At 72.1% G+C, this 55,795-nt stretch carries 56 protein-coding genes and 1 riboswitch (1 of these 57 cut by a window edge); of the genes, 22 read left to right on the forward strand and 34 right to left on the reverse strand.

Going from position 1 to position 55,795, the window contains the following annotated elements; translation table 11 throughout:
* Positions 1-984: RtcB family protein (locus ABZT18_RS27985; RefSeq protein WP_355252876.1), on the forward strand; the 984-nt coding region annotated here is incomplete at its 5' end.
* Between the two features lie 51 nt (positions 985-1,035).
* Here the strand turns inward: ABZT18_RS27985 and ABZT18_RS27990 are convergent.
* From ABZT18_RS27990 to ABZT18_RS28015, 6 genes are all read right to left on the reverse strand, one after another.
* A complete protein-coding gene (locus ABZT18_RS27990; RefSeq protein ID WP_354995921.1) occupies positions 1,036-1,827 on the reverse strand; it encodes a maleylpyruvate isomerase family mycothiol-dependent enzyme in 792 nt (263 codons plus the stop codon).
* 109 nt (positions 1,828-1,936) lie between these two features.
* Positions 1,937-3,430 (reverse strand): MFS transporter, encoded by a 1,494-nt coding sequence (locus tag ABZT18_RS27995; protein ID WP_355252879.1) that lies wholly within the window; start codon positions 3,428-3,430, stop codon positions 1,937-1,939.
* A gap of 33 nt (positions 3,431-3,463) precedes the next feature.
* Complete coding sequence (locus tag ABZT18_RS28000) at positions 3,464-4,093, reverse strand: TetR/AcrR family transcriptional regulator (RefSeq protein WP_354995919.1); 630 nt, start codon at positions 4,091-4,093, stop codon at positions 3,464-3,466.
* A 139-nt stretch (positions 4,094-4,232) separates the two neighbouring features.
* Positions 4,233-5,132: a Gmad2 immunoglobulin-like domain-containing protein gene (locus ABZT18_RS28005; protein ID WP_355252882.1), complete on the reverse strand. Its 900-nt coding sequence runs from the start codon at positions 5,130-5,132 to the stop codon at positions 4,233-4,235.
* Complete coding sequence (locus tag ABZT18_RS28010) at positions 5,129-6,571, reverse strand: HAMP domain-containing sensor histidine kinase (protein ID WP_355252885.1); 1,443 nt, start codon at positions 6,569-6,571, stop codon at positions 5,129-5,131. The genes ABZT18_RS28005 and ABZT18_RS28010 overlap by 4 nt, the downstream gene beginning before the upstream one ends.
* 14 nt (positions 6,572-6,585) lie before the next feature.
* The gene (locus ABZT18_RS28015; RefSeq protein ID WP_354995916.1) at positions 6,586-7,266 is read right to left on the reverse strand and encodes a response regulator transcription factor; all 681 of its coding nucleotides are present in this window, start codon (positions 7,264-7,266) and stop codon (positions 6,586-6,588) included.
* 183 nt (positions 7,267-7,449) lie between these two features.
* On the opposite strand from ABZT18_RS28015, the gene ABZT18_RS28020 reads away from it, so the two are divergent.
* Positions 7,450-7,806 carry an L-rhamnose mutarotase gene (locus tag ABZT18_RS28020; protein WP_354995915.1) on the forward strand — a complete coding sequence of 119 codons (357 nt, stop codon included), beginning with the start codon at positions 7,450-7,452 and terminating at the stop codon, positions 7,804-7,806.
* A gap of 83 nt (positions 7,807-7,889) precedes the next feature.
* Here the strand turns inward: ABZT18_RS28020 and ABZT18_RS28025 are convergent, their stop codons facing one another.
* Positions 7,890-8,459 carry a hypothetical protein gene (locus ABZT18_RS28025; protein WP_354995914.1) on the reverse strand — a complete coding sequence of 190 codons (570 nt, stop codon included), beginning with the start codon at positions 8,457-8,459 and terminating at the stop codon, positions 7,890-7,892.
* Between the two features lie 245 nt (positions 8,460-8,704).
* Here ABZT18_RS28025 and ABZT18_RS28030 point away from each other — a divergent pair, with 245 nt between their 5' ends.
* Complete coding sequence (locus ABZT18_RS28030) at positions 8,705-9,889, forward strand: snapalysin family zinc-dependent metalloprotease (protein WP_355252888.1); 1,185 nt, start codon at positions 8,705-8,707, stop codon at positions 9,887-9,889.
* A 123-nt stretch (positions 9,890-10,012) separates the two neighbouring features.
* Entirely contained in the window at positions 10,013-10,660 is a 648-nt protein-coding gene (locus tag ABZT18_RS28035; RefSeq protein WP_354995912.1) for a hypothetical protein, read from the forward strand.
* Between the two features lie 11 nt (positions 10,661-10,671).
* Here the strand turns inward: ABZT18_RS28035 and ABZT18_RS28040 are convergent, their stop codons facing one another.
* Positions 10,672-11,508: a DUF3152 domain-containing protein gene (locus ABZT18_RS28040; RefSeq protein WP_354995911.1), complete on the reverse strand. Its 837-nt coding sequence runs from the start codon at positions 11,506-11,508 to the stop codon at positions 10,672-10,674.
* A 135-nt stretch (positions 11,509-11,643) separates the two neighbouring features.
* Between ABZT18_RS28040 and ABZT18_RS28045 the strand changes: the two genes are divergently transcribed.
* Both ABZT18_RS28045 and ABZT18_RS28050 read left to right on the forward strand, forming a co-directional pair.
* Positions 11,644-12,144, forward strand: coding sequence for a SigE family RNA polymerase sigma factor (locus tag ABZT18_RS28045; RefSeq protein WP_354995910.1), 501 nt, complete (start codon positions 11,644-11,646; stop codon positions 12,142-12,144).
* A complete protein-coding gene (locus ABZT18_RS28050) occupies positions 12,141-12,899 on the forward strand; it encodes a hypothetical protein (RefSeq protein ID WP_354995909.1) in 759 nt (252 codons plus the stop codon). Before ABZT18_RS28045 ends, ABZT18_RS28050 begins: the two co-directional genes overlap by 4 nt.
* A 19-nt stretch (positions 12,900-12,918) precedes the next feature.
* On the opposite strand, the gene ABZT18_RS28055 is transcribed toward ABZT18_RS28050, so the two are convergent.
* The gene (locus tag ABZT18_RS28055; protein ID WP_354995908.1) at positions 12,919-15,750 is read right to left on the reverse strand and encodes an ATP-binding protein; all 2,832 of its coding nucleotides are present in this window, start codon (positions 15,748-15,750) and stop codon (positions 12,919-12,921) included.
* 202 nt (positions 15,751-15,952) lie between these two features.
* On the opposite strand from ABZT18_RS28055, the gene ABZT18_RS28060 reads away from it, so the two are divergent.
* The gene (locus ABZT18_RS28060) at positions 15,953-17,710 is read left to right on the forward strand and encodes a M28 family peptidase (protein ID WP_354995907.1); all 1,758 of its coding nucleotides are present in this window, start codon (positions 15,953-15,955) and stop codon (positions 17,708-17,710) included.
* A gap of 264 nt (positions 17,711-17,974) precedes the next feature.
* On the opposite strand, the gene ABZT18_RS28065 is transcribed toward ABZT18_RS28060, so the two are convergent.
* The gene (locus ABZT18_RS28065) at positions 17,975-18,673 is read right to left on the reverse strand and encodes an SDR family oxidoreductase (RefSeq protein WP_354995906.1); all 699 of its coding nucleotides are present in this window, start codon (positions 18,671-18,673) and stop codon (positions 17,975-17,977) included.
* Positions 18,674-18,834: 161 nt separating this feature from the next.
* Between ABZT18_RS28065 and htpG the strand changes: the two genes are divergently transcribed.
* A complete protein-coding gene (gene htpG, locus ABZT18_RS28070) occupies positions 18,835-20,751 on the forward strand; it encodes a molecular chaperone HtpG (protein WP_354995905.1) in 1,917 nt (638 codons plus the stop codon).
* A 59-nt stretch (positions 20,752-20,810) separates the two neighbouring features.
* On the opposite strand, the gene ABZT18_RS28075 is transcribed toward htpG, so the two are convergent.
* Both ABZT18_RS28075 and ABZT18_RS28080 read right to left on the reverse strand, forming a co-directional pair.
* On the reverse strand, positions 20,811-21,464 hold the full coding sequence (locus ABZT18_RS28075; RefSeq protein WP_354995904.1) for a response regulator transcription factor: 654 nt from the start codon (positions 21,462-21,464) through the stop codon (positions 20,811-20,813).
* 40 nt (positions 21,465-21,504) lie between these two features.
* Complete coding sequence (locus ABZT18_RS28080) at positions 21,505-22,605, reverse strand: sensor histidine kinase (protein ID WP_354995903.1); 1,101 nt, start codon at positions 22,603-22,605, stop codon at positions 21,505-21,507.
* A gap of 109 nt (positions 22,606-22,714) precedes the next feature.
* On the opposite strand from ABZT18_RS28080, the gene ABZT18_RS28085 reads away from it, so the two are divergent.
* Entirely contained in the window at positions 22,715-24,127 is a 1,413-nt protein-coding gene (locus tag ABZT18_RS28085) for a nitrilase-related carbon-nitrogen hydrolase (protein WP_354995902.1), read from the forward strand.
* Here ABZT18_RS28085 and ABZT18_RS28090 read toward each other — a convergent pair.
* Positions 24,105-26,927, reverse strand: coding sequence for a BTAD domain-containing putative transcriptional regulator (locus tag ABZT18_RS28090; RefSeq protein ID WP_354995901.1), 2,823 nt, complete (start codon positions 26,925-26,927; stop codon positions 24,105-24,107). The two genes, ABZT18_RS28085 and ABZT18_RS28090, sit on opposite strands and share 23 nt — an antisense overlap.
* Before the next feature lie 184 nt (positions 26,928-27,111).
* Between ABZT18_RS28090 and ABZT18_RS28095 the strand changes: the two genes are divergently transcribed.
* Positions 27,112-27,516: a peptidase inhibitor family I36 protein gene (locus ABZT18_RS28095; protein WP_354995900.1), complete on the forward strand. Its 405-nt coding sequence runs from the start codon at positions 27,112-27,114 to the stop codon at positions 27,514-27,516.
* A 95-nt stretch (positions 27,517-27,611) separates the two neighbouring features.
* On the opposite strand, the gene ABZT18_RS28100 is transcribed toward ABZT18_RS28095, so the two are convergent.
* On the reverse strand, positions 27,612-28,100 hold the full coding sequence (locus ABZT18_RS28100) for a peptidoglycan-binding domain-containing protein (protein ID WP_354995899.1): 489 nt from the start codon (positions 28,098-28,100) through the stop codon (positions 27,612-27,614).
* Between the two features lie 325 nt (positions 28,101-28,425).
* Positions 28,426-28,597: riboswitch (cyclic di-AMP (ydaO/yuaA leader) on the forward strand.
* Here ABZT18_RS28100 and ABZT18_RS28105 point away from each other — a divergent pair.
* Positions 28,597-29,289 carry a transglycosylase family protein gene (locus ABZT18_RS28105; protein WP_354995898.1) on the forward strand — a complete coding sequence of 231 codons (693 nt, stop codon included), beginning with the start codon at positions 28,597-28,599 and terminating at the stop codon, positions 29,287-29,289. Its footprint overlaps the riboswitch before it by 1 nt.
* A 95-nt stretch (positions 29,290-29,384) precedes the next feature.
* Here the strand turns inward: ABZT18_RS28105 and ABZT18_RS28110 are convergent, their stop codons facing one another.
* The 3 genes from ABZT18_RS28110 to ABZT18_RS28120 form a co-directional block, all read right to left on the reverse strand.
* Positions 29,385-29,753, reverse strand: coding sequence for a hypothetical protein (locus ABZT18_RS28110; protein WP_354995897.1), 369 nt, complete (start codon positions 29,751-29,753; stop codon positions 29,385-29,387).
* Between the two features lie 125 nt (positions 29,754-29,878).
* Positions 29,879-31,066 (reverse strand): DNA polymerase IV, encoded by a 1,188-nt coding sequence (gene dinB, locus ABZT18_RS28115; protein WP_354995896.1) that lies wholly within the window; start codon positions 31,064-31,066, stop codon positions 29,879-29,881.
* Positions 31,067-31,123: 57 nt separating this feature from the next.
* A complete protein-coding gene (locus ABZT18_RS28120; protein WP_354995947.1) occupies positions 31,124-31,561 on the reverse strand; it encodes a VOC family protein in 438 nt (145 codons plus the stop codon).
* Between the two features lie 94 nt (positions 31,562-31,655).
* Here ABZT18_RS28120 and ABZT18_RS28125 point away from each other — a divergent pair, with 94 nt between their 5' ends.
* A complete protein-coding gene (locus ABZT18_RS28125; protein ID WP_354995895.1) occupies positions 31,656-32,630 on the forward strand; it encodes a YafY family protein in 975 nt (324 codons plus the stop codon).
* Here ABZT18_RS28125 and ABZT18_RS28130 read toward each other — a convergent pair.
* From ABZT18_RS28130 to ABZT18_RS28140, 3 genes are read right to left on the reverse strand one after another with little or no spacing between them, the layout of a single operon-like run.
* Entirely contained in the window at positions 32,525-33,106 is a 582-nt protein-coding gene (locus ABZT18_RS28130; protein ID WP_354995894.1) for a GNAT family N-acetyltransferase, read from the reverse strand. The two genes, ABZT18_RS28125 and ABZT18_RS28130, sit on opposite strands and share 106 nt — an antisense overlap.
* Entirely contained in the window at positions 33,103-33,624 is a 522-nt protein-coding gene (locus tag ABZT18_RS28135) for an N-acetyltransferase (protein WP_354995893.1), read from the reverse strand. The genes ABZT18_RS28130 and ABZT18_RS28135 overlap by 4 nt, the downstream gene beginning before the upstream one ends.
* A 44-nt stretch (positions 33,625-33,668) precedes the next feature.
* Positions 33,669-34,583, reverse strand: a complete 915-nt coding sequence (locus ABZT18_RS28140) for an NAD(P)-binding domain-containing protein (RefSeq protein ID WP_354995892.1) — start codon at positions 34,581-34,583, stop codon at positions 33,669-33,671.
* 121 nt (positions 34,584-34,704) lie between these two features.
* Here ABZT18_RS28140 and ABZT18_RS28145 point away from each other — a divergent pair, with 121 nt between their 5' ends.
* Positions 34,705-35,178, forward strand: a complete 474-nt coding sequence (locus ABZT18_RS28145) for a helix-turn-helix domain-containing protein (RefSeq protein ID WP_354995891.1) — start codon at positions 34,705-34,707, stop codon at positions 35,176-35,178.
* Here the strand turns inward: ABZT18_RS28145 and ABZT18_RS28150 are convergent.
* The 3 genes from ABZT18_RS28150 to ABZT18_RS28160 all read right to left on the reverse strand — a co-directional run bounded on the left by ABZT18_RS28150 (position 35,061) and on the right by ABZT18_RS28160 (position 38,361).
* Positions 35,061-36,635 carry an FMN-binding glutamate synthase family protein gene (locus ABZT18_RS28150; protein ID WP_354995890.1) on the reverse strand — a complete coding sequence of 525 codons (1,575 nt, stop codon included), beginning with the start codon at positions 36,633-36,635 and terminating at the stop codon, positions 35,061-35,063. The two genes, ABZT18_RS28145 and ABZT18_RS28150, sit on opposite strands and share 118 nt — an antisense overlap.
* A 50-nt stretch (positions 36,636-36,685) precedes the next feature.
* Positions 36,686-37,099: a VOC family protein gene (locus tag ABZT18_RS28155; protein WP_354995889.1), complete on the reverse strand. Its 414-nt coding sequence runs from the start codon at positions 37,097-37,099 to the stop codon at positions 36,686-36,688.
* A gap of 131 nt (positions 37,100-37,230) precedes the next feature.
* On the reverse strand, positions 37,231-38,361 hold the full coding sequence (locus ABZT18_RS28160; RefSeq protein WP_354995888.1) for an N-acetylmuramoyl-L-alanine amidase: 1,131 nt from the start codon (positions 38,359-38,361) through the stop codon (positions 37,231-37,233).
* A 186-nt stretch (positions 38,362-38,547) separates the two neighbouring features.
* Between ABZT18_RS28160 and ABZT18_RS28165 the strand changes: the two genes are divergently transcribed.
* The 3 genes from ABZT18_RS28165 (at position 38,548) to ABZT18_RS28175 (ending at position 41,862) form a co-directional block, all read left to right on the forward strand.
* Positions 38,548-39,018 (forward strand): DIP1984 family protein, encoded by a 471-nt coding sequence (locus ABZT18_RS28165; RefSeq protein WP_354995887.1) that lies wholly within the window; start codon positions 38,548-38,550, stop codon positions 39,016-39,018.
* Positions 39,019-39,359: 341 nt separating this feature from the next.
* Positions 39,360-40,334, forward strand: a complete 975-nt coding sequence (locus ABZT18_RS28170; protein WP_354995886.1) for a hypothetical protein — start codon at positions 39,360-39,362, stop codon at positions 40,332-40,334.
* Positions 40,335-40,545: 211 nt separating this feature from the next.
* Positions 40,546-41,862: an MFS transporter gene (locus ABZT18_RS28175; RefSeq protein WP_354995885.1), complete on the forward strand. Its 1,317-nt coding sequence runs from the start codon at positions 40,546-40,548 to the stop codon at positions 41,860-41,862.
* Positions 41,863-41,905: 43 nt separating this feature from the next.
* Here the strand turns inward: ABZT18_RS28175 and ABZT18_RS28180 are convergent, their stop codons facing one another.
* From ABZT18_RS28180 to ABZT18_RS28200, 5 genes are all read right to left on the reverse strand, one after another.
* Entirely contained in the window at positions 41,906-42,292 is a 387-nt protein-coding gene (locus tag ABZT18_RS28180; RefSeq protein WP_354995884.1) for a VOC family protein, read from the reverse strand.
* A gap of 115 nt (positions 42,293-42,407) precedes the next feature.
* Positions 42,408-42,794, reverse strand: coding sequence for a YchJ family protein (locus ABZT18_RS28185; RefSeq protein ID WP_354995946.1), 387 nt, complete (start codon positions 42,792-42,794; stop codon positions 42,408-42,410).
* A gap of 110 nt (positions 42,795-42,904) precedes the next feature.
* Positions 42,905-44,011, reverse strand: a complete 1,107-nt coding sequence (locus tag ABZT18_RS28190; protein ID WP_354995883.1) for a magnesium and cobalt transport protein CorA — start codon at positions 44,009-44,011, stop codon at positions 42,905-42,907.
* Between the two features lie 110 nt (positions 44,012-44,121).
* Positions 44,122-44,706 (reverse strand): class F sortase, encoded by a 585-nt coding sequence (locus ABZT18_RS28195; RefSeq protein WP_354995882.1) that lies wholly within the window; start codon positions 44,704-44,706, stop codon positions 44,122-44,124.
* Between the two features lie 114 nt (positions 44,707-44,820).
* On the reverse strand, positions 44,821-45,306 hold the full coding sequence (locus ABZT18_RS28200) for a hypothetical protein (protein ID WP_354995881.1): 486 nt from the start codon (positions 45,304-45,306) through the stop codon (positions 44,821-44,823).
* Positions 45,307-45,662: 356 nt separating this feature from the next.
* Between ABZT18_RS28200 and ABZT18_RS28205 the strand changes: the two genes are divergently transcribed.
* The 3 genes from ABZT18_RS28205 to rnhA all read left to right on the forward strand — a co-directional run bounded on the left by ABZT18_RS28205 (position 45,663) and on the right by rnhA (position 48,801).
* Positions 45,663-46,934, forward strand: a complete 1,272-nt coding sequence (locus ABZT18_RS28205) for an MFS transporter (RefSeq protein WP_354995880.1) — start codon at positions 45,663-45,665, stop codon at positions 46,932-46,934.
* Between the two features lie 61 nt (positions 46,935-46,995).
* On the forward strand, positions 46,996-48,261 hold the full coding sequence (locus tag ABZT18_RS28210) for a lycopene cyclase family protein (RefSeq protein WP_354995879.1): 1,266 nt from the start codon (positions 46,996-46,998) through the stop codon (positions 48,259-48,261).
* A 63-nt stretch (positions 48,262-48,324) separates the two neighbouring features.
* Positions 48,325-48,801: a ribonuclease HI gene (rnhA, locus tag ABZT18_RS28215; protein WP_354995878.1), complete on the forward strand. Its 477-nt coding sequence runs from the start codon at positions 48,325-48,327 to the stop codon at positions 48,799-48,801.
* A 7-nt stretch (positions 48,802-48,808) separates the two neighbouring features.
* Here the strand turns inward: rnhA and ABZT18_RS28220 are convergent, their stop codons facing one another.
* From ABZT18_RS28220 to ABZT18_RS28230, 3 genes are all read right to left on the reverse strand, one after another.
* Positions 48,809-49,045, reverse strand: a complete 237-nt coding sequence (locus ABZT18_RS28220) for a preprotein translocase YidC (protein WP_354995877.1) — start codon at positions 49,043-49,045, stop codon at positions 48,809-48,811.
* Positions 49,046-49,117: 72 nt separating this feature from the next.
* Complete coding sequence (locus ABZT18_RS28225; protein WP_354995876.1) at positions 49,118-50,005, reverse strand: pentapeptide repeat-containing protein; 888 nt, start codon at positions 50,003-50,005, stop codon at positions 49,118-49,120.
* A gap of 85 nt (positions 50,006-50,090) precedes the next feature.
* On the reverse strand, positions 50,091-51,248 hold the full coding sequence (locus ABZT18_RS28230) for a hypothetical protein (protein ID WP_354995875.1): 1,158 nt from the start codon (positions 51,246-51,248) through the stop codon (positions 50,091-50,093).
* Between the two features lie 45 nt (positions 51,249-51,293).
* Between ABZT18_RS28230 and ABZT18_RS28235 the strand changes: the two genes are divergently transcribed.
* Together ABZT18_RS28235 and ABZT18_RS28240 are read left to right on the forward strand one after the other, a co-directional pair.
* The gene (locus ABZT18_RS28235; protein ID WP_354995874.1) at positions 51,294-51,902 is read left to right on the forward strand and encodes a hypothetical protein; all 609 of its coding nucleotides are present in this window, start codon (positions 51,294-51,296) and stop codon (positions 51,900-51,902) included.
* 30 nt (positions 51,903-51,932) lie between these two features.
* Positions 51,933-52,535 (forward strand): MBL fold metallo-hydrolase, encoded by a 603-nt coding sequence (locus tag ABZT18_RS28240; protein WP_354995873.1) that lies wholly within the window; start codon positions 51,933-51,935, stop codon positions 52,533-52,535.
* Here ABZT18_RS28240 and ABZT18_RS28245 read toward each other — a convergent pair.
* Positions 52,502-53,248, reverse strand: coding sequence for a phenylalanine--tRNA ligase beta subunit-related protein (locus ABZT18_RS28245; protein ID WP_354995872.1), 747 nt, complete (start codon positions 53,246-53,248; stop codon positions 52,502-52,504). The genes ABZT18_RS28240 and ABZT18_RS28245 overlap by 34 nt on opposite strands.
* 7 nt (positions 53,249-53,255) lie before the next feature.
* Entirely contained in the window at positions 53,256-53,867 is a 612-nt protein-coding gene (locus tag ABZT18_RS28250; protein WP_354995871.1) for a LysE family translocator, read from the reverse strand.
* 62 nt (positions 53,868-53,929) lie between these two features.
* Here ABZT18_RS28250 and ABZT18_RS28255 point away from each other — a divergent pair, with 62 nt between their 5' ends.
* Positions 53,930-55,420, forward strand: coding sequence for a PLP-dependent aminotransferase family protein (locus tag ABZT18_RS28255; protein WP_354995870.1), 1,491 nt, complete (start codon positions 53,930-53,932; stop codon positions 55,418-55,420).
* A 9-nt stretch (positions 55,421-55,429) separates the two neighbouring features.
* Here ABZT18_RS28255 and ABZT18_RS28260 read toward each other — a convergent pair whose 3' ends face one another.
* Positions 55,430-55,795: the final stretch of a DUF6297 family protein gene (locus tag ABZT18_RS28260; protein ID WP_354995869.1), read on the reverse strand. 1,056 nt of this gene lie beyond the right edge of the window; the window shows 366 of its 1,422 coding nt (coding positions 1,057-1,422); its start codon lies off the right edge, out of view — the gene reads right to left on this strand; the stop codon is at positions 55,430-55,432.

The raw sequence follows: 55,795 nt of genomic DNA on the forward strand, positions 1-55,795 counted from the left end.
GTGGACATCGGCTGCGGAATGTCGGCGGTCCGTACGTCGCTGACCGCCGCCGACCTGCCGGACGATCTGGCCGGGCTGCGCTCCGCGATCGAGGCCACCATCCCGGTCGGCTTCACCAAGCGGGACAAGGCGGTCGACCCGCGCCGGGTGCGGGGCCTGGAGCAGGCCGGTTGGGACGACTTCTGGGGCCGCTTCGCCGGGCTGGACCGGCGGGTGGCGCAGCTGGAGACCAGGGCGCAGCGGCAGCTCGGCACCCTCGGCGGAGGCAACCACTTCATCGAGGTCTGCCTGGAGCAGGGTGGCGCCGACGAGGGCCGGGTGTGGCTCATGCTGCACTCCGGATCACGCAACATCGGCAAGGAGCTGGCTGAGCGGCACATCGGGGTGGCGCGGGGTCTGCCGCACAACGTCGACCTGCCCGACCGGGACCTGGCGGTGTTCCTGGTCGGTACGCCGGAGATGGACGCCTACCGGCGGGACCTGTTCTGGGCGCAGGAGTACGCGCGGCGCAACCGGGCGGTCATGCTGGCCCTGCTCTGCGGCGTGGTGCGCGAGCACTTCCCGCAGGTCGGTTACGACGAGCCCATCTCGTGCCACCACAACTACGTCGCCGAGGAGAGCTACGACGGCGTGGACGTGCTGGTCACCCGCAAGGGGGCGATCCGGGCCGGGCGGGGCGACCTGGGCATCATCCCCGGGTCGATGGGCACCGGGTCGTACATCGTGCGGGGTCGGGGGAACCCGGACGCGTACTGCTCGGCCTCGCACGGGGCCGGGCGGCGGATGTCGCGGGCGCAGGCCAAGCGGACCTTCAGCACGGAGGACCTGGCCGCGCAGACCGCCGGGGTGGAGTGCCGTAAGGACGCCGGGGTGGTCGACGAGATTCCCGGCGCGTACAAGGACATCACCGAGGTGATGGCCCAGCAGGAGGATCTGGTCGAGGTGGTCGCGCACCTCAAGCAGGTGGTCTGCGTGAAGGGCTGACGGGGTCGACAGGCCGCGCGGGTCGGGGTGACCGGCCCGCGCGGCATCTCCTCAGAAGCCGGCGAAGACCCGGCGCAGGTCGTCCAGGGGCACCGGGCCCGTCACCCGCACCCCCTCCGGGGTGTTGGCAGACCCGAGCCGTCCGGTGGCCAGCCGCAGCCACGCCTCGGCCGGGGCGGTCAGCTCGCCGTCGGGCTGCTCCGGCGCGTCGACCAGCTCGACCTTCTCGCCCAGCCGCAGCCCGTACGCCTGCTCGGGTGCGTGCAGCCGGACCAGCAGGGTGGCCTCCCGGCCGGCCAGTTCCTGCGGCCGGCTGGTCCAGGCCAGCATGCCGCCGATCTGGTCGAGCAGGAGCGGCACCGCTTCCGGGGTCACCGCCGCGAACGGGTTGAACGCCACCTCGACGTCCCACTGGTGCAGGGCGAACTCACTGAGCCGGAACCGGCCCGCGGTGGCCAGGTCGACCGGTTCCGGCAGGAAGCCGAGGTCGATCCGCAGCGAGGCTCGGGTGTCGGCGTCCAGCGCCTCGTACGCCTCGACCAGCCGCTCGTTGGTGGCGAGGAAGCCGGCGGCGTGCTCGGCCGGGGACATCGCGTCCCAGCGCTGCCAGACGCCGCGGTTGAAGTCCCCGTCCGGGCCGGGTGCGCCGGTGCGGGCGGCGTCCAACGACGCCAGGGTGATCTCGGCGCCGCTGCCCAGGTGGCTCAGCACCTGGGAAACCTGCCACTCGCTGGCCCCCGACGGCCGGAGCAGGTCGTCTTCCTTGAGGTCCCGGACGAGCGCGGCGAGCTCCTCGTGGCCGGCGCGCAGAGCAGTGATGATCTGGTCAGCAGGGGTGGGCATGGATCTCCTCAAACGGACTTTCGACGGTGGTCGGGACGTTACCGGAGGTGGACGCCGGCCGGCCCACCCCCGGGTCGGGGCGGTCCGGCCGGCGGCCGCGTCGGTCAGCTCAGCCCATGTGCACGGTGTTGCCGGTCGGGACGTCCTCCTTGCGCACCTTCACCAGGAACAGGGTGGCCAGCCCGGCGAGCACGATCAGCGCCGCGCCCCAGGCGAACGCCACGCTGTAACCGTGCACCAGCGCCTCGATCTGGTTGACCGGGGTCGGTGCCCGGCCGACCAGGTAGGCGGCGACGGCGCTGGTGTACATGGTGTTCAGCAGCGCGGTGCCCAGGGAGCCGCCGATCTGCTGGGTGGCGTTGAGCGTCGCGCTGGCCGCGCCGGCGTCGTGCTCCGGCACCCCGACCAGGGCGAGGCTGGACAGCGGGACGAAGGTGAAGCCCAGGCCCAGGCCCAGGATGACCTGGGCGGGCAGCAGGTGGGTGAGGAACGAGGTGTTCACGTCGATCTGGGTCAGCACCAGCATGCCCACGGCGGCGAGCACCGTACCGGCGACCATCAGCGGCTTGGCACCCAACCGTGGCATCAGCTGGCTGGCACCACCCGCGGCGATCAGCACACCGGCGGTGACCGGCAGCGACGCGAGACCGGCCTCCAGCGGCTTGTACTGCAGCACCACCTGGAAGTAGAAGGTCAGGAAGAGGAACGCCCCGAACAGGCCGGCGCCGATGAGCGTGGAGGTGAGGAACGCGCCGCCCCGGTTGCGGTCCAGGAGGATCCGCAGCGGCAGCAGCGGGTGGCTGGAGCGCATCTCGATCACCACGAAGGCGGCGAGCAACACCACGCCCGCGGCGATGAAGCCGAGCGTCGCGGTGGCATCCCAGCCGTTCTCGGCGGCCTTGGTGAAGCCGTACACCAGGGAGACCAGGCCGGCGGTCACCACGATCGCACCGGGTACGTCGTATCGGGTGTTGCCGTGTGCCCGGCTCTCCGGCACCAGTGGGAGCGCGAAGGCGATGGCGATGGCGGCGACGGGAATGTTGACCAGCAGGCACCAGCGCCAGTCGGCGTACTCGGTGAGCACCCCACCGAGCAGCAGACCGACGGCGGATCCACCGCCGGCGATCGCGCCGTACACCGCGAAGGCCTTGGCGCGTTCGGTGGTCTCAGTGAACAGGACGGTGAGCAGCGCCAACGCGGCCGGGGCGAGCAGCGCGCCGAAGGCACCCTGCAGTGCGCGGGCGGCGAAGAGCATCCCACCGGTGGTGGCCAGACCGCCCAGCGCCGAGGCGAGCGCGAAACCGGTCATGCCGACCAGGAAGGTGCGCTTGCGCCCCCAGTAGTCGGCGATGCGGCCGCCGAGCAGCAGCAGACCGCCGAAGGCCAGCGTGTAGGCGGTGACCACCCACTGCCGGTTCGCGTCGTTGATGCCCAGGTCCGCCTGGGCCTGCGGCAGTGCGATGTTCACGATGGTGGCGTCCAGGACCACCATCAGCTGCGAGACCGCGATGACCGCCAGCGCGATCCAGCGCCGCGGGTGCGGCGCGCCTGTCGACGTCCCGGCGCCGGGTGCGCCGGGGGCGGTCGAGGTAGTTCCGGGCATGGTGAAGCCTTCCGTGTTGCGAATGGCGATGAATCAGGCCTGCGACAGGCTGTCGGGCTGATAGCGGAGCACCGGAATCAGCACCTGGTCGACGACCTGGGTGAGGAACGCGTCATCGGCGGGTAGGCCGGACGCGACGATGCGGGACAGGGAGAGCGCGGGCGCCAGCTCGTGGAACAGCTCCCGTTCGCCGGCCTCCGGCGGGATCTCACCCCGGGCGGCGGCGCGGACCAGGATGGCCGTGCTGGCCACCCGCCCGGCGGGCAGCACCTGGTGACGCACCAGGCGTTCCAGCTCCGGATTGGTCCGCATGGCGAAGGCCAACGCCTGCATGAGATCGCAGTCTGCCGCGCAGATCGCGGCCGTGGCGCGCAGCAACTCGATCAGGTCGCCGCGCAGGGAACCGGTGTCGGGTGGGTTGTGCACGCCCACCTGCCGGTCGCGCAGGGCGGCGACGACCAGCTCCGCCTTGCCGTCCCAGCGCCGGTAGATGGTGGCCTTGCTGACGTGGGCGCGGGCGGCGACGGCGTCGATCGTCAACCGGTCGAAGCCGACCTCGCGCAGCAGGTCGATGACCACGGCGAACAGGGCGCTGTCGGTGCACCGCGGACCCCGGGCCGCCGGCACCCCGGCACCCGCGCCCACCTGCTGACCACCCAGCATCCCCGAACCCCCCGCGAAACGATGTCGTACTGACACTAGTTCGCGGTTGTCCGAACGCGCAGGTTTTCGTGAGTTGCATCGCACCGAGTGGACGAAACGATTGCGTTTCGGGCCGGTGGCCGGCGGGTGAACCCGGTGGTCAGCCGCCGGGCGCGAGGATCACCGGAACGGCCATCGTGTTGATCCGCGAGCCGTCGCGGGCGGACACCTCGTACACCTCGACCGTGCCTTTCTGCTCCCGAGCCGTGCGCCAACCGACCACCACGCGGTACGCGCCCCGGCAGCCGCTGCCGCAGCTGGCGGTGCCGAAACCGGTGGCCACCTCCCGGCCGGCGGCGTCCAGCACCCGGACACTCACCGTGGCCTCGAACACGTCGGCGCTGCCGGTGACGGTGAGTGGGGTGGAGACGCGGTCGCCGGGGATCGGGCCGGTGACCACGATCGGCGGCAGCAGACCGGTGTAGTCGGCTCGGTCGACCGGTGGCCCGTCGCCGAAGCGGACCTGCCGCACGCTGGGGAACTGGGTGAGCGTCCACACCACCTGCGCCTCGCGTAGCCGTCGGTCCACCGGATCGTCGGCGGACGCGACCCGCAGTGTCGCCACGCCGTCGGTGATCCGGGTGACCTCGACGCCGACCGGGAGCAGGGTGGTCAGCCCGGTGGCGGCCTCTGCCGGCGTGGGCCCGGTGGCCAGCTCGGTCAGCGCCAGTCGGGACGTCGCGACGGTGGCTGGCCGGGTCCGCCGCGTCGGGACGAGCTGCCCGGCGCGGACGAACCACAGTTCAATGGTCACGGTGTCAGCGGTGCTGGTGCCGGCCGGCGTCGGCGCGGTTTTCGTGGGTGAATGTGGCGGGTCCGATGGCGGGGTGCGGGTCGGATCCGGACGTTCGCTCGGTGCGGCGCTCGACGGGGCCGCGCTCGTGGGTGCACCGGTGGGCGCCGGACCGAGCGCACCGGAGCGCGGTGTGCCGCACGCGGTCATGAGCAGCGCGGCGACGAGCACCGGTGTGATCGCCCGGGCGGCACCTCGCCGGCTCATCGCGCACCGCCCGCCACCGTGCCGGCGTGCCGCTGCTCGCCGTCGTCGCTCTGGGGCGCGGCGGGACCGTGGGCCGGCAGTTCCAGCCGGAAACAGGTGCCGGCGTCGGGCCCGCTACGGACGCTCAGCACGCCGCCGAGCAGAGCGGCGTGTTCCCGCGCGATGGCCAGCCCGAGCCCACTGCCCGGCGCGGAGCGGGACGGGTCGACCTGGTGGAACCGGTCGAACACGCGGGGCAGGTGCTCCGCCGGGATGCCCGGCCCCTGGTCGGTGACCTCGAAGACGACCAGCGGACCTGCCCCGGCCACGGTGGCCCGGATCTCTCCGCCGCCGTGCTCGACAGCGTTGGCGATAAGGTTGGCCAGCACACGCTCCAGCCGGCGCGCGTCGGTGCGCAGCGTGACCGAGTCGGCGGTGACCAGTACCCGCTCCGACCAACCGCGCGCGGCGACGATCCCGTGCAGCAGCGCCGACGCGTCGACGGGCCCGACGGCTGGTTGCTCCCGGCCGGCGTCCAGCCGGGAGATCTCCATCAGGTCCTCCACCAGCCGGCGCAGCCGGACCACGTCGCCGACCAGCAGGCGCGCGGCCGGTCGCGCGTCGTCGGGCAGCTGGTCCAGGTGCTCGTGCAGCAGCGACGCCGCGGCCACCAGGGCGGTCACCGGGGTACGCAGCTCGTGCGCGACATCGGCGGTGAACCGCCGCTCCCGGGCCTGCGCAGCCGACAGGGCGGCGATCTTCGACTCCAGCGCCTCGGCCATCTCGTTGAACGACGCCGCCCAGACGCTGAACTCATCGCGCCCGCGTACCGGCAGGCGGGTGGCGAGCAGCCCCTCGGTGAGCGCCCGAGCGGCCCGACTGGCCCGACCCACCGGCTCCAACGTGCGCCGGGCCAGCGCGTGACCCACCCCGGCGGCGAGCAACACCACGAGCACCCAGCCAGCCAGCAGGGCGGTACGCAGCTGACCCAGGTCGGTGGCGACGTCGTCCTCCACGGTGAGCACGTACAGCTCGGCGGTCGAGCCGGGAATGCGCCCGCCGACGACCAACAGTCGAGGACGCTCCGTCGGCGCGGAGCGCTGGTAGCCGAGCTGCCCGGCCGCGACCGTGGCCCGCAAGTCGGTGCCGAGCGCCGGGGCGTACGCGGGGTGCGAGGGACGGCTCGGGCCGTCGACGAGCACCACGTGCCGTCCGCTGGCCTCGAAGCTGGTGAGCAGGTCGGTGCTGCGCTGCTCGGTCAGCGGGAGGAACTGTCCGGCGAGGACGAGTTGGTAGCGGGCGTCGGCGGCGGCCTCCTGCAAGGACGCGTCCAACCAGGACTGCCGCAGCAGCAGCCCGGTCCCGCCGGCGAGCAGCCCGGCCGAAACCCCGGCGACCAGGACGAACGCAATCGTCAGCCGGCGCCGCAGACGGCCCGGTGCCACCGCGCGTCCGGCCATCGCCGACCCTCCCGTCAGCCCATGGACAACTTGTAGCCGGCGCCGCGCACGGTACGGATCAGCCGTGGCTGCGCCGGGTCGTTCTCGATCTTGGAGCGCAGCCGCTGGACCGCGACGTCGACCAGTCGGGAGTCACCGAGGAAGCTGTGGTTCCAGACCAGGTCCAGCAGCAGCTCCCGGGTGAAGACCTGGCCGGGTCGGCGGGCCAGCTCCAGCAACAGGCGGAACTCGGTGGAGGTCAGCGCCACCTCCCGACCATTTCGGCGGACGACGAAGCTGCCGGGGTCGATCTCCAGGCTCCCGACCTCGATGATGGTCGACGCGACCGGCGCGCTCGCCCTGCGCAGCACCGAGCGGACCCGGGCCACCAACTCGGGCAGGTCGAAGGGCTTACGCAGGTAGTCGTCCGCGCCGCACTCCAGCCCGACCACCACGTCGATCGTGTCGGTGCGCGCGGTCAACATCAGGATCGGCACCTGACTGGTACGCCGGATCTCCCGGCAGACCTCCAGGCCGTCCAGACCGGGCAGCATGACGTCGAGCACGATCAGATCGACCGGGTGGGCTCGCCACGCCACCAGGGCCTGCCGCCCGTCGACGGCGGTGTCGACCCGGAAGCCGGCGCGGCGCAGACCGAGGGCGGTGACCTCCCGGATGGAGGCGTCGTCCTCGACCACCAGCACGCGGCCCTCCATGAAGTGAGGGTAGACCCGCCGCCACGGTCCACAGTCCTGGCAAAACGGTCGGTCTCGGCGGCCGGCCGGGCCACCCGCGCCGCCCCGCACCAGGCATCCTGCAACGGCGGCGGGAGGTGCACTACCTTGCTCTCGACTTGGTCAGCTCACACGAGAGGGCACGACGTGCAACGTTATGGCTGTGTGATCCGGCTCCGCCCGGACCAGCGGGAAACCTACCTGCGGTTACACGCCGCCGTCTGGCCGAGCGTCGAGCAGACGCTACGCGAGGCGAACTTCCGCAACTACACCATCTTCCTCCACGACGACCTGCTCGTCGGCTACTACGAGTACGTCGGTGACGACTACGACGCCGACCAGCGGCTCATCGCCGCGGACCCGCAGACGCAGGAGTGGTGGAAGCTGACCGACCCGTGTCAGGAGTCGCTCGCCGAGCCCGGATCGGGGCACTGGTGGGCCCCGATGCGAGAGGTCTGGCACCTGGCGGACGAGTCGCCCGAAGAGGCACCTGACCAGGCCCCGCAGGGCTCCCGCAGCTGAGGCTCGCCCGGCCGGACGGCAGCGAACCGTCCGGCCGTGCCCGCCCGGGGCGTGGTGTCGCCTCCGGACGGGCAGCCTGGTGCTCACTCCTGCCACTGGTGGGCCACGTCGAGCACGACGCGGCTGTGGGTGCCGGGGCCGGCCAGCACGATCACGCGGAACGGCAACCGAGCCCGTACGCCGACCGCGAAGGTGCTGTAACCCTCGAAGCTGCCGCCGAAGACGACGTCGCGCAGCGTCGTGTAGCGCAGTACGTTCGCGACGTGCGCTCCGACCGCGTAGGGCACGGCGCCCTGGTGGGCGGCGTCGTACGCGGGGGCCCGCAGCGAGACCCGCAGCAGCGCGCCCCCGGCGGTGTACGGCGACAGAGCCAACCCCTCGCCCTCGGTCCACGTCTCGCCGTAGCCGACCGCGTAACCGTCGACCGGGCCGGCGAACTCGAACACCACCCGGTCGTAGCAGTCGTGCCGGCCGGTCCGTACGTCGACCAGCGGGGCGTCGCTCAGCGTTCCGGCCGACTTCTCCGCGCTGCCCCAGGTGATCCCGCAGTACGCCGAACTGGTCGTGCTGCCCGCGGCGGTGCTGCTGCCCGCGCCGGCGACCAGCCCGGCGAGCACGACCGCCAACGCTGTCAGTGCGCTCCTGATCCTCATGGTGGTTTCTCCGTTCGATGTTCGGGGCCACGTCGCGGCGGCGCTGCCGGTGACCCTCCGCTGCTGCCACCGTCGTCCTGCCTCGGCACGGGTACTTCGCCGAGACGTAACCGCTGAGTAACAGCCGATGGCCTCGCCGGTATGAGGATTCCGCTATGCCGGACATCGATCGTCGCGCCTTTAGCATTCACGTACATCGATGACCGGTGGCCGATGGTCGCCGGATGACCGCAGGGGAGTGCGTGATGTTCCGACGACAACTGAGACGTACGGTGCAGGCCGTGCTGGTGGCCGTGCTGGCGGCTGCCGGAATGCAGCTCGCCACCGGCGCACCGGCCGCCGCCGTGCGGACCGTCTACTACGACGCGAGCCGGACCGGTGAGTTCCGTGCCAACTTCGACCAGGCGGCGCAGATCTGGAACAGCCGGGTCAGCACCGTTCGGCTCCAGGCCGGGACCCCGGCCAGCATCACCATCACCGTCGACGACGGCTGGCCCCGGGCGCAGCCCACCGGCCTCGGCTCGGGCCGGATCTGGATGGGCCGCACGGCCGTCAACCAGGGCTACGACCGCAACCGGATCGCCGCCCACGAGATCGGCCACATCCTCGGCCTGCCGGACCGGCGCACCGGCCTCTGCACCGACCTGATGTCCGGCAGCAGCGCCCCGGTCTCCTGCCGTAACGCGAACCCCAGTTCGGCCGAGGCGAGCCGGGTGAACTCGCTGTTCGCCGGCACACTGGCCGCGCCCGCGGTCGGTGAGACGTACACCTGGAGCGGTGCCTCGGACATCGGTCCGACGGTGGTCGGCGGCCGGTCGGCCTCGGAGAACTACCCCTTCATGGTGTACGTGTCCGGCTGCACCGGCACGCTGATCAAGGGCAACTGGGCGGTCACCGCCAAGCACTGCTCGACGCCGTCGTCGGTGCGGGTGGGCAGCGTCAACCGCACCAGCGGCGGCACCGTCGTCGGGGTGACCCGTGCGGTCAACCACCCGAGCGTCGACGTCAAGCTGCTGCAACTGGCCAGCTCGGTCGCCTACGCCCCGGCCCCGATCCCGAGCACCTCCGGCGCGGTCGGCACCGCCACCCGGATCATCGGCTGGGGTCAGACCTGCGCGCCCCGGGGCTGCGGATCAGCCCCTGCGGTCGCCAACGAGCTGGACACGTCCATCGTGGCCGACAGCCGGTGCTCCGGCATCAACGGCCCGTACGAGATCTGCACCAACAACACCAACGGCAACTCCGGGGCCTGCTACGGCGACTCGGGCGGGCCGCAGGTGCGCCGGGTCAACGGAGTGTGGAACCTGATCGGCGCGACCAGCCGGGCCGGCAACAACAACTCCACCTGCGCCACCGGCCCGTCCATCTACGTCGACCTGCCGTCGATCCGCTCCTGGATCTCCACCCAGGTCGGAGGTCTGCCCGTCTGACCATCGAGGACACTGCGGGCGGGGACGTGCGCGAGACGCGTCCCCGCCCCGACGCGGGTGTGTCACCATGCGCCGTCGCACTGGGGTACCGTGCCTGGCACATCGTCACATCCGAGGTGGTCCATGCCTGCCGTCATCGCCCTCGTGCTGACCCTTGCCCTCGCGCCCACGCCGTCCCCGTCGATCACCTCGGGTCCGGTCGGCGACCTTCTCGGTGGCGTCGGCCGGATCGTCGACGACCTGCTCAGGGGCGACAGCACGCCGAGCACGGCTCCGACGCCGAGCGCCACCCCGCCGTCCACGCCACCGGCCACCGATCGGCCCAGCGCGGCGGCGCCCACTGCGGCTCCCGCGCCCGCTGGGTCGTCGGCCGGTGTCCAAGCCCCGGCGGCGCCCGCCGCGCCTGATCGCTCCGCCGGCAGAGGCACGGGCGCCCGCGAGGCAGCCGTGCCCCTGCCCAACGGTGACGCCTCCGATCCGGCTGCCCCGCCGACGCTCGCCAACCCCGCTCGTGACGGTTGGCCGCCCGCGTACTACCTGCTGGTCGTGGCTGCCCTCGCGGTGCTGGCACTGCTGCTCCTGCGCCGCCGCCCGGCGGTCGCCGCGCCAGGCCCCGCCGCCGCACCTGCGCCGGCCCCCGCTCCCGCACCCGAGCCGGATCCCGGCCCCGTGCCGGACAATGTCAGCCGGCTGCCGACCAACCTCAACGCCATCTACGAGCTGGGACGGCTGGACGAGCGGCTCGACCAGGAGCGCCGCCGCCGAACCTGAGGTTCGTCGGCTCAGTGCGCCGAGTGGGCACCCGCGCGCCGCGGGATCTCATCGCGGTACGCCCCGACCGGCCCGCGGTAGCGGACCTTGCCATCCGGGTACGGCCAGGCGTTCGCGGTGCAGCCGTGCAGGCCCAGGGTCTGCTGCTGCATCGCCGGCGCCGGCTGGCCCCGCCCCGGGCACCGCTCGTGACCGAACCCGAGCCGGTGCCCCACCTCGTGGTTGACCATGTACTCCCGGTAGCTGTCGAGGTTCGCGCCGTAGCCCGGCACTCCCTGGACCCAGCGCGCCACGTTGAGCACCACCCGGTCCCCGTTGCGGCACGAGGTGTAGCCGTCCGGCACGTCCTGGCAGAGGGTGTCGCGGGTGCCGGGGGTCGCCAGGTAGATGGTGAAGTCGGTCGTCCCGCCGGTACCCACCCGGCGCAGCCGCCACGTCCCGCCGGCCGTCCACCCACGTCGGTCGTTCAGGGTGGCGGAGACCGCCGTGGCGATGTCGCCCACCGGCAGGCCCCGGATGTCGCGCTCCACGGCGACCCGGTAGCGCAGCAGCCGGCCGCCGGTCGCGCGTGCCGGTGCCGTCTCGGCGGGCGCCACCGACCAGCGGTTGCCGCCGGTGGCGGGGTAGCTGATCGGGAGGGCAGGTACGACGGTGGGCGTCACACCGGCGACTCCGGTCGGCCGACCGGGAGCGGTGGTCGCGGGTGGCCCGCCGGGCAACGGTCCGGCGGCGACGGGCTCGGTCGGGGGTTGCCCGGCGGCTGGCAGTCCGCATCCGGTGAGCAGCGCCAGCACCAGCAGCAACGCCGCTGAGGCGGAACGCCACCGGCGGGTAACCTTCGTCGACATGTCTCTCCCCTCGCGCGCCAGTCGGCGGCGCGGGGGAGAAGACGGGTGACCACGGCGAAAAGTTGATGTGACTCGGACTCAACCTTTTGCCCTCCTTCCCCGTCCATAGCGGTGTGACACGGGGGAGGGTTCACGGTGGCGCGGGGTGACGCGGAGTTCGTCGAGTTCGCGCGGGCGGCGTCCGCACGACTGGTGCATGCCGCGTTCCTGATGACCGGCGACCACCACCAGGCCGAGGACGCCGCGCAGACCGCTCTGGTCCGTACCTATGCCTCGTGGTCCCGGATCCACGACGACGACGCCTACGGGTACGCCCGCCGTACCCTGGTGAACCACCTGGTCGACGGGTGGCGGCGGCCGATACGGGAGTATCCGACCGAGGAGGTCCCCCCGCAGCGGCGCGACGACGTGGCCGACGAGGTGGCCACCCGGCGCTGGTTGATCACCATCCTCGGCGCGCTCAGCCCTCGCGAGCGGGCCATCGTCGTGCTGCGCTACTACTTCGACCTTCCGGAGGCGCAGGTGGCCCGGGAACTCGCCGTATCCGTGGGCACGGTCAAGAGCACCAGCTCCCGAGCCTTGGAGAAGCTGCGCACCGCCGCACCCCGGACGGCCGACCAGGAGGCGTGTCGATGAGTGAGCTGGACCGGCTCCGCCACGCCATGCGGGCGACCGAGCGCCCCGACGCCACGCTTGACCTGGCCACCGTCATGCGCGAGGGGCGGCGACTGCGTACCCGTCGACGGGTCGCCGGAGCCGGAGGGGCGACGCTCGCGGCCGGGCTGGCCGTCGTCGTCGTCGTGGTGGCGGTCGGCGCCCGCCCAGGCGATCCGCCGACGACCGAGCGTCCACCGCCGGTCGCCGTCGCTCCGCCACCGGCCGTTGTCTCGCCGATGGTGCCGAACTCGCTGGGGCCCACGCCACCGCCGCCGACGGCCCTCGACGTACCGTCCCCGAAGCCCCTGGGCCAGGTGATCGACAGCGGGGTGCGGCACGGCACCGACCAGCGTGTGTACTACGTCGTCAGTGTGTCGGTGCCCGGCCAACCCAAGGTGTCCATCGGGCTGGCCGCCGGTCGCCGCGCCCCGGACGGCACGCTGACCACGGACATCCTGGTCAACGACGTCGAAGGAGCTGACCGCGGGCCCGGGTTCCACCAGATCGGTTACGGCGAGCGGGCATCGGCCGCGCCGGTGCCCACCTTCGGGTACTTCGTCGGCCCGGCCCAGCGGATCATCGGCACGGCGGACGGCCGGCAGGTCGATGCCCGGCTGACCCGCTGGAGTGCCGACAAGGCGGTGGTGATCTTCTGGTTCGACCCGGCCGATCTGACCCCGGGGGAGCGGCTCGACGGCATCATCGCCCGCGACGGCAGCGGCCGCCGACTCTGACGCGCTGGCGGCTGGTCGCTCAGGCCGGGCCGGTCAGCCGGCGCTCGATGGTCACGGTCGTCCCCGCAGCGGTGGAGACCAGCCGCACGTCGCCGTAGGCGTTCATCAGCAGCGCGCCCCGTCCCCGGTCCATCGCTGGCCGGCGGTCCCGCCAGGTGCCGAAATCCCGCACCGAGATCCGGATCAGACCACCGCCCACCTGGACCCGCAGCCGCACCTCCGGACGGCTGGGCCGCTGCGCGTGCTCGACAGCGTTGTTCATCGCCTCCGACGTGGCGAGTAGCAGATCCTCCAGCACGTCCGGGTCGACATCGAGGTCGCCCAGCGTCAGCCGGACATCCCGACGCATCGCCGCGGCCGAGGTGGGTGCCGACGGGTACGTCCACCCGACGTCCAGGATCTCGCCCAGCCCGTCCCGGTCGGCCAGGACCTCCGCGACCACGGACGCGTCCGAGTCGGGTTCGCCGGTGGTACCCGGGACGGCGTCGGCCGACGGCCCCTCGACCGGTGGTTCGTCGACCGCCGGGGCCGGCGCGACGGCGCTGACCGCGGCGGACCGTGCCGACGCCGGTGCGGCGCCGACTGTCGCTGTGCCGTTGGCGGCGGCCGGGTGGGTGCGGTCGCGGGCTCGGCGAATGGTGGCCCGGATCCGGGCGATCAGCTCGGCGGCGGCGAACGGCTTCACCAGGTAGTCGTCGGCGCCCAGGCTCAGGCCCTCCACGCTGGCCTCTCCGCCGGCACGGGCGGAGAGCACCAGCACCGGCAGCGCCCGGGTCGCCGGGTCTGCGCGCAGCCTGCGCACCAGGTCGAAGCCGTCCAGCACCGGCATCATCACATCGGTGAGGACCAGGTCCGGAAGGTCGCGGTGGACCTCGTCGAGGGCCTGCCGGCCGTCGGTGACGGCCCGCACCCGCCAACCCTGCCCGGCGAGCAGCCGGCTGAGGTACGCCCGCATGTCGCTGTTGTCGTCGGCGACCAGGATCCGCGCCCCGGCAAGTTCGTCCACGGCCGTCCCGGGCGCACGGACGGGCTCCGTCAGACTGCCGCCCGGCTCGGCGAGCCAGCCCATCGCCTCCTCGACAGCGGCGCGGGCCGCGTCACCCCGCCCGTCCAGTAGCGGACCGGTCACCGCCGTGCGGCGTGCCGCCGACCAGGGCAGCGCCACGGTGAAGGTGCTGCCGACGCCCACTCGGCTCGTCACCCGGACCTCACCGCCCTCAAGCCGGGCCAACTCGTGCACCAGGGCCAGGCCGATGCCCGTGCCCCCGTGGCTGCGCGAGCGGGCGCCCTGCACCCGGTGGAAGCGTTCGAAGAGTTTCGGCAGGTCTCGTTCGGCGATGCCGATACCGGTGTCCGCGACGGTGAGGCGTACCTCCTCATCGTCGGCGTCCAGGGCGACCCGGATGCGGCCGATGAACGTGTACTTCAGGGCGTTGGACAGCAGGTTCGTGACGACGCGTTCCCAGTTGACCGGGTCGACCGTGACCGGCCGGGGCAGCGGTGGACAGACCACCTCAAGAGTCAGCCCGGCCCGCTCGACGGCGGCCCGGAACACACCGGTGAGCTCGGCCGTGAGCGCGGCCAGGTCGACCACGCGGGCGTCGCTGCGGGCGCGCCCGGCCTCCAGGCTGGAGAAGGTGAGCAGGCTGTTGACCAGGGTCAACAGCCGGGTGGCGTTACGCCAGGCGGTCTCCGCCCGCTCCCGCTGCACCGGTGCCAGCAGCGTGGTGGCGTCGGTGAGGGCGTCGGTCAGCGGGCCGAGGATGAGGGTCAACGGGGTACGGAACTCGTGGCTGACGTTGGCGAAGAAGTCGGTCTTGACCCGGTCCAGTTCGGCCAACGCCTCGACTCGGCGCCGCTCCTCCTCGTACTCCTGGGCGTTGCGCAGCGCCACCGAGATCTGCTGGGCCAGGAGTTGGGTGAAGGCCCGGTACGCCTCGTCGAGCCCTCGGCTGGGGCTGACCCCCGCCACCAGTACGCCGAGCGGCTGATCCTCGTCACCCGAGGGCAGCGGCAGCGCCAGCGCGGTGCGAACCGGGTCGCCCCACGGGCCGGCGGGCAGTGGCAGCCGGTCGGCGACGTCGGTCACCTGGGCCGGTCGGCCCTCGGCGGCGTCCGGCAGCCCCCAGGCGTACGCCCCCGGGCCCGGTGCGGCCAACTCGACGGTGTCCGGCAGCACTCCCGGGTGCCCCTGGCCGCCGCCGGCGATCCGCCGCAGCACCGCGCCGTCACGCACGTAGATGGCGGCGAACGGCACGTCCAGCGGATGGCCGTCGATCGCGTCGATCAGCCGAGCGCCGGTGGCGTCCACGTCGACGGTGCGTCCGTCGCCGAGAACGGACAGGTCGCGCAGCAGGCGCAGCCGGCGTTCGCCGACCACCTGCTCGGTGACCTCGCTGCACACCGCGAGCACGCCGACGGTACGGCCGTCGTCGTCCCGGGCCGGGGCGTGCGAGACGCTGAAGTAGGCCTCCTCGCGGTAGCCGGCCCGCTCCAGCAGCAGCCGCAGGGCGGGGACCCAGCTGGCCACTCCGGTTGCCATGGCCTGCTGGATCAGCGGGGCGAGCACGTCCCAGCCCTCGGCCAGAGTCACCCGCACGTCGTCGCCGAGCGCGGCCGGGTGCTTGTCGCCGATCAGCGCGGAGTACGCGTCGTTGTAGAGCTGGGAGTAGCTCTCACCCCAGAGCAGCAGCATGGGGTACCGGGAGGACAGCACCAGCTGCACCGCGGCGCGCAGGCTCTGCGGCCATCCGGTCACCGGGCCCAGCGGAGTGCGGGCCCAGTCCAGCTCTGCCATCAACCTGCCGGTGTCACCGCCGCCGGTGAACAGGCCACTGCTGGGTCGTGTCACGCTCGACCCGGCCCCATCGCAAGCCCCCGTTCCGGGCCCGACGACCCCTGCTGCGTTACCTACCCATCCTGGCACCTCTACTCACCTGTGCCGACGCCGGTACCCACCGTCGAACCGGTGGCGGTTCCGGACGAACGACCGATGCCCACGAGATCGATATCTGTAATTGTCTCGGGTATCTCTCCAACCCCGAGGAGCCCCCATGAGAGGCAGAACGCTGAGCGCGGGAGTCGCGCTTGCCGTGTTCGCCGGAATGACGGTGACGCTGGCCGCCCAGCCGGTGGCCGCGTCACCCACGCCCGTGACGACGGTGGCCCGGCCGATCGCCGCGCCCGCCGTCGCGTTGGCAGCACCGGACATCTCCGTCACCAACGTCCAGGCGCACCTGACCCAGTTCAACTCCATCGCCACCAGCAACGGCGGCAACCGGCGGGCTGGTTCGGCCGGCTACACCGCCTCGCTCAACTACGTGAAGAGCAAGCTCCAGGCGGCCGGCTACACCGTCAGCGAGCAGAACTGCTCCAGTTGCACGTACCCCTCGAACAACCTCATCGCCGAGTGGCCCGGCGGCCCGGCCGACCAGGTGGTCATGTTCGGCGCTCACCTGGACGGCGTCTCGGCCGGTCCGGGCATCAATGACAACGCCACCGGATCGTCGACCCTGCTGGAGAACGCGCTGGTCCTGGCCGCGCAGAACCCGACCATGACCAAGCGGGTGCGGTTCGCCTGGTGGACCGACGAGGAGCAGGGGCTCAACGGCTCCCGGTTCTACGTCAACTCGCTCAACACCACCCAGCGGGGCTACATCAAGGGCTACTACAACTTCGACATGGTCGGCTCGGTCAACGGTGGCTACTTCATCAACCGGGTCACGTCCACCACAGCGGCGCCGCTGAAGGCGTACTGGGACTCGCTGGGGCTGCAACCCGAGGAGAACGTCGAGGGTCAGGGCCGCTCCGACGACTACTACTTCCAGCAGGCCGGCATCCTCACCTCCGGCTACGCCGCGGGCGCCAGTGCCCGCAAGACCAGCGCCCAGGCGGCCAAGTGGGGCGGCACCGCCAACGCCGCCTACGACCCGTGCTACCACCGGGCCTGCGACACCACCGCCAACGTCAGCGCCACCGTGCTGAACCGGGCCGCGGACGGCGTCGCGTACGCGCTGTGGCAGCTCGCCGTGGGCGGGGGCACCCCGACCAACGACTTCTCCGTCGCTGTCAACCCGACGACGCGCACCGTCGCGCGGGGCGCCAGCACCACCGCGACGGTGGCCACCGCCACCACCGCCGGTTCCGCCCAGTCGGTCAGCCTCTCGGCCTCCGGCGCGCCCAGCGGGGTCAGCGTCTCCTTCAGCCCGTCCTCGGTGACCTCCGGCGGCTCGGCCACGATGACCCTGACCGCGTCGGCCAGCGCGGCGACCGGCACCTTCACCGTCACGGTCACCGGCACCGGCTCGGTCACCCGCACCGCCAGCCTCACCCTCACCGTGACGGGCACCGGCGGCTGCGCAGGCGGTCAGGTGATCGGCAACGGCGGCTTCGAGAGCGGCAGCACGCCGTGGACCGCGTCCTCCGGCGTGATCACCAACTCCAGCAGCCAGCCGGCCCGGACCGGGTCGTACAAGGCATGGCTCAACGGGTACGGGAGCACCCGCACCGAGACCCTGTCCCAGTCGGTGACCGTACCGGCCGGGTGCGCCAGCTACACGCTGTCGTTCTGGCTGCACATCGACACTGCCGAGACCACCAGCTCCACGGCCTACGACAAGCTCACCGTCCGGGTGGGCTCGACCACGCTGGCGACGTACTCGAACCTCAACGCCGCCACCGGCTACGTCCAGCGCACGCTCAACGTGGCCGCGTACGCCGGGCAGACGGTGACGCTGACCTTCACCGGCACCGAGGACTCCTCGCTGCAGACCAGCTTCGTGATCGACGACGTGACGCTGCAGGCAAGCTGACGGCGGGTCGCCGGGTGGAGGCACCCCGTTCGCCTCCACCCGGCGACCATGCCCAGCGCCCGTCGCCCGCCGCCCGCCGCCCGTCGATCTAGGGCAGCGCGCGTCGATCTAGGGCAGATTGCTGTGAACGGAGATCGTCTGACGACGATTCGCCCTAGATCGCGGGACCGAGGGGCGCGGGCGCGCGGGGCACGCGGGGTACGCGGGCCGCAAGGGGCGCGCGGGCCGCAAGGGGCGCGCGGGGTACGCGGGCGGGGCGGGGGTTTAGGGGAGTTGCGGGTAGAGCGCGGAGACCCCTCCGGCTAGCCCCGCCTGGACCTGACGGCTGATGTCGTCGGTCACGATCTCGTACGCGTCGGCCTCGATGCCGTCCACCCCGATCCGGGCGATCAGCGCCGGGTCGGACTTCGGGCCGGTGACCGTGGCGGCCATGTCGGTGTCCATGTAGCCGACGTGCAGGCCGGCGACCCGGACGCCCCGCTCGGCGAGCTGGATGCGCAGCGCGTTGGTCATCGCCCACTCGGCCGACTTCGCGGCACCGTAGGCCCCGTGCAGGGGGAAGTTCACCCAGGACAACACGGAGAGCACGTTGAGGATGGTCCCGCCGCCGTTGCCGGTGATGACCGGTGCGAACGCCCGAATCATCGACAGGTTGCCCACGTAGTGGGTCTCCAGTTCGAGCCGGACGAGGTCCAGGTCGCCGTCCAGCAGGTCGGTCCGGGAATCGATGCCGGCGTTGTTGATCAGCAGGTTCACGTCGCCGGCCAACTTGGCGGCGGCGGTGATCGAGGCGGGGTCGGTGATGTCCAGCCGCACCGGCGTCACGCCTGGCAGGTCGACGGTGTCCGGGTTGCGGGCGCCGGCGTAGACGGTGGCGCCGCGGGCGAGGAGTTCGGCGGCCAGGTGCCGGCCGAAGCCGCGGTTGGCGCCGGTGACGAGGGCGGTACTTCCAGCGATCTTCATGCCGTCACGCTATCCGACCTGACTTCTGTCGGGCAAAGTCAGCCATGTCACGCGGGTGGCGCGCCCGGATCGGGAATACGACCCGGATGCGGCCACCACCCGGCCGGTGACGGCTCGTATCCTTTCCGCGAACCTCCGCACGAGCCGAGCAGGGAGACGGTGTGAGTAACCAGGCCGAGACGTTGGAGTTCCAGGCCGAGGCGCGTCAGCTCCTCCAGTTGGTGGTCCACTCGATCTATTCGAACAAGGACGTCTTCCTGCGGGAAATCATCTCCAACGCGTCCGACGCGCTGGACAAGCTCAGGTTGGCCACGCTGGTCGACAAGGACCTCGTCGCCGACACCGACGACCTGCACGTCGCACTTGAGGTCGACCGGGACGCCCGCACCCTCACCGTGCGGGACAACGGCATCGGGATGACCCGCGACGAGGTCGTCAAGCTGATCGGCACCATCGCCAAGTCCGGCACCGCCGAGTTGCTGCGCCAGCTGCGCGAATCCGCCGACACCCACGCCTCGCAGGACCTGATCGGCCAGTTCGGCGTTGGCTTCTACGCCGCGTTCATGGTCGCCGATCGGGTCACCCTGCTGACCCGCAAGGCCGGCGAGACCGGCGGTACGCGGTGGGAGTCCGCCGGCGAGGGCACGTACTCGATCGAGACGGTCGACGAGGCGCCCCAGGGCACCACGGTGACGCTGCACCTCAAGCCGGTCGACACCGAGGACAACCTGCACGACTACACCGCCGAGTGGACCATCCGGGAGATCGTCAAGCGATACTCCGACTTCATCGCCTGGCCGATCCGGATGAGTGTCGAGCGCCCCGGCGCTGACGGCGCGGACGCCACCAGCGAGGTGCAGACCCTCAACTCGATGAAGGCGCTCTGGGCGCGGCCCCGCGACGAGGTCGACGCCGCCGAGTACAACGAGTTCTACAAGCACGTCAGCCACGACTGGGCCGACCCGCTCGAGGTCGTACACATGAAGGGCGAGGGCACCTTCGAGTACGAGGCGCTGCTGTTCCTGCCCAGCCACGCCCCACTGGATCTGTTCTCCCCGCAGGGCCGCCGTGGCGTCCAGCTCTACGTCAAGCGTGTATTCATCATGGACGACTGCGAGGCGCTGGTCCCCACCTATTTGCGCTTCGTCAAGGGCGTGGTCGACGCGCACGACCTGTCGCTGAACATCTCCCGGGAGATCCTCCAGCAGGACCGACAGATCCAGATCGTCCGCCGCCGTCTGGTGAAGAAGATCCTCGCCACGGTCAAGGACCTGAAGGCCAACCACGCCGAGCGCTACCGCACCTTCTGGACCGAGTTCGGCGCGGTGGTCAAGGAAGGGCTGATCGACGACACGGACAACCGCGACACCCTGCTGGACATCCTGTCGGTGGCCTCCACCCACGACCCGGCCGAGCCCACCGACCTGGCCGGCTACGTCGCGCGGATGAAGGACGGCCAGAGCGACATCTGGTACGCCACCGGTGACTCCCGGGCCGCCATCGAGAACTCGCCGCACCTGGAGGCGTTCCGGGCCAAGGGGCATGAGGTGCTGCTGCTCACCGACCAGGTCGACGAGGTGTGGGTCGAGCGGGTGGGCGCGTACGACGGCCGGCCGCTGCGTTCGATCGCCAAGGGCGAGATCGACCTGGACACCGATGAGGAGAAGCAGCAGGCCGAGGCCGAGCGCGAGCAGCAGCGACAGGAGTTCGCGGCGCTGCTCGACTGGTTGGGCACCACCCTGACCGACAGCGTCCGCGAGGTCCGCCTGTCGTCGCGGTTGACCACCTCACCGGCCTGCGTCGTCGGCGACGCGCACGACCTCACCCCGACCCTGGAGAAGATGTACCGGGCGATGGGGCACGAGGTTCCCCCGACCAAGCGGATTCTGGAGATCAATCCCGGTCACCCGCTGGTCGCCGGGCTGCGCAAGGCCCACGAGCAGGGCAGCGACTCCGTCGCCCTGACCGAGACCGCCGAGCTGCTGTACGGCCTGGCGGTGCTCGCCGAGGGCGGTGAGCTGACCGACCCGGCCCGTTTCACCCGGACGCTCGCCGACCGGCTGGCGCGCACCCTGTAGGAGGCGTACCCCTCCGGCCGGCGGGCCGCCCGAGCAGCGGGCCCCGCCGGCCGGTCACGTCAGTGGCCGGGGACCACCAGGCCGGACTCGTAGGCGATCATCACCGCCTGGGCGCGGTCGCGCAGGTGCAGTTTGGTGAGCAGGTTGCCGACATGGGTCTTCACCGTGTGCTCGCTGAGGTGGTGGTGGGCGGCGATCTCGGCGTTGGACAGCCCGGCCGCGATCAGGCGCAGTACGTCCGTCTCGCGGGCGGTCAGGGCGGTCACCGCGGCGGCCCGGGCGGGGTCCGGGTGCCCGCGCCGGTGCAGTTCGCCGATCACGCGGGCGGTGACGGCGGGGGCGAGCAGCGCGTCCCCGGCGGCGACCACGCGGACGGCGTTCACCAGGTCGGCTCGAGGAGCGTCCTTGAGCATGAAGCCACTGGCGCCGGCACGCAGGGCCGCGTACAGGTAGTCGTCGGTGTCGAACATGGTCAGGGCGAGAACCCGGCTCGGGGTGAGTGCGCAGACCTGACGGGTCGCGGCGACACCGTCGAGGACGGGCATCCGCATGTCCATCAGGACGACATCGGGACGGTGCTCGATGGCGGCCCGCACGGCGGCGGCACCGTCGGGGGCCTCGGCAACCACCTGGATGTCCGGCTCGGCGCCGAGGATCGTGGCGAACCCGGCCCGGAACAGGTCCTGATCGTCGGCGAGTACGACGCGCAGCATCAGAACACCGCCAGCGTCGACACACCCACGACTCCTGGCATCAGAGCATTGCCGATGGGGGGAGGGGGAGGATGGCGGTAACGGTGAAGCCGTGGCTGTCGGAGGCCGGGCCGGTGTGCAGGGTTCCGCCGCAGGCCTGGGCGCGCTCGCGCATGCCGACGATCCCGTATCCGGGCATGTCGGCACCGGAGGCCCGGTCGCCGCGGCCGTCATCGGTGATCGACACGGTCAGGGAGTCCGCTGTGTAGTCCAGCAGGATGCCTACCGATCGTGCCTCGGCATGCCGGACCACATTGGTCAGCGACTCCTGCACGATCCGGTAGGCGGCTACCCCGACGTCCGCCGGCGGTTCGGACGGTGGGGACGAGACGGTGAGGACGGCGTCGAGGCCGGTGGCGCGCACGCGTTCGACGAGGGCGGGGAGGTGAGCCAGGCCCGGCTGGTCGAATGGCTGGTCGGCGGGCTCGTGCAGACTGCCGACCGCGCGACGCAACTGGCCGATCGCGTCCCGGCCGGTGGCGGCGATCGTGGCGAAGGTGGCGTCGGCGCGGTCTGGATGAGAGCGGACCAGGAGCGGACCCGCCTCCGCTTGGACGATGATGACGCCGACTGCATGGGTGAGGATGTCGTGCAGGTCGCGGGCGATGCGGGTGCGTTCGCTCAGTACGGCCGCCTCGCGTTCACCGGCGACGCGACGATCGCGTTCGGCGACGGCCATGGCCTGGGTACGGCGGGCGCGGGTGCTGGTGCCCAGGGCGTACGAGAAAATGTAGGCGACTGCCAGGTAACGCAGCACCTCGACGTCCGGGTGCGGATAGAGCAGCGAGAACAGGAGGCCGGCGGCGGTGAGCACGATGCCGAGCAGGCGGATACGCAGGGAGGCCCGCGCCGCGAACGTGTAAAGGCAGACGAGCGGGCCGACCGGCAACAGCGGGGGCGCGCCGAGCGAGGCGGAGACGGTCGTGGCGCAACCCACGACGAACGCGACCCCGAGCAGCGCGCGGTCACGCCACAGCACCGGCACCGACGACGCGACCGCGAGCGGTAGCACCCACCAGGCGCCTGGCCCGGCGACCAGGGCGGGCAGCACGGTCGCGGTGACGGCGGCCATGGTGACGGCGAGATTGACGTACCGCTTCACGTCGGCAGTATCGTCCGGCCCGGCGCTCCCGCGCCTCCCTCCACAGGACCAGATCAAACTCAGCTCGTACGGCGATCCGCCCCGGCCGCCCCCGCCGCACGATCGACGCATGATGACGATCGTCGCCACGCTCCTCAGTGGTCTGCTCTGGCTCGGTGGCTCCGGGCTGCATCCGGTTGCCGCGCTGACCTGGCTCGCCCCGATTCCGCTGATCCTCGCCTCGTTGCGGGTGCGCCCGAGGACCGCACTCGGCGCGGCGATCCTCGCCTGGTTGATCGGCCAGCTCGGTGTCCTCGGGTACTACCTCGGCACCCTGCGACTACCGGTCCCCGTGATCGCCGGCGTGGTCCTGCTCGGCCTCGCCCTGGCTGGCGGCACGGTCCTGCTCGCCAGGGCACTCCTGCTGCGCGGACGAACCGTGACCGCCGTCCTCACCGTGCCGTCGCTGTGGGTGCTGGGCGAGTACGCCGCGTCCCGCCTGTTCCCGCACGGCGCGTGGTGGAGCCTCGCCTACACGCAGGCCGACGTCCGCCCCGTCATCCAGCTGACCGCGCTCACCGGTGTCTGGGGCGTCACCTACCTGCTGCTCGCCGTCCCGATCGCCGTTGCCGCTCTGCTCAGAAGCATGCGGCCTGTCCTCACCACCCGGCTGGAAAGCTCACGCTCCGCCCTCATCTGCCTGCTCGCTCTCCTGCTCGGCGTCGGCGGATGGTCGGCCTGGTCACTGAGCCGCTCCCCGGACGCGGCCGAGCCGCTGGCCGTCGGCCTCGTTGCCCTGCAACAGCCCGAGGACGGGCTCCCGATCGACGAACCGCCCGGCCGTGACCTGCTCACCCGGTACGTTGCGCGAGTGGCGGGCCTGGTCGCTCGAGGGGCACGGATTGTCGTGCTGCCGGAGAAGGTGTTCGCCGTCACGGACACGACGTTGCCCGTGCTCGTGGACGCGCTCCAGCAGACCGAGGCGCAGGTCGTCGTCGGCGCGGTGCTGCGGCGGGACGGCACGGCGCGCAACGTCGCCCTGGTGCTGAAGCCGGGTGGGTCGGTCACGACCTACGAGAAACAGCATGTGGTTCCGGGCCTGGAGGACTGGCTGACACCGGGAGATGACGACGTGATCGTGGACGGGCGGTTCGGCGTCGCGATCTGTAAGGACCTCGACTATCCCGGCCTGGTGCGGCGGTATCGGGCGAAGGGCACCGCTGTGCTGCTCGTCCCCGCCCTGGACTTCACCTCCGACGGCTGGCTGCACAGTCGGATGGCCCTGGTCCGCAGTGTGGAGAACGGTCTCACAGTGGTCCGCGCCGCCGCGCTCGGCCGGCTGACGGTGACCGACCCCGCCGGCAGGATGTTGGGTGAGACCACCGCCGGTGACGCTGAGCTGTTGGTCAGCGCCGCGCCGACGGCAGGGTGGCGCACGGTCTATTCGCGTACGGGAGACTGGTTTCCGTTCCTGTCCCTGATCCTGCTGGTCGTCTCTGTCGTTGCGACCCGACGGCCGGTCACGGTCCGTCGGCGTCCGTGAGCCGACGACGGATACGCTCCGCGTCCGGGTGCCCGAGGTCGTCGAGGATGCTCAACGCCGTCCGCCAGCTCCGGGCCGCCCCGGCCAGGTCGCCGGCCTCGGCCTGCGCCTCGGCCAGGTGCCCCAGCGTGTCCGCCTCGTAGTACCGGTCCCGGAACTCCCGGTACAGCTCCACCGCGTGCCGGTACGAGTCGACCGCCTCCGCCGGTCGCCCCGCGCGGTGCTGCGCGTAGCCGAGGGTGTCCCAGGTCGGGGCCTCACCGTGGCGGTCGTCGAACTCCCGCAACAGCGCCAAGCCCTGCCGACACGCCTCGATCGCGGCGTGGTGCTCACCCAGTTGGGCGCGGTACCAACCGATCGCGTTCAACGCCATCGCCTGCCCGTACCGGTGCCCGGCCGTGCGGTACAACGTCAGCGCCCCCTCCGCGTGCTGGACGACCTCTGCGCGCCGGCCCTGCCGGTCGGCCATCTCAGCCAGGTCCAGGCAGGTGTGCCCCTGGTTGGCCGGGTCGTCGAGGGCCCGGAACAGCTCCAGTGCCCGCTGGAGCTGACCGGGTGCCTCGTCGAGCCGGCCCAGCCGGGCCTGGGCCCGGGCCAGACTGCGGTGCGCGTGTGCCTGCCCGGCCAAGTCGCCGCTGCGGCGCGCGGCGACCAGCGCCGTCCGCTGCACCGCCAGCTGGTCGTGCCAGCTGCCCTGCCGGTCCAGGAAAATGGTCAAACTCCAGGCCAGCTGCCAGGCGTGCCGGTCGAACCCGCTGGCCGCGCACCGCTCGACCAGTGCGATCAGCACCTCACGCTCCCGGGCGAACCATGCCGTCGCCTCGTCGTGATCGCTGACCTTTTCGGGTCGGACCCCGGCGACGGCCGGCGGCAGCGCGATCGGGTCCCAGTGCGGGTGCAGCAGCACGGCAGCAGCGTGCGCGCTCTGCAGGTAGTGGTCGAAGAGTCGACCCCGCGCCACAGCCCGATCGCCGACCGGGTCCTGCTCGCCGGAGAGCTCGGCCGCGAAGGCCCGCAGCAGGTCGTGCATCCCGTACCGGTCCGGGCCGCGCTCCAGCACCAGGTGCGCGTCGGCGAGTTCGGCGAATGCCGTCCGCACCTCGCGGTGCTCGACGCTGGCGAGGCTGGCTCCGGCCGCCGTACTGAGCGTCACGTCCGTGCTGCCGCCCACCAACCGGAAGAGTCGGGCGGTCGGCCCGGTCAACAGGCGGTACGACCAGGACAGCGCCGTCCGCACGCTGCTGGCGTGGTCGCCCGCGTCCAGCCCGCCCAGCCCACCGTCGGTCCGCAACTGCGCGCCAAGCTCGGCCAGGGAGAGCTGAGGCCGGACAACCGCCCGGGCCGCCACCACGACCAGCGCCAACGGCAGCCGGTCGCAGAGCCCGACCAACTCGCCGACGGCGGCTCGTTCCATCGCGGCCCGCACCCCGATCCGTGCGTGCAGCAGTGCTTCCGCGTCCGCGGCGGTGAGCAGGTCCAGCACCAGCGGCTCGGCGCCCTCGGTGGCCACCAGGCCGGTCAGCCGGTCCCGGCTCGTCACCAGCACCAGGCAGTGGGCGGACCCGGGCAGCAGCGGCCGGACCTGCGCGGCGTCCCGGGCGTTGTCCAGCAATACCAGCATCCGTCGGCCGGCCAGCAGGCTGCGGTACAGCGCTGTCTGCTCCTGCGGGTCGAACGGCAGATCCCGGGGCGACACCCCGAGCGCCGTCAGGAAGCCGCGCACCACCTGCTCCGCGCTGCGCACCACGCCGCTGTGGCTGTAGCCCTGCAGGTTGGCGTAGAGCTGCCCATCGGGGAAATGCTCGACCCCCCGGTGCGCCCAGTGCACGGCCAGCGCCGTCTTGCCCACCCCGGCCAGCCCGGAGATCACCGCCACCGGCACCGCACCGGGATGCGCCTCGGCAGCCGTCCGTAGCGCGTCCAGTTGGGTCAGCTCCGCACCCCGTCCGGCGAAGCCCCGGACGTCCGAGGGCAACTGCGCCGGGACCGGGTGTGCCTGGTCGAGCCGCGCGACGGGGCCGGCCGCAGTGTGTGTCGGGGTCGGCTCGGCGGGGGGTGTCGGCACGGTGATCTCACCGCGCAGGATGGCCTGGTGCAGCTGGCGAAGCTCGGTGCTCGGGTCCGCGCCGAGCGCGTCGGTCAACTGGTCCCGTAAGCGGGCGTAGTACGCCAGCGCCTGTGCGCTCCGCCCCGCGGCGGCCAGCGCGTGCAGTAGCGCGGCGGCGACCGGTTCGTCGAGCGGGTGCTCGTCGGCGAGCCGGGTCAACGGGTCGATCACGGCCGTCGGCTCACCCCGGCGCAGCAGGTTGCGGGCCCACTGCACGACGGTTTCGGTGTGCCGGCGGTGCCAGTCCTGCCGAACCCGGGCCGCCCATTCGCCGGGCAACCCGGCCAGCGGCTCGCCGCGCCACAGCGCCATGGCCCGGCGCAGCAGCTCCGACCGCTCCGGGTCGTCGTCGGCCAGCTCGACGGCCCGCTGCCGCAGTGCGTCGAAGTGCTGTCCGTCGACCGTCTCCGGCGGTAGGTCCAGCAGGTATCCGCCGGAGCGGCGGACCAGCGCGTCCGGCGCCCCGGCAGCGGTCAGCACCCGGCGGATCCGAGCGAGGTAGACGTGCAGGTTGTGCCGGACCCGGGGAGGCGGGGAGTCACCCCAGACCCGATCCACCAGGGATTCCGCGCGAACCGGCCGGCCCACGTCGACCGCCAGCGCGGCGAGGACGGCGCGTTGCCGGGCCGCTCCCGCGTCGATCAGTTGGCCGTTCGACCACACCTCGACTGGTCCGAGGATCCGAATCTCCATGAATCGCCGCTCGCCCCCGTGCCGCCGGTCGGCCAACCCCGCCGGCACAGCCGGATTGAGGTTCCGGCAGGAATCCGTCGACCTTCCGCGCAGATCATCGTAGGCACAGCGACATCTCTCAATCCGATGTCGGCAATTCGACTCACGGCCGACGCGGTCGTGACGAGACCTGGAGGTCACTCACGTGCGAAGCATTCGGCGAAGGCTCACGTCCGCCCTGGTTGCCACGGTTGCCCTGACCGCCGTGTTCGGCGCCGCCCCGAGCCCGGCCCAGGCTGCCAACTACGCCTGCCCCTCGAACCTGCTCTGCCTCTACGCCGGGATCAACTTCTCCGGTGACGTCTTCTACCTCGACGGGCCGTACAACGGCTGTAACGACGTGACGTTGCCCTCGTACTTCCGCAACAGGGCCCAGTCGATCAAGAACAACCGGCCGTCCGGCACCGTCTCCACCTTCTGGGACAACGCCAATGCCACCGGCCTGCTCGGCTACCAGCACGCCTACGGCTACCGGGCGAACCTGGCGTATGACTCGGCCGCGATTGGCGGCACCTGGAACACGCGCATCGAGGCCGTACGGGTGTGTTGAGGGCCGGAGTCTCCGGTGCGGGGGAGGGACCGGAGACGCCACGACGGCGCCGGTCGGAATCCAACGGGGGATTCCGGCCGGCGCCGTCGCGCGGGTCAGCCCGGGTAGTAGCAGACGTTCGGGATGACCGGGCCACCGTTGACCCCGAAGATCGCGAAGCCCATCCACGCCCGGGTCTGCGGGCCATACTCGCCGTCTTCGGCGATGTTCGCCCACTCCCAGGTCTGGTTGATCTGACGTTGCGCGGCCCGGACGGCATTCCGGGTGTTGGTGCCGTACTGGCCGTCGAGCCTCAGGGACTGGGAGTAGCAGTTGTTCAGCGCCTCCTGCAACACCTTGACCGCGCTGTTGGAGTGGCCGTACTCCAGGTAGCAGGTCTTGTTACCGTCCTGCCAGCCGATGGTGGGCACGTGCATGTCGGCACCGCCCGGGTAGCCACCGACGCGGAAGAAGGTCAGGCTGGTGCACGTGCTGGCCGCCTGCGCGGCGGTCGGCGCGAGCGCGGCGAGTCCGGCGCTGGCCAGCACGGTCAGCAGGATGGCGGCGGCGCTGCGGCGCCCGGTGCGGTTCTGGTGGATCGGCATGATCTCCTCCTGGGCGGGCTTGGCTGCTCGGGTCAACCCGGCATGCCCAGGAGCATCGCGACCGTCGATCTACCGTTTCTTGCTCGAACGTCAATTCGCCACCAGCGGTTCCAGCGGGGCGGTGACACCCACCCGCTCGTCTCGGCACGCACCACCGGGACCGACGTCTGATCGGAAACGGTCCATGATGGTGACTGCACAGACGTCGATCGCTCGCAACCGCTGCGCGACCCGCCCCGCGTGGCCCGGTGAAGAAGTTCACAGGGGGTGGGCGACCGTCACCGACCGTGCCTAACGTCGGTCGGGTTCGCCATTGCGGACACCACGGCCGGCAACGCCAAATCCTGCCCCCGGTCGTCGGAACCCAGTCACCGGGCAGGAGCGGGGGACCCAACGTTCCTCGGTGCATGTCACCTCGGGGTGAAGCCGCCACCGTGCGGCCGGGCTCCTCGGCCCGAACCCGACAGCTCACCTCGCCGGCGTGGAGGAAGCTCACATGACGTCTGTCTACACCCCCCGTCATCGACGGGTCACCACCCGCCGTCTCGCCGTCGGCACCCTGGCCGTCGGTGCGGTCACCGGCGCCGTCGCCCTCTTCGGGCCGGCCGCCCCAGCGCAGGCCGCGGTCAACTGGGACGCGATCGCCCAGTGCGAGTCCGGTGGCAACTGGAAGATCAACACCGGCAACGGTTACTACGGCGGATTGCAGTTCTCGCAGGGCACCTGGGCCGGTTACGGCGGCAAGAAGTACGCCGCCCGCGCTGACCTGGCCAGCCGCGGCGAGCAGATCGCCGTCGCCGAGAAGGTGCTCGACGGGCAGGGCATCGGCGCCTGGCCGACCTGCGGCAAGAAGGGCGGCTCCGCGACCAAGTCGACCGAGAAGCCGTCGACCAAGTCGACCGCGAAGCCGTCGACCAAGTCGACCGAGAAGCCGTCGACGAAGTCGACCGCGAAGCCCACCACGCCGCAGGAGCGGTCGTCGCGCGGCGAGCAGCCGGCGACCCGCAACCACGAGCGCACCGCGCCGACGGCGGGCGACCAGTACCTGGTCAAGCCGGGCGACACCCTGTCGGAGATCGCCGACACCCACCGGGTGGCCGGCGGCTGGCAGGCCCTGTACGAGCACAACCGGCCGCTGGTCGGCACCGACCCGGGTCTGATCTTCCCGGGCCAGCGGCTCAGCCTCTGACGGATGACACACGAACGCTCGGCCGGGTCACCGGCCGAGCGTTCCTGTGTGTGGCGCTGAGCAGCGCCGTGTGTTCGTGCCGGTGCACCCCGCCGTCACGCCGCCGAGGCGGACGCCTTCGATCCGCGATGCGACGCCACCGGGTCGGCATTGCGGGCCCATCGCTGGGCCGGTACCGCGCCCTCCCCGGGCCAGGCAGTGCCGACATCGTCACTGTCGCCGCCGTCCATGGGCATCTCGTCCGAGGCGGGCGTGCCGCGGGACACGCGCAGAGACTGCTCGGCGCCGGTGCGAGCCGTGCACGGCCAGGACTGCCCGGCGCACTGGAGGTTGCGGCACTGCCCCTCGTCGTCCGGCTCGTGGGCGCTCAGCACGTCGATCGCCAACTGCCAGAGCAGCGGGTCGGTCACGTCGTGCGGGCGCTCGGCGTGACGGCTCGGTCGGTTGCTGGTGTCGTCGGACATCGTGGGTCCCCCCTTGTCAGGCTGTACCCCACAAGGGTCACCCGTCAGCCGCTGGCTAAACCGCCGACCTGCTGTGATGTGTCTCCGGTCGCAGCTCGGCCCCCCGAACGCGGCACGCAGACCGGTCAATCCGGCAGCAGCGGCATCTCGACGCCCGGATCCCGGCCGAGCAGCACCGCACGGGTGAGCGCCGCCGATCCGAACCGGTCACGGACCGCGTCCACTGCGGCGTCCAACTCCGCACCCGGTTCGCGGTGGAACGGCAGCTCCGGCTGAACCGGGTTGTCGTCCAGATTGCCCACCGAAACACCGATCAGGGTGACACCACGACGATCGATCTCGGGCAGCGCGGCCCGCAGCAGCGCTCGCGCGGCGGTGAGCAGCGACGTCGTGTCGGCCGTCGCCTTGCCGATGGTGTGTGAGCGGGTCGCCCGGGTGTAGTCGCCGAAGCGCAGCCGCAGCACCACCGTGCGCCCGGACCGCCCGGCCGCCCGCATCCGCCGGCTGACCCGGTCGACCAGCCCGGCGAGGATGGCATCCAGCTCCGCCGGGGCATGCGGGCTACGGCTCAGCGCGTGCTGGGCGCCCATCGAGCCGCGCCGACGCCCCACCTGAACCGCCCGGGGGTCGCGATTGTGCGCCAGAGCGTGCAGGTGCCGACCGGCGCCCGCCCCGAGCATCGACACCAACGCGGCCTCGCCGAGTCGGGCCACCTCGCCGACCGTACGGATCCGTCGTTCCCGCAGCTTCGCGGCGGTGACCGGGCCGACGCCCCACAGCCGCTCCACGGGCAGCGGGTGCAGGAACGCCAACTCGGCGTCCGGCGCGACCACCAGCAGCCCGTCGGGCTTCGCCACCCCGCTGGCCACCTTCGCCAGGAACTTCGTGCGGGCCACGCCCACCGTGATCGGCAGTTGGACCCGTTCACTGACCTCCCGACGCAGCCGCTCGGCGATGTCGGCCGGTGACCCGACGAGCCGCCGCAGGCCGCCCACGTCCAGGAACGCCTCGTCGATGGAGAGCCCCTCGACCAGCGGGGTGGTCTGCCGGAAGATCTCGAAGACCGCGCGGCTCGCCGCCGTGTACGCCGACATCCGGGGTGGCACCACGATCGCGTCCGGACACAGCCGGCGCGCCTGCTGACCGCCCATCGCACTGCGTACGCCCCGCGCCTTCGCCTCGTAGCTGGCCGCGAGGACGACGCCCCCACCGACGATCACCGGCCGCCCGCGTAGGCGCGGGTCGTCGCGTTGCTCGACCGACGCGTAGAACGCGTCCAGGTCGGCGTGCAGGATGTTGGCCCCGGGCGACACGTACACATGTTCGCATGGCATCCCACCATTACGGCAGTGAGCTGGGCGAACGCCCGGTCAGTCGAGGCAGAACTCGTTGCCCTCGGGGTCGGCCATGATGAGGTGACCGGCGCCCAGTGGGGGAGCGGGCTCGTGACGACTGAGCCGGGCGGCGCCGTGCGAGACGAGCCGTTCGGCCTCCGCCTCCAGGGCCGCCATCCGCTCGTCACCCGTGAGCCCCGGAGCGGCTCGCACATCGATGTGCACGCGATTCTTCGCCTGCTTGTGCTCCGGCACCCGTTGGAAGAACAGCCGCGGCCTGGAGCCTTCGGGGTCGACCACCGCTGAGGCGTCGTTACGGTTCTCCGGTGGCACCCCCATCGCCTCCAGTGCCTGCTCCCACGACTCGAAGTCTCCGGGCGGGGCCTGCACCTGGTAGCCGAGCGCCTCAACCCAGAACGCCGCCAACGCGGCCGGGTCGGCGCAGTCGAATGTGATCTGCATGTCGCGGGCCATGTCAGCTCCCTCTTTCCTGATCTGGTCGGTCATGATCCCAGCCTCCCGCACCTAGCGGACAGGGTCGTTCCGCAATTCGTGCAACGATCGGCACGTGACCGTCGAGGCGACGACCGAACGGGTGCTGCGTCTGTTGGCGCTGTTGCAGCGTCGACCGTCCTGGACGGCCGCCGAGCTCGCCGCCGAGCTGCGGGTCACCGACCGCTGCGTGCGCCGCGACGTGCAGCGACTGCGGACGCTCGGCTACCCCGTGCACGCGACGGCGGGCGTCGGCGGCGGCTATCAACTCGGCGCGGGCACCCGGCTGCCGCCGTTGCTCCTCGACGACGAGGAGGCGATCGCGACGGCGGTCTCCCTGCGGCTCGCCTCGGGCGGCACGGTCGTCGGGGCGGGCGAGGCGGCGCTGCGGGCACTCGCGAAGCTCGATCAGGTGATGCCGTCGCGGCTGCGCGCCGAGGTGCGGGCCGTGCACGGCTCCACGGAGACCCTCATCGGACCGGTGGCCGAGATCGACGCGGAGCTGCTGGTGACACTCGCGCGGGCCTGTCGAGACGCGGTGCGGGTGCGGTTCACCTACGCCGGTCGCGACGGTGGGGAGCGCGACCGGACGGTCGAGCCGATTCGGATGGTCACGACCGGCCGCCGCTGGTATCTGATGGCCTGGGACGTCGACCGCGACGACTGGCGGACGTTCCGCCTGGACCGGATGCGGGCGGCGGTGCCGACGACCTGGCGTTTCCGGGCGCGCGAGCACCCGGACCCGGTCGCCTTCGTACAGCGGTCCGTGACCGAGGCGCCATACCGGTATCTCGCCCGGGTGCGGGTGCACGCCCCGGCCGACCGGGTACGGGCGTTGGTGCCGCCCCAGGTGGGGCGTGTCGAGGACGACCGCGACGGGTGGTGTGTGCTGGTCGTCGGCGGGGAGAGCCTGGACTGGATCGCCGCGCACGTCGCCCGCCTGAGTTACGAGGTGGAGGTGCTGGAGCCTCCGGAGCTGCGCGAGGCCGCCGGCCTGCTCGCCCGTCGCCTCGCGGCGATGGCTGGTGCCGCGTTGGAGCGCAACGTGTAGTGGCGCAGCGACACCGGGCTGCCGTCGGGGGCGGTCCAGGACGCCGTGCTGGTGCCGGTGCACCGCCATCCGGTGCGCTCGTAGAGGGCAGCGGCCGCGGCATCACTGGAGGCCACGTCGAGCACCAGGTCGGTCCCGCGCGCACTCGCCCACTGGCGGGCCCGGGCTAGCAGCGCGCTGCCCAGCGCCAATCCCCGGGCGGCCGGCGACACGAAGAGACGAGCCACCTCGGCCGTCGGCCGGGTGGGTGGCCCGTCCGCCGGGTCGGGCACCCGGTGCACCGCGACGTGCCCGACGATCGCCGCGTCCGCGTCGACGGCGACCCAGGCGCGCGCCGGGTGCGGCTCGCGTAACCAACGGTGCGGGTCGGCGGGCCAGTTCAGCGGGTACCGATCGACCCGGTGAACCTCCGCGAGCGCCGCGACGCAGCCGTCGAGGTCGGTGGCGCGGCGGCGGCGGATGCTTGCGGGGATCACAGCTCTTCGAAAGGGCGGGCGTAGCGGAACTCCCCGCGGATCGACTCCCGCCACGCGCTCATCGGGCGAGCCTGGAAGTATTGCGGGCCCCACGGCTGCGGCGGGGTGACGCCCAGCTCCACAGCCGGCCGGAACCCGAACCGCGGGTAGTAGTCGGGGTGCCCGAGCAGCACCACCAGCGGCTCGTCGTGAGCGTCGGCCGCGCCGAGCACCGCGTGCATCAACGCCGTGCCGACGCCGCGCCGCTGCCAGTCGGGCAGCACACCGAGCGGTCCCAGCCCGAGCGCCACCGGCTGGCCGGCCACCCGACCGCGGGTGGCCACCACGTGCCCCACCACCTGGTCGTCCAGGTCGGTCGCCACCAGGGAGTACGCGGGCAGCCAGCCCTCGTCGGCGCGCAGCGCGTCGATCAGGGTCGCCTCGACCGGTACACCATCGCCGTCGGCCTTGGCGAAGGCGGCGGAGTGCACCGCCCGGATGGCATCGGCATCGGCGGGCGTCTCGCGTCTGATCAGCATCGCGCCACCATAGAGTGCCCCCGGGCAGTGGCTCCACGCGTTTATCACGCGTCGACTGCCGATGACGCGGCGTCGGCGCGCCGTGGTCGCTTGATGCTCTCGATGACCCGTTCGAAGGCTTCGGTGCCGTGGCCGGCGTCGATCTGACGTTGCAGGAGGCGCTGGACCACGGCGACCACTTCGGTGCTGATGCCCTGGTCGGTGCTGGCGGCCACGATGCCGGCGAGGGCGGGGGCGGTGAACTCCAGACTCTGTGTCCCGTCGACGGTGTAGTCCCCGCCGTCGATGACCGCGGCGTGTTCCCTGAGCGAGTTGGTCATGGCGGTCAGCCACGGTGCGGCCCTGGCGGCGAACTCGCCCGCCGTGACGCCGGCCGGCGCAACCATGGCAGCACCGTGCATGAACCCGGCGAACATGACGTACATCCCCGCGAGCAGGGCGAGGTCGTACAGGGATGCCAGCCCCGCATCCTCACCGAGGTAGGAACTCTCGCCCCACACGTCGAGCAGTGGCTTGTGCTGGTGAAAGGCCGAAGCCGATCCACCGTAGAGGATCGATGATCCGGGCTGGCCGATCATGGGTGGCACGGCCATGATGCCGCCGTCCAGGTACGCGATCCCCGCGTCGGCAGACCATGCGGCCAACTCGCGGGACTGCTCCGGTGACGTCGTGGTCAGGTTGATCAACGTACGTCCGGCCAATTCGGCGGAGAGCGGATTGAGCACGTCGTGGACCGACGGGTGGTCCAGCAGGCATACGATCACCAGCGGACTGGCCCGGACCGCGTCGCCTGCGGTGGCGGCGGCCTGCGCGCCCTTCGCGACGAGGGCGTCCGCCTTTCCCGCCGAGCGGTTCCAGACGGTTGTCGCATGTCCGGCCCGCACCAGGGCGGCGCCGAGAGCACTTCCCATCGCGCCCAGTCCGAGCATGCTCACCTGGATGGTGTTGGTGGTTGTCATGGTGGGATCCCCCTCGATGTCGTCGTCTCGGGAAGATCCTCTCCGCCACCGCTAAAGTTGACCAGTACGGACTAAATGGTCAGGTACCCACCTTCGGGTAAGTAGGTCTTGGGGAGGGCGGATGTCAGCATCAGCACGGCGTGGTCCCTACGTCTGCGGCATCGACGCCGCGATGGACGTCGTGGCCGGCAAGTGGAAGTCGCTGATCCTCTGGGAGTTGCACCATTACGGGACCCGCCGGTTCGCCGAGCTCCGGCGCGGTCTGCCGGGCGTCAGCGAGAAGATGCTGACCCAACACCTGCGGGAGATGGAACAGGACGGGCTCGTGCATCGTGAGGTGTACCGCGAGGTGCCGCCGAAGGTGGAGTACTCCCTGACAGAGCACGGCGTATCCCTGAACGCCGCACTGGCATCGATGGGGGAGTGGGGCACCGAACGCATCCGACGGCTCGGCGCGGAGAGCACCACAACACGCCCTCAACCGACGGCGGTGGCCGACGGCGGGGCACTACCGCCCCGCGGTGCCTCCGGTGCCATCAGCCGGACGATCTCGGCGCGGTCGGCCGCCGAGGGCAGCCCCCATTCCGGGCGGTAGCCGTACACCTCGTGCAGTGGGGTGGAGCTGGTGCGGCCGTCCAGGATCTCCACGGCGTCCGTGTCGATCAGGCCGGGATGCTCCACGCCGCAGGCCTCCGCGACCTTCGTGAGGTCCCGGCGCAGCGTCCGCAGGTAGTTGGCCGCCCGGACCGACTTCGACGCCGGGTCCAGGCCTCGGGTGAGCCACGCGTTCTGCGTCGCGACGCCGGTGGGGCAGGTGTCGGTGTGGCACTTCTGCGCCTGGATGCAGCCGATCGACAGCATCGCCTCGCGACCGACGTTGACCAGGTCGCAGCCGAGCGCGAAGGCCACGATGGCGTTGTCCGGCAGGCCGAGCTTGCCGGCGCCGACGAAGACGACCTGCTCGTGCAGGTCGTGCTCGGCGAAGACCTTGTACACCCGGGAGAAGCCCTGTTGGAACGGGAGCGACACCGAGTCGGTGAAGATCAGCGGCGCGGCGCCGGTGCCGCCCTCGCCGCCGTCGATCGTCACGAAGTCGACGCCCCGGCCGGTGTCGCGCATCAGGGTGGCCAGCTCCTGCCAGAAGCCCAGGTCGCCGACCGCCGACTTGATGCCGACCGGCAGACCCGTCTCGGCGGCCAGCAGTTCCACCCAGTCGAGCAGGCTGTCACAGTCGGAGAACTCGGCGTGCCGGGACGGGCTGACGCAGTCCTGTCCGGCCGGGATGCCCCGGGTGGCGGCGATCTCGGCGGACACCTTCGCACCGGGCAGCAGCCCGCCGAGGCTGGGCTTGGCGCCCTGGCTCAGCTTGATCTCCAACGCCTTCACCGGTGCGCCGGCGACCAGGTCCTTCAGCCGGTCGAGGCTGAACCGGCCATGCTCGTCGCGGCAGCCGAAGTACGCCGTACCGAGCTGGAAGACCAGGTCACCGCCGTTGCGGTGGTACGGCGACAGGCCGCCCTCGCCGGTGTTCTGCAGGCAGCCGGCGAGCGCCGCGCCCTTGTTCAGCGCCGTGATGGCGTTGCCGGAGAGCGAGCCGAAGCTCATCCCGGAGATGTTGACCACCGACTCCGGTCGGAACGCTCGGGCCCGCCCCCGGGCCGCCCCGAGCACCTTCGCGCAGGGCAACCGCACGTCGTGCCCGGCGGTCGGGGTCGACGGCGGCACAGCCCGGCCGAACGTCCGATGCTTGATGATCGGGTACCCGGAGGTGTACTCGATGTCGTTGTCCGTGCCGAAGCCGAAGTAGTTGTTCTCCTGCTTCGCCGAGGCGTACACCCAGCGGCGCTGGTCGCGGGTGAACGGCCGCTCCTCGTTGTTGCCGGCGACGATGTACTGCCGAAGCTCCGGCCCGATCGCCTCCAACAGGTAACGGGCGCGGCCGAGCACCGGGAAGTTGCGCAGCAGCGCGTGGTCACGCTGGATCAGATCTCGCGCGGCGAGCGCCGCGACGGCGGCGGTGACAGCGGGTACGGCTCGACGGGCCCATCTCATGACCGGCAGTTTCTCCGCCCACGCCACGAGCCAAACCGGCTCGTCGCTGGTCAGGCCTGCGACTGCGTGATGTTGATCATCCAGTTGATGCCGTACCGGTCGACGCACTGGCCGTACTCGTCGCCCCACATCTGCTTCTCCAGTGCGACGGTCACCGTGCCGCTCGCGGAAAGTTGCTCCCAGTAGCCGCGCAGCTCGTCGGCGTTGTCGCCGCTGAGGCTGATCGCGATGTTGGTGCCGGGCACGTGGTTCATCCCGGGTGCGGTGTCCGAGGCCATCAGCGTGACACCGTTGGGCGCCTCCAACATGGCGTGCATGATCTGGTGCTGCAGGCCCGGCTCCGTGCTGCCGAACTCGCCGAAGGTGTTCATCTTCAGCTCGCCGCCGAAGACCTGGTGATAGAACTCCATCGCCTCGCGGGCGGTGCCGGGGAAGTTGAGGTACGGGTTGAGTCGCGTCTGCACAGCACCCTCCCTGGTCCTGGTCGGCGTCATCGTCGCAGACCGATGGAGGGTGGACAACGAGGCGCGCCCGTGTTTGTGCTGGTGGTGCGCCTGGCGGCGGTGCGGGTGGGCCCCGCACCGCCGCTGCCGGATCAGCGGTGCCGCAACGACTGGCGGACCGTCCCGCCGACGATCGCGCACCACGTGCTCGTGCTGAGCTTGCCGTTGCGGGGCAGGCCGTGCAGCGCCTGCAGGTCCTGCACGGCCGCCCGGGTGGCGTGGTCGTACGCCCCGGTGACGGTGACCGCGTACCCCTTGGTGGCCAGCATTTCCTGCACCGCCGTGACCGGCGCGCCGGTGGCGTGCTGGTCCAGTTCCGGCGCCAGCGTCTCCCAGGTTGGTGTGGTGAGGGTGGCGTCCACGTCCACTCCGATGCCGTTGCGGGCCTGCCAGTCCTGCACGGCTGCCACGGTCGCGGCGTCGAACAGGCCACTGACCGTCACCGCGTAGCCCCGGTAGGCGAGCAGGTGCTGTACCACCCGAACCGAGGGGGAGTTGACGAAGCGCCACAGGTCGGGCCAGCGGCGCGCCGGAACGTCACCCAGCTTGGTGCCGAGGGCGGCGTGGACCCGGCGACGCAGCTCCGGGAACTGCCGGTAGAAGGCGGCGCCCGGGCACTCGGTGGTGCGGAAGTCCCAGTGGCCGAAGATGTCGTGCGCGTGCAGCCCGTACTGCCGGCAGACGGCGACGCAGAGCTTGACCAGCGAGTCGGTCAGTGCCTTCGGCGGCGTCTCGGTGACGTAGGTGCCCTCGTTCTCGATGCCGATGGCCCGGCCGTTCTCGCCCGGGCAGTGCGCCGAGATCATCTGCCGGTCGCCGGCTTCGAGGCGCTCCAGGCTGCCCCGGCGACCCTCCAGCACGTAGCCACCGCGGCTCACCGTGAAGTGCTGGCCGGTGTCGGACCAGCCGTTGCCGTCGATGTGCAGGTCCTGGCAGTCGTGGGCCAGCTTGACCGCCTGTTCGCGGGAGTAGTCGGTCACGTTAGGGAACGCCATGTGGTGCACGATGATCTTGTTGGTGGCGATGGCGCTGACCGACAGCGGGTCCTTCGGCGGGCGGGCATCCCATTCGTCACAGCTGATGATCCAGTCGAGGTCGGTGCCCGGGGCGGCCTGGGCCGTGCCCGGGAAGGCGAGTTCGCTCCCGACGACGGCGACCGTGGCGGCGCCGAGACCGGCCCGCAGCAGCGTCCGGCGATCCACTTCGTAATGGTCGACGTGCATGACATCTCCTCCTGCGGCCGACGGCTGGGGGATGAAAAGTAGCTCCAGTGGCCGCACGTGCTCCGGAGGATATTGCCAGAACTCGCCCGGGCGCCAGACCCTGCGCAACCGGAGCGGACGGCGCGATAACCGGTCGGCCGGACGATCAAAGGTCAGCTAACCTGGCCGCTGACTCGGGGGTGGAACATGAAGCTTGGTGAGGCGCTGGCAGACCGCGCCGAGGCGGTACGACGGGTCGAGCAGTTGCGAAGTCGAATCAACGGCAGCGCCCGGCATCAGGAGGGCGAGTTGCCTCCGGAGGACGCCACGGCGCTGCTGGTCGAGTTGGACCAGGTGCTCGACGACCTGGAGACCCTGATCAGACGGATCAACCGGACCAACGCCGCCGTGCCCGTCGACGGCCTCGGCACGCTCACCGACGCGCTGGCACGACGGGACGTCCTGCGCCTGCGGCACGCCGCGGTAACGGCAGCCGCCGACGCGGCCGCCGGCAGTGGACATGGTTACCAGGCCCGGCAGTTGCGGTCGGAGTTGAAGATGCTGGCCGCGCTCCCGGTGGCGGAGCTGCGCGGGCGCGCCGATCACCTGGCCCGGGAGCTGCGCGAACTCGAAGTGCAGATCCAGCGTACGAACTGGGAGGCGGATCTGTTGGGCTGACCGACCGCGAAGACGATGTGGAGCAGGTAGCCGCCGTGGAGGCGTGTACACACAGGTCCGGCTGCAATCCGGAACCTCTTGGCGCGCGGCGGGCAGCGCGGGGTTCAACTCCCCATCACCACGCAGCCCAGCACCAAGGACAGGTGACAGTGCAGAACGCACGACACATCACCACGTACAGATCCACGACGGCGAGGGTGGGCTCGGGGCACTCCACGCATCGGACAGCAGGCGTACGGCTGACGTCTGCGACGCTGAGCGGTAGGCGTTTCCGCGCGAGGCAGCGGGGGTAGGTCGGGGACCGACCGTCCCGGCTGCCCAACGCGTGGAGGATTGACCCGATGAGTGACAACGTCAGCGACGCGGTGGGTGACGCCCTCCGCTCGGTGATGCTCTTCCTGCCCAAGGCCGTCGCCTTCCTGGCGATCCTGGTGGCCGGTTGGCTGATCGCCAAGGCCGTGTTGAAGATCGTGGAGAAGGTCCTGGAGCGGGTGGGCTTCGACCGCGCCGTCGAACGCGGCGGCATCCGTCGCGCGTTGAGTCGCTCCCGGTACGACGCCAGCGACATCGTCGCGAAGCTCGTCTACTACGCGGTGCTGCTGTTCACCCTCCAGCTCGCCTTCGGCATCTGGGGGCCGAACCCGATCTCCGACCTGCTCGCCGCGGTGATCTCGTGGCTGCCCCGCGCCTTCGTCGCGATCGTCATCGTCGTGGTCGCCGCCGCCATCGCCAACGCCGTCAAGGACATCATCAGCGGTGCGCTCGGCGGCCTGTCGTACGGCCGGGTGCTGGCCAACATCGCCTCGGTGTTCATTCTCGGCCTCGGCGTCATCGCCGCGCTGAACCAGATCGGTGTGGCCACCGCGGTCACTACTCCCGTGCTGATCGCCGTGCTGGCCACGATCGGCGGGATCCTCGTCGTCGGGGTCGGCGGTGGCCTGATCCGGCCGATGCAGAGCCGGTGGGAGGGGTGGCTGACCCGCGCGGAGCAGGAGTCGCAGCTGATCGCCACGCACGCCCGTGCCTACCGGGCCGGCCGCCGTGACGCCGAGGCCGAGCTTGCCCGACCGTCGACCGTGACCAGCGATCCGGAGGCCACCCAGGTGGTGACCCGACCGGTCGACCCGGAGGCCACCCAGGTGGTGCGTCCGTCCGCCGACCCGGAGGCCACCCAGGTGGTGACCCGGCCCCACGGTGATGCCGACACGACCCAGGTGGTGAGCACCGGCGCCGGCGGTGCGGTGCCCGGCCAGCGCACCAGCGACGACAGCGAGTCCACCACGGTCATCCCGCCGGTCGACCCGAACTGGCGCTGACACGCGGCGGCACGCGGCAGGGCGGGACCCTTCGGGGTCCCGCCCTGCTTCACGGTGTGCGGCACGCCGAAAGCGTTGGTCGGCGCCGCGATGCGCGTCTAGCATCGCGGGCATGACCTGGCGACATTGATCCAGCAGCCTAGGCCGAACCCGTGGGCCACCACGGGCACCGCACGTCCGGTGTCCGTCTCCACTCCCACGGGAAGGCCCCATGATCCGCATCGCCTCGCGCGTGCCCGACCCGGCGGTCCGCCGGCTGACGACAACCCTCTACGGGTACGCGTTCCTCAGTGACCTCGTCCTGCTCTATCCGCTGTACGTGGTGTTCTTCGCCGACACCGGGCTGTCGGTGGGGCAGATCTCGTCGCTCTTCGTCATCTGGTCGGCTGCCGGCATCCTGTTCGAGGTGCCCTCCGGCGCGTGGGCCGACGTGGTGTCCCGCCGGCTGCTGCTGTGCCTTGCCCCGTTGGTGACCGCCGCCGGGTACGCGCTCTGGGTGCTGGTGCCGTCGTACCCGGCGTTCGCGGTCGGTTTCCTGCTCTGGGGCGCCGGTGGAGCGTTGGTCTCCGGCGCACTGGAGGCACTGGTCTGGACCGAGCTGGACCGGCTCGGCGCGGTCGGCCGTTACGCCCGGGTGCTCGGGCGTGCGCGAACGGCGGGTGTGCTGGGCGTGGTGGCCTCCGGAGTGCTCGCCGGCCCGGTGCTCGCCGCCGGCGGGTACCCGGCGATCGGCGTGGCCAGCGTGCTCGCCTGCCTGCTCGCCGCGGCGATCGCCGCCCGGTTTCCGGAACACCGCCCGCCAGCCAGCGCGCCAGATCCGGCCGGCGACCGTGACGCGGCCGCGGCGCGACGGCCGGCCGTTGCCGCAGTCCCCGCCGACCTGGACGACGATGGTGACCTTGGTTGGTGGGACACGTTGCGAGCCGGGGTGGCGCAGGTCCGCACGCGTCCGCCGGTACGGGCAGCCGTGCTGCTGGTCGCCGTGGTCGCCGCAGACTGGGGCGCCCTGGACGAGTACACCCCGCTGCTTGCCCTGGACACCGGCGTCGGGGCGCAGGCCGTGCCGCTGCTGCTCCTGCTGCTCTGGGCGGGGGTGACCATCGGCGGGCTGCTCGCCCCGGCGGGGGAGCGGCTGAGCCGCCGGGGTTACGCCGCTCTGCTGGGCCTGGTTGGTGTCGCGCTGGCCGGGGGTGCCCTCACCGGGCATCCGGGCGGATTCGTGCTGCTCGCGGTGGCGTTCGGGGCGGCGCAACTGGCCACCGTCCTGGCCGACGCACGGCTCCAGGCCCGGATCATCGGCAGCAGCCGCGCCACCGTCACGTCACTGGCCGGGATGGCCACCGACGTGCTGATCATCGGGACGTACGCCTGCTATGGCCTCGTCGCCACGGCGGCCGGCAACGCGGTGGCGTTCGCGGTGACGGCCGGGCCGTACCTCATCGTGGCCCTGGTGCTGCTGAGTCGCCGCCGGCGCCCCGCGGCCGTGCCCAGCAGCGTCGCCGCCGCTGCTGCGCCCGGCCGGGACTGACCGGGGCCCGGCGGCGGTTGAAATGCCGCCGCCGGACCCCCGCTCAGCCGGCCATGTGCAGGAACGACCACTGGTGGCCCTCTAGATCCCGGAGGCCGCGCATGTACATCGGCCCGTTGGTCATCCCCGGCCCGAGCGCCTCCCCACCGGCGACCGCCGCCCGGTCGACCAGCTCGTCGACCTGCTCCCGGCTCTGCGCCGACAGCCCCACGATGACCTCCCGGCTGGTCGCCGTGTCCGTGGCGGCGACCCCGGTGAACGACTCGAAGGCCGAGCGGAGGTGCAGTATCAGCCGGGTGCTGTCGGAGATGGTGAGCACCATGCTGTCCCCGTCCAGTTCCGCCTGGTCACCGGTGAAACCGAGTGCCCGGTAGAACTCGGCGGCGGTGGCCAGGTCGCGCACCGGCAGGTTGATGAATGTCATGGTCATCGGTGGTCTCCCTTCGACTCGAGCTGTACCTTCAACGCGCCGCCGGCAGGCCTTGGTGTGGCTCTCGCCGGTCTTCTCCATCCGGCTACGCCCCAACCGGCCGTCGACGCAGCCGTCAGGGTTGGTCGCCGTCGAGGTAGACCCATCGGCCGTCCTCGCGGGCGAACCGGCTGTGCTCGGTCATCGTGCCGGTCCGGCCCGCGTTCCGGTAATGGGCGTGGAATGTCACGGTGCCGGTGGTGTCGAGCAGACCGCCCCGCTCGGTCTCGACGATCTCCAGTCGGGTCCACCGCTGCCCAGGGTCGAGTTGCAGGAGGGCGGGCCGGGTCGAGGAGTGCCAACTGCGCAGCAGGTAGCCGGTGTCGCCGAGGGCGAAGGCGCTGAACCGGGAGCGCATCAACGCCTCGGCTGTCGGCGCCTCTGCGTCGCCGCCGTGCACCGGGGAACAGCAGTCCGCGTACGCCCGGCCGGAGCCGCACGGGCAGGCCCGTCCCGTCGTCATGTTCGCCCGTCGCCGCGCCGCACCCTTGCCCACGTCGCCATCCTGCCCCACCGCCGACCGGCCCCGGACCCCGACCGGCCATGACTCCGACACCCCCTCACTCCCGCGGGTCAGAGCCAGCCGGAGCGGCGGAACAGGCGGTACAGGGCCAGGGCGACCACCGCCATCAGGGTCAGTGCGCCGGCGTAGCCGTAGCGCCAGGCCAGCTCCGGCATGTGGTCGAAGTTCATGCCGTAGACGCCGGCAATGCCGGTCTGGGTGGCCGCGATGGCCGCCCACGCGGCGATCTTGCGCATGTCGTTGTTCTGCTCGACGGTGAGCTGCGTCAACCGGGACTGGACGATCGAGGTGAGCAGATCGTCGTACGCGGCCACCCGGTCGACCGCCCGGCTCAGCCGGCCGTCCACGTCGACGAACCAGCGGTGCAGGGCGCGTGGTGGGCCGTCGGGGTCAGGGCCGAGCAGCGTACGCATGGGTGCCTGCAACGGCAGGACCGCCCGCTTGAACTCCACCACCTCTCGCTTGAGCTGGTAGATGTGCTGGATGTCGACGGAACGATCGCGGGCGAACACCGACTCCTCGACCCGTTCCAGGTCCCGCTCGACGTGCCCGGCCACCTCCAGGTAGGAGTCGACCATCCGGGCGCAGACCGCGTACGCCACCGCCCACGGGCCGGCGGCCAGCAGCGCGGGACGGCGCTCGATGTCGGCGCGGACGCTGCGCAGCGCCCCGGCGGCGCCATGCCGCACCGTGATGGCGAACCGGTCACCGAGCAGCACCATCACGTCTCCGGTGTCGATCACCTCGGAGGTGTCCGTCAGCTCGGCATGTTCCACGTACCCGGCGGTGCGCAGCACCAGCAGGGTGACCGGTCCGTGCCGCTGCACGGTGGGCCGATGCCCGTCGGCGAGCGCCTGCTCGACGATCAGCTCGTCGAGGCCGAAGGTCCGCCCCACCGCGGCGAGCACGGCCGGACCCGGTTCGTGCAGACCCAGCCACACGAAGGCGTCGCGGCCGTGCCGGGCGCGGGCGTACGCGTCGGCGTAGTGCGGCTGGCCGGGCTCCCGGCGACCGTTGACATAGACGGCGCAGTCGACCACGGCGTCCGGGTTGGACCGGCGTGGGGTGGGGGAGTCTCCCTCGACCCGGCCGAGCAGTCGACGGGCCAGGGCGCGTACGCCTCGACCGGGCCGGTCCCGTACCGGTCGCTGATCCACCGTGTGCCTCCCCGTCGCCGACGCACCGCCCCGACCACGGTGTTCGCTGGGGATGGTGCCACCGCATTCTGCCGAGCAGGGTCCGGCTCCCGACAGGCGGGCAGCTCGGCTCAGGCGGTGCGGGTGGCGAAGACGACGACGTTGTCGACATAGTTGCCGGTCGTGGCATCGAACCGGCCGCCGCAGGTGATCAGGCGTAGCCCGGCGGCGTCCGCCGGGCCGTAGACGAGCGTGGTGGGAAAGTGCTCCTTGGGGTACGCGCGAACGTCATCCACTGTGAACGTGGTGACCTGCGCGTCGGCGCGGGTGATCCGGATCTGCTGGCCGGCGCGTAGCCGACCGAGGTCGAAGAAGACCGCCGGGCCGGCCGGGGAGTCGACGTGCCCCACCAGGACGGCGTTGCCGGTCTCGCCGGGACTGACCCCGTGCCGGTACCAGCCGGCGAGGGTGGGCCGATCCAGTGGTGGCACCTCCAGCACCCCGGCGGCGTCCGCGCCGACGGGGACGACCTCCGCGCGTACGCCGATGGCGGGGATCTCCACCCGGACCGGCGCGGCGCGGGACAGCGGGGCCAGGTCCGGTGCCGGGTGGGTGCGCCTCGGTGCGTCGGCCGGCGGTCGCGGTGGCCGCGCCGGATCGGCGGTGACGCCGACGGTGATCAGCCCCAGCCCGGTCACGCCGAGCAGAGCGACCACGGCCGGTAGGGTCCGCCGCCACCACACCTGGGCACCTCCGTACGGGATCGTCCGGGTGCCCGCACCGGTGTCACCGGCGCGGGCACCCGTCCTCAGGGATGGAGCGGCCGCCGATCAGGCGACAGTGGACACCGGACGGCGCCGGCGGATCAGGATCACCGCGCCGGCGACGGCGGTGCCGAGCAGTGTGCCGCCAGCGGCCAGAGCGCCGGTGTCGCGGCTGTCGCCGCCGGAGCCGGCCGGTGCGCCGCCGATCGGGGTGACGGCGAACGTGGCGCTGCCGGCCGAGCTGCCGTCGCCGCAGGTCGCCGCCACCGTGTACGTACCCAGGGTGAACCCGGCGGTGAAGAGTTCGGCGCTCAGCCCGCCGCCGGCGGCGGCCGTGGTGGATCGGACGTTCTGGTCGCGGTTGGGGCCGGTGACCCGGAAGATGGCGTCTCCCGACTTCGGGTTGCAGGTCGTCGCGGTGAGCACGACGGTCCCACCGACCGGGGTGGTGGCCGGTGACACGGTGGTGTCGGCCAGTGCGGCGCCTGGCAGCAGGAGCGTGCCGAGGCCCACGCCGAGCGCCGCCGAGCAGAGTGCTGTTGAGACCTTCATACGCGTCTTCCCTCACTTTTCGTCCGCTGACTGCGTGGGACGTCGTTCGGGTGGCCAACTCCGTGACTAGCACCGGTGTGCCCAACACTAGGTGGGTTGGGTCCACGATCAGGTGAAAATGAGAAATCCTCGTTGCCGTCACGTGTCCACCCGAAGGCGGGGAGAGCTGCGGAAAGGCCCCGACGGCCCGACCGGCACCGGTGCTCCGATCGATGTCTTCTCCGGCCGGGCTGTCGCGGGTGGGCCGATGGCGAGGTATTGCCGACGACGGCGGAAATGCACCGCCTGCCCAAGGGCTTCTGGAGGCGGGATAAATCGCGGTGCGGCCAGGGGAGACGCTGGTAGGTTCCGTGCCCGTGAAACAGGAAAGGGTCGCCGGCCTGGGAACACGATTCGCCTGGCTGTGGGCGGCCAGCACCCTCTCCGCCCTGGGCAGCGGCCTGGCCACCGTCGCCGCGCCGCTCTTCGTCGCGTCGCGTACCGACGACCCGCTCGTGGTGGCCGCGGCGTCCGCGGTGGCCTGGCTGCCCTGGTTGCTCTTCGCCCTGCCCGGCGGGGTGCTGGTCGACCGGATGGACCGGCGCCGTCTGATGATCATCATCGACCTGGTGCGGGTGGTGGCGCTGGCCGTGCTGGCCACGGCCATCATGACCGATCGGGCCGGGGTAGCCCTGCTGTACGTGGTCCTGTTCGTGGTCAACACCGGTGAGATCGTGTTCCGCTCGGCCAGCCAGGCCATGCTGCCGACGGTGGTGCCCCGACACCGTCTGGAGCGCGCCAACGGCTGGCTCGGCGGCGGCACCACCCTCATGCACGGCATGCTCGCCGGGCCGCTGGGCGGTTTCCTGTTCGTGCTCTCGGCGGGCAGCCCGTTCGTGGTCAACGCCGTCACGTACGCCCTCAGCGCGGTGCTGGTGGCACTGATCGGCGGCGACTTCCGGGCCGCCGCCACCGACGCGACCACCACTCGGGCCCGTTCGATGCGCGGGGAAATCGTCGAAGGGCTGCGCTGGCTGGCCCACCAGCGGTTGCTCCGGACGATGGCCGTGCTGATCGGGCTGCTCAACGTGACCCTGACCGCCGCGCTGGCGGTGCTGGTGCTGCTCGCCGAGGAGCGGCTGCGACTCGGGTCCGTCGGCTACGGGCTGCTCTTCACCTGCATGGCCTGCGGCGGGGTGCTCGGCGCTCTCCTCGGCGATCGGCTCATCGCCTGGATCAGCCCCACCTGGACGATCCGGATCGGCCTGCTGATCGAGGCGGGCCTGCACCTGGCGTTGGCCGGGTCCCGCAGCACTGTCGTGGTCGGGTTCGCGCTCTTCGCCTTCGGCGTGCACAGCGCACTGTGGAACATCGTGGCGAACTCGTTGCGCCAACGGCTCACCCCACCGGCGTTGCAGGGCCGTGTGGCCAGCACCACGCTCTTCGTGGCGGCCGGCGGCAACTGCGTGGGCGCACTGCTCGGCGGGCTGCTCGCCGCCCGGTTCGGCATCACCGCTCCGTACTGGGTCGGGCTCGCGGTGGCGATCGGTGTCTCCGCCGCCACCTGGCGGGTCTTCAACCGCGCGGCGGTGGTCCGCGCCTACGCCGACCCGCCGCCGGCCATACCCGAGCCCGCCCCGGCGAGCTGACCACGCGCCGCGTTCGGGTGGCGGCGCGCGACGCCCGTGAGCGGTGTGGCAGCGTGATGCGGTGACCACATCCGCGCCGCTCGACGTCGACCTCGCGCTGCTCGGTGGCGGCGGCGCCGCGTCGCTGCTGCTCGCCGCGCTGGACCGGCACGGCGTCCGCGACCTGCGGATCGCCATCGTCGACCCGGTGCGCCGGCGCGGTCAGGACCGCACCTGGGCGTTCTGGGGTCACCCGGACACCGACCTGGACCCGCTGCTCAGCGCGAGCTGGCAGCAGGTCGAGGTGGCCACGCCGGCCCGGCGCCGTGTCCTGGACCTGGCCCCGCTCCGGTACGCCATGCTCCGCTCCGGCCCGGTCTACGACCGGGCGGCCGAAGCCGTGCGCCGGCTGGACGCCACCCGGATCGTCGCGCCTGCCGAGACGGTGACCGACGATGGCACCCGTGTGCTGGTGCGTACCGGCGATGGGCGCACCGTACGGGCCGGCTGGGTGCTCGACTCCCGACCCCGCCCACCGGCGAGACCCGGGCGGACCACCTGGTTGCAGCACTTCCGCGGCTGGTGGCTGGAGGCCGACCGGCCGACGTTCGACCCGGCGCGGGCGGTGCTGATGGACTTTCGCACCCCGCAGCCGTCCCGAGGCGTCTCCTTCGGGTACGTGCTGCCGGTGAGCGACCGTTACGCCCTGGTCGAGTACACCGAGTTCTCGCCGGGCCTGCTCACCGACGCCGGGTACGACGCGGCGCTGGCCGGCTACCGAGACCTCCTCGGGCTGGATCCGGCCGGGCTGCGGGTGCGTGAGGTGGAGAACGGGGTGATCCCGATGACCGACGCGCCGTTCCCGGCCCGGCCCTCACCCCGGGTGGTCCGCCTCGGCACGGCCGGCGGCGCGACCCGCCCGTCCACCGGCTTCACCTTCTCCGCCATGTACCGCCAGGCCGACCAGGTGGCCCGCGCCCTCGCGGCGGGCCGGCCGCCGGTGCCCGCGGCGGCGTACCCGCGCCGGCACCGTTGGATGGACGCGGTCGCGCTGCGGGCCCTGGACCGGGGTGGGGTGGGCGGCCCGGAGTTCTTCGACCGGCTCTTCGATCGCAACCCGGCCGAGCGGGTGCTGCGCTTCCTCGACGGCGTCACCACACCGGCCGAGGAGGTCGCGATCATGAATTCGACCCGGCTGCTGCCGATGATCGCCGCCACCGCTGGCGACGCGGCGCACCGCGTCCGTGACCGGCTGCGCCCCACCCGACCCGTGCCGGCCATCCCGGCCGCCGTCGTCGGAGCCCCGACGGCCGGCTCCGCACCGGCCGGTGGCGCACCACCCGGCTGACGGTTCGGCGCGGCGGCCCCCCGAGCGGGGAGTACGCGGTCACCGCCCGGTAGGTTGCCGGGCATGGTGGACGCGGCGGCCGGCAGGGGCGTACAGATCTGGACCGACGGGGCGTGCAGTGGCAACCCCGGGCCGGGCGGCTGGGGTGCGTTGCTGCGCTACGGCGACCACGAGCGGGAGTTGTGCGGTGGCGAGGCCACGCCCACCACCAACAACCGGATGGAGCTGATGGCGGCCATCCAGGCGCTGGAGAGCCTGAACCGGCCGATCACCGTGGAGCTGCACACCGACAGCACCTACGTGCGCAACGGCATCACCAGTTGGCTGGCGTCCTGGAAGCGCAACGGTTGGCTGACGGCCGCGAAGCAGCCGGTGAAGAACGCCGACCTGTGGCAGCGCCTGGAGGCGGCCTGCGAGCGACACGAGGTCACCTGGCTGTGGGTCAAGGGGCACAACGGGCACCCGGAGAACGAGCGGGCCGACGGCCTGGCCAACAAGGGCATGACCGAGGCTCGGGCGGCCGCGCTGACCTCGCGCTGAGCCCGCGTCAGCGGGTCGCGTCCGGATGCCCGGGCATGCTCGACCCGCCGCCGCTGCTGCCGGAGGATCCTCCGGTCATACCCGAACTGTTGTCCTCGGTCACGATGTCCGGCGGCACATCGGTGTCGTCCGGGGGCGGGACCTTGGTGTCCGCCTCGACCTGCACCAACGGGACCTGGCCGGCCTCGTCCTCGCTGTGCTGCGGGTCGCCCGGCAGCTCACCGTCGCGCTTTCGGAAACCCACGCCGTGCCTCCCGTCGATGCCGGTCCGCGTCGGCGCTGGCTACCCGGCGTCGTCGCGGCCGAAACCTCGCGTTCAGCGGCGCCGGCTCCGGCGGGCGGGGGAGTTGGACCGTGACGGCTGCCGGACCGGGGTGAGCGGCAGCGCCGTCCAGTGCGGTGGCCGGGTGAGCGTCGCCGGCAACCCGGTACGCGCGTCACCCCGGGCGGCGTCCAGCTGGGCCTGGTGCAGGAAGAGAGTGGTCCGCAGGTCCGCGCCCCTGAGGTCGGCTCCGCGCAGGTCCGCGCCCGTGAGGTCGGCCAGACCCAGGTCGGTGCCACGCAGGTCGGCGCCGATCAGCAGCGCCCCGCGCAGGTTGGCCCGGCGTAGGTCGGCGCCGCGCAGGTCCGCACCGAGCAGTGGGGCGCCCCGGTGGTCGGCGCCCCCTGGAGAGCGGGCCGCGTCGCTGACCCGGGACAACAGGGGGTTGAACCGGTCGCGATATGCGACGACGTCCACCGCGCGTAGGCGCGTCGGGTCACCCTCGGTGAGCGCGGCGATGTCGGTGCGGGCGCGCTCCAGCTCGTCCCGCAGGTCGGCCGGCGGCCGTAACGCCACCGCCTCGCTGAGGTACCAGAGCAGTTCGTGCAGCGGTCGCAGCACGGCGAACGCCTCGGCCATGGCCGGCAGCGTCTCCGGTGCGTCCCGCCAGTCCCGCCCGCCGAAGGTGACCTGGGCGACCTGCTGACCGGCACCGAAGCAGTCGAACACCGTACAGCCGGGGAACCCGCGTTGCCGCAGCTCGGTGTGGATGCCGCAGCGGTGATCGGGGCGCAGGTTGGGGCAGGGGTGACCGGCCGGCTTGTCGATGGCGAAGTCCGCCGACCGGGCGAACGCGGGCACCACGCAGCACAGCCCGAAGCAGCGCTCGCAGTCGGCGCGTAGCTGCGCCGACCCGGGCGGCGGTGCGGGGCTGATCGACAAGGGGGTGGTCCTCCTGGCGCTCGGGCGCGACGGCTCGCGGTGGCCACCATTGTCCCGCGCGTCGACCCGACCCGGCGGGCCGGGGTCACCGTCCGTGCGCGTCACCGGCCGAGCGAGGCGCCGGGGTACGGGACCCTACCGGTGGCGGCACCAGACGACGGATCTCCCGCTCCCCGTCGCCGTGCCCGTACTTCTGGTCGAAGTGCCGTGTCACGACGGCGGTCGGGGTGCGGTCCCCGTCGGCCGGCTCCGCCAGCGCGAACACCGCAGGGGTCGCCCCGGGTGCGCGGGGTGGCAGCACGGCTCGCACGGTCAGCGGCCCGGTCACCCGGAACCCGCGGCAGTCGACGTAGTGCTGCCCGTCCACCGTCACGTAGGGCACCCGCACCTCGACCACGTCCGAGTCGTCGTGGCGCAGCGTGACCGTGACTGACCAGTACTGCTCCAGGTCCAGGGTGGCCTGCTCGTGCTCCCACAGCTCCTCGAACCGGGCGTGCACGAACCCGCCCCACGGGCTGTCCATGTCCACCTCGAGCTGGGGCACGTTGAACGACAGCTTCCCGATCGGGAAGAACGAGATCAGCGCCCGCCCGTCCCACTGGTAGAGCTGGATCGACGGGGACGCGTCGTAGAGCCGAACCTGCAACCGGTGTCGCAGCCGGGGGTCGAGCGCGTCGGAGAAGGCGGCCAGGTGGCGCAGGTTGCTGCGGATCTGCCGGGGCACGTCCACCCGCTGCCGCTCCAGCTCCTCGGAGCGCTGCTGGGCGGCGGTGCAGTCCGGGTCGAGCAGGAGCAACTGCACCTGGGCGCCGTGGGCGAGCGCCGCCCGTACCGCGGTCAGGGTCTCCTCGCGGTGCCGCTGCTCCAGCAGGATCGTCCAGGTGTCGAGGATGCGCACCCGGCGACCGGAGCGGTGCAGCCGCGCCACGAACGCCTGCTGGTCGAAGCTCAGGTGCTCCTGCACCCGAGCCTTGCGGGCCTCCTCGAACAGCGGGTCGAAGATGACGTACGAGATGGCCGCGAGCACCACGCTGGCACCGAGGTTGAGCAGCAGGTCGCTGAGGAAGCCGGTGCTGCGCCAGGCGGCCAGCAGCATGACCACGGCGATCCCGAGCAGTGCCCCACCGACGACGAAGGCGCGTCGTTGCCGGCCGCCCCGACCAGCCCACTCGGGCATCCGGTTCCCTTCCGCCGTCGGCCGGCCCCACCGCGGTTCACCCGCCGGAGCCATTTCACCGCTCATAGGGTGACGGTAACGGGGGCGGGCGACAGCGGAGGGCCGTGCGGGATGGACGAGAGTGAACGCGAGCAGGGGCTGCTCACCGCCCTGACCACCGAGCACTACGCGTTGGAGACCGCCCGCGCCGGCACCATCGCCGAGGCCACTGGCCGGGCGACGATCTTTCTGTCCGTGCTGTCGGCCGCCCTGATCGGGCTCGGCTTCGTGGCCAGCAACGACAAGCTGGTCCGGCCCTACCTGGGAGCGGTGCTGCCGACCCTGGTCATCATCGGGGCGCTGACCTTCCTGCGACTGGTCGAGACGACCGTGGAGAACTCGTTGGACCTCTGGCGGATCCAACGCATCCGCGCCTACTACCACCACCGGTTCGCCGGCCAGCACGACTTCTTCGCCGACGCCGTCGCCGACGAGGGCACGATGCGAACGGCCTGGAACCTGGTGGGCATCGAGCGTGGGCGATGGGAGTTCCTGCTCACCACGGCCGCGCTGGTCGGCGCGGTCAACGCGGTGCTGGTCGGGCTCGGGGTCGCCCTGCTGGTCGGGCTTGCCGGGGCCGGGCACGTGCTGGCCATCCCGGCCGGGGTGGTGGCCGCGGTGGTGGTGTTCGCCGGGCAGTTCGCCTACATCCTGCGGACGTCCGCGGCCCGGCAGGACTGACTCCTCGGGTACGCGGCGTACCGTCGCCGGATGCGGATCACCCGATTCACCCACTCGTGCGTGCGCGTCGAGCACGACGGCGGCGTGTTGGTCGTCGACCCGGGGACGTGGAGCGAGCCGCGTGCCCTGGTGGGTGCGGACGCCGTCCTGGTCACCCACGAGCACACCGACCACGTGGACGTGTTGCGGCTCGCCGGCCTCGGCGTCCCCGTGTACGCCCCGGAGGGCGCCCGACTGCCGGATCTCGCCCCGCTGCCGGTGACACGGGTCCGGGCGGGGCAGCGCTTCACGGCGGCCGGCATCGCGGTCAGCGCGCACGGCGGCCGGCACGCCGCGATCCACGAGGGACAGCCCGACTGCCCCAACCTGGGCTACCTGATCGGCGACCAGCTCTACCACCCGGGCGACGCACTGCACGTGCCGGACGAGCCGGTGCACACTCTGCTCGTCCCGGCCCAGGGGTCCTGGCTGCGCATCGACGAGGCGATCCGATTCGCCAGCGCCGTGGGCGCGGCGGCGGCGTACCCGATCCACGACGCGCAGCTCAACGAGCGTGGCCTGGCCAGTGTCGCCGGTTGGTTCGCCGAGACGATCCCCGGCTACCGCCACCTCGTTCCCGGCGACACCGCCTGACCGCTGTCGCCGTCGGCCGTCGGGGTGTGGAAACGGGGCGCGGCGGCGGTGAGCACCGCGGCGGTCGTCGGGACGGACCACCCGTCGGTCAGCTCCGTGACCAGGCTGGCGACCAGCCGGGTCACGGCCGGCTCGGCCCCCACGTGCAGCGCCTCGGCGACGATCAGCACCGACGAGGTGCCGGCCCGCACGGCGGACCAGCCGCTCTGCCGGTTCGTCCAACGCCGGGCGTGTGCCCGCCCGGCGGAGTCGGTGAAGGTCACCTCGCCCGGGTCGGGATGTTCGGTTTCTCCGGCGAAGCTCAGGTAGACCTCGTCGCCGTGTGCCGGCCGGACCACCAGGTCGCCGTCGACCCGGTTGAGGTCGAGCGCCGCGACCGGGATGGCGTAGGCGGCCGAGATGGCGTTGCAGAGGTCGACCAGCGGGTGCACTCGGGGCAGATCGCCGTCCAGGCGCAGCCGGCGCAGCAGCGCCTCGGCCGCGCACCGGTACCTGGTGGGCCGCAACCCCATGGCCGCGTACGCCCGCCGCCAGGCCTGGATCTCCGGGAACCCGCTCTCGGCCCCGCCGGCCAGCCGCCGCCGCGCGTCGGCGACATAGCCGGCCGTGCGTCCCGCCACGTCGGCGGTGGCGGTGATCCCGGAAACCTGCACCACACCGGCGACCAGATCGGGGTACGCGTCGCGAAGCTGCGTCGAATGTTCGAACTGCACGGGGTTCCTATCGTTCGGTGAGGGCGAGCGTCACGCCGAGCGCGACGAATGTGCCGGCGGCGGATCGGCGCAGCCAGTCGGTGACCCGGGGCCGGCTCAGCACCCGCTCGCGTACCCGGGCCGCGAAGACGCCGTAGCCGCTGAACACCACGAAGGTGAGCAGCATGAACACCCCGCCGTAGGCGAGCATCGCCCGGGTCGATCCCGGCCCGGCGGTGTCCACGAACTGCGGCAGGAACGCGACGAAGAACAGCGTCGGCTTCGGATTCAGCAGGTTGACCAGCACCCCGGAGACGATCACCCGGATCGCCGAGTGGGGCGGGCTGTCGGTCGTCACCGCGAAGGCGCTGCGATCCCGCACGATGGACCAGGCCAGGTAGAGCAGGTAGCCGACGCCGAGGTACCGGACGGTTTCGAACGCCGCGGCGCTCGTCTGCAACAGCGCGGCCAGCCCGGTCATCGCCGCCAACAGGTGCGGCAGCGTCGCCAGCGTGCAGGCGAACGCGGCCAGCACCCCGGCCCGGGCACCCCGGGACAGGCCGGCGGAGAGGGTGAAGATCACCCCGGTGCCGGGGGTGACCACCACGATCAGCGTGGTGATCAGGAACGGAATGGTCACGATCGTCCTCCGGCGGAGTTGGCAGGGCTGGCTCCTGCTCACTCTGCTGCCACAATGGCCCGATGGGCAGAGCCAAACCAGCGGCATCGGAGGGGTCCAAAACGGCCGGGTCCGACTTTCTGCACCTGACCATCGCGGACGCGCCCCGTGGCGGGCGCGCCGACTGGCTGGCCGGCCGGCTGCGGCAGGCCATCGCCGAGGGGCGGGTGCCGGTCGGTGATCTGCTGCCCCCCACCCGGGTGCTCGCCGCCGATCTCGGTGTCTCCCGGGGCGTGGTCACCGAGGCGTACCAACGCCTGACCGAGGAAGGACACGTCACCGGTCGGGGGCGGGCCGGAACGGTGGTCGTCGCCGCGCCGGCCGCGCCCACACCCGCCCCGAGCGCCGCGCCGGCACCGGTCGCGCTCTTCCCGCCGGCACCGGGCACCGACATCTTCGAGGCGGTACGCGCGGCGAGCGCGACGATCGATTTGACGCCCGGCGTACCCGACCTGACCGCCTTTCCCCGCGCGGACTGGCTGCGCGCCGAACGGACCGTGCTGCGCCGCGTCGCCGCGGCCGACCTCGGCTACGGCGACCCGTGTGGTGCGCCCGCGCTGCGACAGGCCGTCGCCACCTGGTTGGCCCGCAACCGCGGCATCAGCGTCGACCCCGTCGAGGTGATCATCGTGGCCGGCGTCTCCCAGGCGCTCGGGCTGCTCGCCCAGGCATTCGCCGCTGCCGGCATCGACCGGATCGCTGTCGAGGACCCGGGGTCGCTCGGCGTGCGGCAGCACCTGAACAACTGGCGGATGGACACCCCACCGATCACCGTGGACGACGCCGGGCTGCGGGTCGACGAGCTGGCCGCCAGTGGCGTACCCGCCGTGATGCTCACCCCCGCGCACCAGTTCCCGACCGGCGTGGTGCTCGACGGCGACCGCCGCCGCCAACTCATCGGCTGGGCGCGAGCCGGCGGTCTGATCATCGAGGACGACTACGACGCCGAGCACCGCTACGACCGTCCGCCGGTGCCGGCGCTGCGTGGGCTGCTGCCCGAGCAGGTCTGCTACGCCGGCAGCGTCTCCAAACTGCTCGCCCCCGCGCTGCGGGTCGGCTGGCTGCTCGTGCCGCCGCGACTGCGGGAGGCGGTGGTGGCCGCCAAGCGCAACGCCGACCTGGGCAACGCTGTCCTGCCGCAACTGGTGCTGGCGGAGCTGATGGCCTCCGGCGCCTTCGAGAGGCATCTGCGGCTGCTGCGCCGCCGGCACATCCGTCGACGGGACGCGATGATCGCCGCGCTCGCCCGGGAACTGCCCACCGCGACGGTGCACGGCGCCGCCGCCGGGCTGCACCTGATGATCACGTTGGACGATGCCCTGCCGGACACCGACCTGGCCACCGCGGCGCTGGCGCGGGGCGTCAAGGTGCAGCCGCTCTCCTGGCACTGCCAGCGCCCGTACCGATCGGGCCTCGTGCTCGGCTACGCGGCCCGTACGGTCACCGAGATCGAGGACGGTGTCGCCGAGATCGCCGCCGCGCTCCACCACCCGCGACGACGTGCCCCAGGCTGATGAGCGCGGTCAGCCCAGGAACAGCTGGACGAGGACCAGGACGGCGAGCAGCGCCGGCCCGCGTGAGCCCTGGCGCAGCAGGTCGACCGGGATCATCCCGAACGGCGTGTTGACCGTCGCGCCGCCGTAGTTGATCGGCGGGCGGGTGCCGGCCCGAAACGCGGCGAGCACCACTCCGAGCGCCAACGTCGGTGCCAGCCAGGCCGGCCCCGGGTCGACGGTCGGCAGGGTCAGCAACCACCACAGGCCCGCCCCGACCGTCGGCACCACCACGTGGATGCCGCGCAGCACGGTGTCGCTGCCACCGAGCGCCCGGCGTAGCCCGGGTGAGCGGCTGACCGATCGCAGGCCACCGGTCAACCGGCCGACGGCGAG

The sequence above is a fragment of the Micromonospora sp. NPDC005291 genome (genome assembly GCF_040607415.1).
Classification (GTDB): domain Bacteria; phylum Actinomycetota; class Actinomycetes; order Mycobacteriales; family Micromonosporaceae; genus Micromonospora.

Coding starts and splice junctions, on each gene's coding strand:
- ABZT18_RS28010 (WP_355252885.1), bottom strand. CDS start 6,571: ATGGCCGGACGCGCGGTGGCACCGGGCCGTCTGCGGCGCCGGCTGACG.
- ABZT18_RS28015 (WP_354995916.1), bottom strand. CDS start 7,266: ATGGAGGGCCGCGTGCTGGTGGTCGAGGACGACGCCTCCATCCGGGAG.
- ABZT18_RS28065 (WP_354995906.1), bottom strand. CDS start 18,673: ATGAAGATCGCTGGAAGTACCGCCCTCGTCACCGGCGCCAACCGCGGC.
- ABZT18_RS28140 (WP_354995892.1), bottom strand. CDS start 34,583: ATGACAACCACCAACACCATCCAGGTGAGCATGCTCGGACTGGGCGCG.
- ABZT18_RS28005 (WP_355252882.1), bottom strand. CDS start 5,132: ATGAGCCGGCGAGGTGCCGCCCGGGCGATCACACCGGTGCTCGTCGCC.
- ABZT18_RS28085 (WP_354995902.1), top strand. CDS start 22,715: ATGATGACGATCGTCGCCACGCTCCTCAGTGGTCTGCTCTGGCTCGGT.
- ABZT18_RS28035 (WP_354995912.1), top strand. CDS start 10,013: ATGCCTGCCGTCATCGCCCTCGTGCTGACCCTTGCCCTCGCGCCCACG.
- ABZT18_RS28200 (WP_354995881.1), bottom strand. CDS start 45,306: ATGAAGGTCTCAACAGCACTCTGCTCGGCGGCGCTCGGCGTGGGCCTC.
- ABZT18_RS28255 (WP_354995870.1), top strand. CDS start 53,930: ATGGGCAGAGCCAAACCAGCGGCATCGGAGGGGTCCAAAACGGCCGGG.
- ABZT18_RS28165 (WP_354995887.1), top strand. CDS start 38,548: ATGAAGCTTGGTGAGGCGCTGGCAGACCGCGCCGAGGCGGTACGACGG.
- ABZT18_RS28185 (WP_354995946.1), bottom strand. CDS start 42,794: ATGACGACGGGACGGGCCTGCCCGTGCGGCTCCGGCCGGGCGTACGCG.
- ABZT18_RS28075 (WP_354995904.1), bottom strand. CDS start 21,464: ATGCTGCGCGTCGTACTCGCCGACGATCAGGACCTGTTCCGGGCCGGG.
- ABZT18_RS27990 (WP_354995921.1), bottom strand. CDS start 1,827: ATGCCCACCCCTGCTGACCAGATCATCACTGCTCTGCGCGCCGGCCAC.
- ABZT18_RS28235 (WP_354995874.1), top strand. CDS start 51,294: ATGGACGAGAGTGAACGCGAGCAGGGGCTGCTCACCGCCCTGACCACC.
- ABZT18_RS28150 (WP_354995890.1), bottom strand. CDS start 36,635: ATGAGATGGGCCCGTCGAGCCGTACCCGCTGTCACCGCCGCCGTCGCG.
- rnhA (WP_354995878.1), top strand. CDS start 48,325: ATGGTGGACGCGGCGGCCGGCAGGGGCGTACAGATCTGGACCGACGGG.
- ABZT18_RS28000 (WP_354995919.1), bottom strand. CDS start 4,093: ATGCTGGGTGGTCAGCAGGTGGGCGCGGGTGCCGGGGTGCCGGCGGCC.
- ABZT18_RS28120 (WP_354995947.1), bottom strand. CDS start 31,561: ATGGCCCGCGACATGCAGATCACATTCGACTGCGCCGACCCGGCCGCG.
- ABZT18_RS28240 (WP_354995873.1), top strand. CDS start 51,933: ATGCGGATCACCCGATTCACCCACTCGTGCGTGCGCGTCGAGCACGAC.
- ABZT18_RS28030 (WP_355252888.1), top strand. CDS start 8,705: ATGTTCCGACGACAACTGAGACGTACGGTGCAGGCCGTGCTGGTGGCC.
- ABZT18_RS27995 (WP_355252879.1), bottom strand. CDS start 3,430: ATGCCCGGAACTACCTCGACCGCCCCCGGCGCACCCGGCGCCGGGACG.
- ABZT18_RS28170 (WP_354995886.1), top strand. CDS start 39,360: ATGAGTGACAACGTCAGCGACGCGGTGGGTGACGCCCTCCGCTCGGTG.
- ABZT18_RS28160 (WP_354995888.1), bottom strand. CDS start 38,361: ATGCACGTCGACCATTACGAAGTGGATCGCCGGACGCTGCTGCGGGCC.
- ABZT18_RS28100 (WP_354995899.1), bottom strand. CDS start 28,100: ATGCCGATCCACCAGAACCGCACCGGGCGCCGCAGCGCCGCCGCCATC.
- ABZT18_RS28040 (WP_354995911.1), bottom strand. CDS start 11,508: ATGTCGACGAAGGTTACCCGCCGGTGGCGTTCCGCCTCAGCGGCGTTG.
- ABZT18_RS28180 (WP_354995884.1), bottom strand. CDS start 42,292: ATGACCATGACATTCATCAACCTGCCGGTGCGCGACCTGGCCACCGCC.
- ABZT18_RS28145 (WP_354995891.1), top strand. CDS start 34,705: ATGTCAGCATCAGCACGGCGTGGTCCCTACGTCTGCGGCATCGACGCC.
- ABZT18_RS28105 (WP_354995898.1), top strand. CDS start 28,597: ATGACGTCTGTCTACACCCCCCGTCATCGACGGGTCACCACCCGCCGT.
- ABZT18_RS28050 (WP_354995909.1), top strand. CDS start 12,141: ATGAGTGAGCTGGACCGGCTCCGCCACGCCATGCGGGCGACCGAGCGC.
- ABZT18_RS28060 (WP_354995907.1), top strand. CDS start 15,953: ATGAGAGGCAGAACGCTGAGCGCGGGAGTCGCGCTTGCCGTGTTCGCC.
- ABZT18_RS28090 (WP_354995901.1), bottom strand. CDS start 26,927: ATGGAGATTCGGATCCTCGGACCAGTCGAGGTGTGGTCGAACGGCCAA.
- ABZT18_RS28230 (WP_354995875.1), bottom strand. CDS start 51,248: ATGAGCGGTGAAATGGCTCCGGCGGGTGAACCGCGGTGGGGCCGGCCG.
- ABZT18_RS28175 (WP_354995885.1), top strand. CDS start 40,546: ATGATCCGCATCGCCTCGCGCGTGCCCGACCCGGCGGTCCGCCGGCTG.
- ABZT18_RS28135 (WP_354995893.1), bottom strand. CDS start 33,624: ATGCTGATCAGACGCGAGACGCCCGCCGATGCCGATGCCATCCGGGCG.
- ABZT18_RS28025 (WP_354995914.1), bottom strand. CDS start 8,459: ATGAGGATCAGGAGCGCACTGACAGCGTTGGCGGTCGTGCTCGCCGGG.
- ABZT18_RS28110 (WP_354995897.1), bottom strand. CDS start 29,753: ATGTCCGACGACACCAGCAACCGACCGAGCCGTCACGCCGAGCGCCCG.